47 protein-coding genes, 1 pseudogene and 2 riboswitches (1 of these 50 running past the window's edge) are annotated in these 57,671 nt (G+C 39.3%); of the genes and pseudogenes, 39 read left to right on the forward strand and 9 right to left on the reverse strand.

Annotated features, from left to right (window positions below; all coding sequences use genetic code 11):
- Nucleotides 1-56: 56 nt before the first annotated feature.
- Nucleotides 57-1,247: a coenzyme F420-0:L-glutamate ligase gene (locus tag H0173_RS15710; RefSeq protein ID WP_221847455.1), complete on the reverse strand. Its 1,191-nt coding sequence runs from the start codon at nt 1,245-1,247 to the stop codon at nt 57-59.
- Nucleotides 1,248-1,368: 121 nt separating this feature from the next.
- Between H0173_RS15710 and H0173_RS15715 the strand changes: the two genes are divergently transcribed.
- The 4 genes and pseudogenes from H0173_RS15715 (at nt 1,369) to H0173_RS15730 (ending at nt 4,617) form a co-directional block, all read left to right on the forward strand.
- Complete coding sequence (locus H0173_RS15715; protein ID WP_221847456.1) at nt 1,369-2,259, forward strand: LysR family transcriptional regulator; 891 nt, start codon at nt 1,369-1,371, stop codon at nt 2,257-2,259.
- Nucleotides 2,260-2,273: 14 nt separating this feature from the next.
- Nucleotides 2,274-2,375: pseudogene (locus H0173_RS15720) on the forward strand (YiaA/YiaB family inner membrane protein); the annotation flags it as partial.
- An 82-nt stretch (nt 2,376-2,457) separates the two neighbouring features.
- A riboswitch (ZMP/ZTP riboswitch) is annotated at nt 2,458-2,537 on the forward strand.
- Nucleotides 2,538-2,703: 166 nt separating this feature from the next.
- A riboswitch (glycine riboswitch) is annotated at nt 2,704-2,783 on the forward strand.
- 120 nt (nt 2,784-2,903) lie between these two features.
- On the forward strand, nt 2,904-4,103 hold the full coding sequence (locus H0173_RS15725; protein WP_221847457.1) for a phosphoglycerate dehydrogenase: 1,200 nt from the start codon (nt 2,904-2,906) through the stop codon (nt 4,101-4,103).
- A gap of 175 nt (nt 4,104-4,278) precedes the next feature.
- Nucleotides 4,279-4,617: a zinc ribbon domain-containing protein YjdM gene (locus tag H0173_RS15730; protein ID WP_221847458.1), complete on the forward strand. Its 339-nt coding sequence runs from the start codon at nt 4,279-4,281 to the stop codon at nt 4,615-4,617.
- Between the two features lie 113 nt (nt 4,618-4,730).
- On the opposite strand, the gene H0173_RS15735 is transcribed toward H0173_RS15730, so the two are convergent.
- Nucleotides 4,731-5,786 carry a sulfite oxidase gene (locus tag H0173_RS15735; protein WP_221847459.1) on the reverse strand — a complete coding sequence of 352 codons (1,056 nt, stop codon included), beginning with the start codon at nt 5,784-5,786 and terminating at the stop codon, nt 4,731-4,733.
- Between the two features lie 156 nt (nt 5,787-5,942).
- On the opposite strand from H0173_RS15735, the gene H0173_RS15740 reads away from it, so the two are divergent.
- Nucleotides 5,943-7,121: a hypothetical protein gene (locus H0173_RS15740; RefSeq protein WP_221847460.1), complete on the forward strand. Its 1,179-nt coding sequence runs from the start codon at nt 5,943-5,945 to the stop codon at nt 7,119-7,121.
- Nucleotides 7,122-7,156: 35 nt separating this feature from the next.
- Here H0173_RS15740 and gltS read toward each other — a convergent pair whose 3' ends face one another.
- Together gltS and hutG are read right to left on the reverse strand one after the other, a co-directional pair.
- Nucleotides 7,157-8,359, reverse strand: a complete 1,203-nt coding sequence (gene gltS / locus H0173_RS15745) for a sodium/glutamate symporter (RefSeq protein WP_221847461.1) — start codon at nt 8,357-8,359, stop codon at nt 7,157-7,159.
- 21 nt (nt 8,360-8,380) lie between these two features.
- Nucleotides 8,381-9,331 carry a formimidoylglutamase gene (hutG, locus tag H0173_RS15750; RefSeq protein WP_221847462.1) on the reverse strand — a complete coding sequence of 317 codons (951 nt, stop codon included), beginning with the start codon at nt 9,329-9,331 and terminating at the stop codon, nt 8,381-8,383.
- A 134-nt stretch (nt 9,332-9,465) separates the two neighbouring features.
- On the opposite strand from hutG, the gene H0173_RS15755 reads away from it, so the two are divergent.
- The 13 genes from H0173_RS15755 (at nt 9,466) to H0173_RS15815 (ending at nt 24,358) form a co-directional block, all read left to right on the forward strand.
- Complete coding sequence (locus H0173_RS15755; protein WP_221847463.1) at nt 9,466-10,347, forward strand: LysR family transcriptional regulator; 882 nt, start codon at nt 9,466-9,468, stop codon at nt 10,345-10,347.
- Nucleotides 10,344-10,502 (forward strand): hypothetical protein, encoded by a 159-nt coding sequence (locus tag H0173_RS15760; protein WP_221847464.1) that lies wholly within the window; start codon nt 10,344-10,346, stop codon nt 10,500-10,502. Before H0173_RS15755 ends, H0173_RS15760 begins: the two co-directional genes overlap by 4 nt.
- A 335-nt stretch (nt 10,503-10,837) precedes the next feature.
- A complete protein-coding gene (locus H0173_RS15765) occupies nt 10,838-11,683 on the forward strand; it encodes a VOC family protein (RefSeq protein WP_221847465.1) in 846 nt (281 codons plus the stop codon).
- A 239-nt stretch (nt 11,684-11,922) separates the two neighbouring features.
- Complete coding sequence (locus tag H0173_RS15770) at nt 11,923-15,096, forward strand: DEAD/DEAH box helicase (protein WP_221847466.1); 3,174 nt, start codon at nt 11,923-11,925, stop codon at nt 15,094-15,096.
- Nucleotides 15,097-15,169: 73 nt separating this feature from the next.
- Complete coding sequence (locus H0173_RS15775) at nt 15,170-16,087, forward strand: nuclease-related domain-containing protein (protein WP_221847467.1); 918 nt, start codon at nt 15,170-15,172, stop codon at nt 16,085-16,087.
- A 426-nt stretch (nt 16,088-16,513) separates the two neighbouring features.
- On the forward strand, nt 16,514-17,368 hold the full coding sequence (locus H0173_RS15780; RefSeq protein ID WP_221847468.1) for a MurR/RpiR family transcriptional regulator: 855 nt from the start codon (nt 16,514-16,516) through the stop codon (nt 17,366-17,368).
- Nucleotides 17,361-18,386 (forward strand): serine hydrolase domain-containing protein, encoded by a 1,026-nt coding sequence (locus H0173_RS15785; protein WP_221847469.1) that lies wholly within the window; start codon nt 17,361-17,363, stop codon nt 18,384-18,386. Before H0173_RS15780 ends, H0173_RS15785 begins: the two co-directional genes overlap by 8 nt.
- Nucleotides 18,387-18,452: 66 nt before the next feature.
- Nucleotides 18,453-19,745, forward strand: coding sequence for an ABC transporter substrate-binding protein (locus H0173_RS15790; protein WP_221847470.1), 1,293 nt, complete (start codon nt 18,453-18,455; stop codon nt 19,743-19,745).
- A gap of 122 nt (nt 19,746-19,867) precedes the next feature.
- Complete coding sequence (locus tag H0173_RS15795; protein ID WP_221847471.1) at nt 19,868-20,818, forward strand: carbohydrate ABC transporter permease; 951 nt, start codon at nt 19,868-19,870, stop codon at nt 20,816-20,818.
- A gap of 12 nt (nt 20,819-20,830) precedes the next feature.
- Nucleotides 20,831-21,655, forward strand: coding sequence for a carbohydrate ABC transporter permease (locus tag H0173_RS15800; protein ID WP_221847472.1), 825 nt, complete (start codon nt 20,831-20,833; stop codon nt 21,653-21,655).
- Entirely contained in the window at nt 21,642-22,646 is a 1,005-nt protein-coding gene (locus tag H0173_RS15805) for a BadF/BadG/BcrA/BcrD ATPase family protein (RefSeq protein WP_221847473.1), read from the forward strand. Before H0173_RS15800 ends, H0173_RS15805 begins: the two co-directional genes overlap by 14 nt.
- A gap of 50 nt (nt 22,647-22,696) precedes the next feature.
- On the forward strand, nt 22,697-23,611 hold the full coding sequence (gene murQ, locus H0173_RS15810; protein ID WP_221847474.1) for an N-acetylmuramic acid 6-phosphate etherase: 915 nt from the start codon (nt 22,697-22,699) through the stop codon (nt 23,609-23,611).
- A gap of 135 nt (nt 23,612-23,746) precedes the next feature.
- Complete coding sequence (locus tag H0173_RS15815; RefSeq protein WP_221847475.1) at nt 23,747-24,358, forward strand: hypothetical protein; 612 nt, start codon at nt 23,747-23,749, stop codon at nt 24,356-24,358.
- A gap of 72 nt (nt 24,359-24,430) precedes the next feature.
- Here the strand turns inward: H0173_RS15815 and H0173_RS15820 are convergent, their stop codons facing one another.
- Nucleotides 24,431-26,173, reverse strand: coding sequence for a methyl-accepting chemotaxis protein (locus H0173_RS15820; RefSeq protein ID WP_221847476.1), 1,743 nt, complete (start codon nt 26,171-26,173; stop codon nt 24,431-24,433).
- A gap of 546 nt (nt 26,174-26,719) precedes the next feature.
- On the opposite strand from H0173_RS15820, the gene H0173_RS15825 reads away from it, so the two are divergent.
- Both H0173_RS15825 and H0173_RS15830 read left to right on the forward strand, forming a co-directional pair.
- The gene (locus tag H0173_RS15825) at nt 26,720-29,515 is read left to right on the forward strand and encodes a bifunctional diguanylate cyclase/phosphodiesterase (protein WP_221847477.1); all 2,796 of its coding nucleotides are present in this window, start codon (nt 26,720-26,722) and stop codon (nt 29,513-29,515) included.
- A complete protein-coding gene (locus tag H0173_RS15830) occupies nt 29,512-31,149 on the forward strand; it encodes a thiamine pyrophosphate-binding protein (protein ID WP_221847478.1) in 1,638 nt (545 codons plus the stop codon). Before H0173_RS15825 ends, H0173_RS15830 begins: the two co-directional genes overlap by 4 nt.
- A 32-nt stretch (nt 31,150-31,181) precedes the next feature.
- On the opposite strand, the gene H0173_RS15835 is transcribed toward H0173_RS15830, so the two are convergent.
- On the reverse strand, nt 31,182-31,901 hold the full coding sequence (locus H0173_RS15835; RefSeq protein WP_260631214.1) for a hypothetical protein: 720 nt from the start codon (nt 31,899-31,901) through the stop codon (nt 31,182-31,184).
- Nucleotides 31,902-32,132: 231 nt separating this feature from the next.
- Between H0173_RS15835 and hprK the strand changes: the two genes are divergently transcribed.
- The 8 genes from hprK to H0173_RS15875 all read left to right on the forward strand — a co-directional run bounded on the left by hprK (nt 32,133) and on the right by H0173_RS15875 (nt 42,838).
- Complete coding sequence (gene hprK / locus H0173_RS15840) at nt 32,133-33,062, forward strand: HPr(Ser) kinase/phosphatase (RefSeq protein WP_221847536.1); 930 nt, start codon at nt 32,133-32,135, stop codon at nt 33,060-33,062.
- A gap of 121 nt (nt 33,063-33,183) precedes the next feature.
- Complete coding sequence (locus tag H0173_RS15845; RefSeq protein WP_221847479.1) at nt 33,184-34,095, forward strand: nuclease-related domain-containing protein; 912 nt, start codon at nt 33,184-33,186, stop codon at nt 34,093-34,095.
- A gap of 463 nt (nt 34,096-34,558) precedes the next feature.
- Complete coding sequence (locus H0173_RS15850) at nt 34,559-36,691, forward strand: MMPL family transporter (RefSeq protein ID WP_221847480.1); 2,133 nt, start codon at nt 34,559-34,561, stop codon at nt 36,689-36,691.
- A gap of 213 nt (nt 36,692-36,904) precedes the next feature.
- Entirely contained in the window at nt 36,905-38,176 is a 1,272-nt protein-coding gene (locus H0173_RS15855; RefSeq protein WP_221847481.1) for an MFS transporter, read from the forward strand.
- A 170-nt stretch (nt 38,177-38,346) separates the two neighbouring features.
- Complete coding sequence (gene rbsK / locus H0173_RS15860) at nt 38,347-39,252, forward strand: ribokinase (RefSeq protein ID WP_260631216.1); 906 nt, start codon at nt 38,347-38,349, stop codon at nt 39,250-39,252.
- Nucleotides 39,253-39,291: 39 nt separating this feature from the next.
- Entirely contained in the window at nt 39,292-40,491 is a 1,200-nt protein-coding gene (locus H0173_RS15865; protein ID WP_221847482.1) for a M20 metallopeptidase family protein, read from the forward strand.
- Nucleotides 40,491-41,414: a nucleoside hydrolase gene (locus tag H0173_RS15870; protein WP_221847483.1), complete on the forward strand. Its 924-nt coding sequence runs from the start codon at nt 40,491-40,493 to the stop codon at nt 41,412-41,414. The genes H0173_RS15865 and H0173_RS15870 overlap by 1 nt, the downstream gene beginning before the upstream one ends.
- A gap of 116 nt (nt 41,415-41,530) precedes the next feature.
- Nucleotides 41,531-42,838 (forward strand): uracil/xanthine transporter, encoded by a 1,308-nt coding sequence (locus H0173_RS15875; RefSeq protein WP_221847484.1) that lies wholly within the window; start codon nt 41,531-41,533, stop codon nt 42,836-42,838.
- Between the two features lie 31 nt (nt 42,839-42,869).
- Here the strand turns inward: H0173_RS15875 and H0173_RS15880 are convergent, their stop codons facing one another.
- Nucleotides 42,870-43,871 (reverse strand): LacI family DNA-binding transcriptional regulator, encoded by a 1,002-nt coding sequence (locus tag H0173_RS15880; RefSeq protein WP_221847485.1) that lies wholly within the window; start codon nt 43,869-43,871, stop codon nt 42,870-42,872.
- A 196-nt stretch (nt 43,872-44,067) separates the two neighbouring features.
- Between H0173_RS15880 and H0173_RS15885 the strand changes: the two genes are divergently transcribed.
- From H0173_RS15885 to H0173_RS15910, 6 genes are all read left to right on the forward strand, one after another.
- Nucleotides 44,068-45,294: a NupC/NupG family nucleoside CNT transporter gene (locus H0173_RS15885; protein WP_221847486.1), complete on the forward strand. Its 1,227-nt coding sequence runs from the start codon at nt 44,068-44,070 to the stop codon at nt 45,292-45,294.
- 181 nt (nt 45,295-45,475) lie between these two features.
- On the forward strand, nt 45,476-46,684 hold the full coding sequence (locus H0173_RS15890; RefSeq protein WP_221847487.1) for an MFS transporter: 1,209 nt from the start codon (nt 45,476-45,478) through the stop codon (nt 46,682-46,684).
- Between the two features lie 71 nt (nt 46,685-46,755).
- Complete coding sequence (locus H0173_RS15895; RefSeq protein WP_221847488.1) at nt 46,756-46,944, forward strand: hypothetical protein; 189 nt, start codon at nt 46,756-46,758, stop codon at nt 46,942-46,944.
- 69 nt (nt 46,945-47,013) lie between these two features.
- Complete coding sequence (msrA, locus tag H0173_RS15900; RefSeq protein ID WP_221847489.1) at nt 47,014-47,994, forward strand: peptide-methionine (S)-S-oxide reductase MsrA; 981 nt, start codon at nt 47,014-47,016, stop codon at nt 47,992-47,994.
- 282 nt (nt 47,995-48,276) lie between these two features.
- Nucleotides 48,277-49,449: a ParM/StbA family protein gene (locus H0173_RS15905; RefSeq protein WP_221847538.1), complete on the forward strand. Its 1,173-nt coding sequence runs from the start codon at nt 48,277-48,279 to the stop codon at nt 49,447-49,449.
- 9 nt (nt 49,450-49,458) lie between these two features.
- Nucleotides 49,459-50,052, forward strand: a complete 594-nt coding sequence (locus H0173_RS15910; protein ID WP_221847490.1) for a hypothetical protein — start codon at nt 49,459-49,461, stop codon at nt 50,050-50,052.
- An 87-nt stretch (nt 50,053-50,139) separates the two neighbouring features.
- Here the strand turns inward: H0173_RS15910 and deoD are convergent, their stop codons facing one another.
- Together deoD and H0173_RS15920 are read right to left on the reverse strand one after the other, a co-directional pair.
- The gene (deoD, locus tag H0173_RS15915; protein WP_221847491.1) at nt 50,140-50,844 is read right to left on the reverse strand and encodes a purine-nucleoside phosphorylase; all 705 of its coding nucleotides are present in this window, start codon (nt 50,842-50,844) and stop codon (nt 50,140-50,142) included.
- Nucleotides 50,845-51,087: 243 nt separating this feature from the next.
- The gene (locus H0173_RS15920) at nt 51,088-51,804 is read right to left on the reverse strand and encodes a Crp/Fnr family transcriptional regulator (RefSeq protein ID WP_221847492.1); all 717 of its coding nucleotides are present in this window, start codon (nt 51,802-51,804) and stop codon (nt 51,088-51,090) included.
- Between the two features lie 191 nt (nt 51,805-51,995).
- On the opposite strand from H0173_RS15920, the gene H0173_RS15925 reads away from it, so the two are divergent.
- From H0173_RS15925 to H0173_RS15945, 5 genes are all read left to right on the forward strand, one after another.
- The gene (locus H0173_RS15925; protein ID WP_221847493.1) at nt 51,996-53,033 is read left to right on the forward strand and encodes a BMP family lipoprotein; all 1,038 of its coding nucleotides are present in this window, start codon (nt 51,996-51,998) and stop codon (nt 53,031-53,033) included.
- An 86-nt stretch (nt 53,034-53,119) separates the two neighbouring features.
- Nucleotides 53,120-54,655, forward strand: a complete 1,536-nt coding sequence (locus tag H0173_RS15930) for an ABC transporter ATP-binding protein (protein ID WP_221847494.1) — start codon at nt 53,120-53,122, stop codon at nt 54,653-54,655.
- Nucleotides 54,648-55,718 carry an ABC transporter permease gene (locus H0173_RS15935; protein ID WP_221847495.1) on the forward strand — a complete coding sequence of 357 codons (1,071 nt, stop codon included), beginning with the start codon at nt 54,648-54,650 and terminating at the stop codon, nt 55,716-55,718. The genes H0173_RS15930 and H0173_RS15935 overlap by 8 nt, the downstream gene beginning before the upstream one ends.
- Nucleotides 55,719-55,721: 3 nt before the next feature.
- Entirely contained in the window at nt 55,722-56,672 is a 951-nt protein-coding gene (locus H0173_RS15940; protein WP_221847496.1) for an ABC transporter permease, read from the forward strand.
- Nucleotides 56,673-56,758: 86 nt separating this feature from the next.
- Nucleotides 56,759-57,671: the 5' portion of an NCS2 family permease gene (locus H0173_RS15945; RefSeq protein WP_260631218.1), read on the forward strand. It continues 374 nt past the right edge of the window; the window shows 913 of its 1,287 coding nt (coding positions 1-913); it begins with the start codon at nt 56,759-56,761; its stop codon lies off the right edge, out of view.

A 57,671-nucleotide genomic window follows, 5' to 3' on the forward strand; every position in this document is an offset into this window, starting at 1 on the left:
TTAAAAATGTCCTTTACAAAGGGTACACTTTAGTTTAGGACAGCCCCTTTTTTATATTATTTCGTATAGTTATCAAAATAACCTTGGATAAAGATAATCGGTGTTCCTTTATCGCCGCTTCCTGAAGTCAGGTCAGATAGAGAGCCGATAAGATCAGTAAGTTTTCGTGGAGTTGTTCCTTGAGCTTCCATCGCTCCTACTAAATCTTCACCTTTGTTGTTAATGTATTCTGAAATCGCTTGTTTAAGCTCTTCGCCTTTTAAGTCTGCAAAGTTATTATCAGCAAGATATTTTAACTTTACTTCATTAGGAGTTCCTTCAAGACCAGAAGTGTAAGCTGGTGATACAACCGGATCAGCCAGCTCCCAAATTTTACCGACAGGATCTTTGAATGCGCCATCTCCGTAAACCATAACTTCAACAGTCTTGCCAGTTTTTTCTTTCAGCTCTGCTTGAATTTTATCAACGATTGGCTGGCAGTTACGTGGGAAAAGCTTCACGCTATCTTCTGTCGCCTTATTGGATCCAAGTAAACCGTAATCTTCGTTACAGCCGCTGCCATCAATTGACTCTGCTAAAATATTATCAAGGCTATAGATTTTTTCCCCGCCGTTAGCTTTTAAGATTCTTTTTGTTCTAAATCTTGTATGAATATCACAAGTTAACACATTCTTCGTGTATTCTAAAATAGTTTTAGGATTGTTAGAGAAGATAACTTCACATTCAACCCCGTACTCTTCAATTAATGATTTATAGTAATCGATGTAGTCTACACCTGTAAATGTATGTTTATTGTAGCCAAAAAGGTCACGGAATTGTTTTTCTGTTAATACATCTGTCCATGGATTAACGCCCTTTTCGTCTAATAAATCAATATCAACTAAGTGGTTGCCCACTTCATCTGATGGATAGCTAAGCATTAATACAATTTTCTTTGCCCCTTTTGCAATACCGCGAAGACAGATGGCAAAGCGATTACGGCTTAAGATTGGGAAAATAACGCCAACCGTTTCGTCACCGAATTTTGAATGTACATCTTGAGCAATATGGTCAATCGTCGCGTAGTTTCCTTGCGCACGGGCCACGATGGATTCTGTTACAGTTACGATATCTCTATCTTGAATGCTAAAGCCTTCCACCTCAGCAGCTTTTAACACACTATCTACAACAATGCTTTCAATATTGTCCCCTTGATTGATGATTGGGCCACGAAGACCTCTAACAACAGTTCCAACTACTCTTTCCAAAATAATCGCTCCTTATAACTACTATTAAGCTTAATTTCCATAACATTCTCTTGTACTATACACCTCTTTAATGATATAAGTAAAATTAATATATCTAATGGTGGATATAAGGAGTGGTTATATGGTGAGTAAATTGGATTTATATAAAGTATTTTATTCTGTCGGAAAGTGTAAAAGCTTTTCTAAGGCGGCGCAAGACCTATATATGACACAGCCTGCTGTCAGTCAATCAATTATGCAATTGGAGAAAGAATTGGACACACGTCTTTTCAATCGAACACCGAAAGGCGTCCATTTTACAGATGAGGGCAGTCTGCTATATGAATATATTTATTCCGCTATCAATTTAATAGATGTTGGGGAAGAGAAGATTCAGGAATTTAAAAATTTAACAACAGGCGAATTAAAAATTGGCGTTGGCGATACGATTTCCCGCTACTTTTTATTGCCCTACTTGGAAATTTTCCATAATAATTACCCAAATATAAAATTTAAAATCGTTAATGGGACGACATTTGAAATCTGTTCCTTGTTAAAGTCAGGAGAGGTGGATGTAGCGGTTTGTAATTTTCCGATTCATGATACAGCGTTAGAGCTGAGGCCATGTCTGGAAGTCCATGACATCTTTGTGTGCGGGGAAAAATATAAACATCTATTATCCGGCCCTATTAGCTTTCAGGAATTAGTCAAGCAGCCGCTGATATTGCTCGACAACTCCAATTCCAGAAATTATGTCGAGGACTATCTGCTATCAAAAGGGATACCTATTTCCCCAGAATTCGAACTTGGTTCACATGAGCTGCTTTTGGAATTCGCAAAGATTAACTTAGGAATTGCCTGTGTGACAAGGGAATTTTCACAGGATTATTTAAATAAAGGATTATTGTACGAAGTAGGGTTAACAGAGGAAATTCCCAAACGGGATATTGGAGTCTGTTTCTTAAAAAGCGTGCCATTGTCACCAGCTTCAACTAAGTTTGTTGAGATTTTGGAGAAGAAGCAGATAAAGTGAATCCTCCAAAAATTGAAAATGGTTTTTATGGTATGCCATTTGTTCTTCGTTTATTTGCAGCCATAACTGTTCAGAAGAATATTAGAGATACAAAGAAGGCAAGAGAAAGAGATTGAGATTTTTCGTTTTTATTACCTAAGCAGCGTATTAAAGAGTTGAAGACTCTAGTGCAATCTGATATGATGATATCAATTTTAAAAGGCTATGTGTAACTGGCGAAAACGGAGAACCGTGGGGGAGCACATAGTATCGATTAGCCGTTCGCCTGGGCAGAGGTAAGGGAAAATAGACCCTTACCTCTTTGTGCATATAAAGGGGATGGTTTAAAAATTTTAGGGTTGATTACGTGTTAAATTTCTATTATTGTATTATTAAGATTTTTCGTGAAAACATCAAAAATTGAATAAGAAGAAAGCTATGATTGTTATGGATCACACTATAACAGGAGCAGCTTCTGGAGAGACTGCAAATGACTGCAGCGCCGAAGGGTTCAAAATCTCAGGCAAAAGGACAGAAGAATAACAAATCATTTATTTATTTGTTATTTTTTAACGTCTAATGAGATTGGAGAATACCAGTCTCTTTTTTTATTTTGTTAATAGCTTACTATAATTGAAAAAAACATGAAAAGAGGAGAAATGAAGATGAGCACAACAATGTTAAACAAAGTAAAAACGATTAAGACGTTAAATAATATTGCCCAAAGCGGACTAAATGAATTTAAGAATGATCAATATACAATCGACAATGACAGCACGAATCCAGATGCCATTGTCGTACGCAGTTTTAACATGCATTCATTTGAACTTGGTCAGCACTTAAAAGCCATTGCTAGAGCAGGGGCTGGTGTTAACAATATTCCTGTTGAAGCGTGCACGGAAAAGGGAATTGTTGTTTTCAATACACCAGGTGCTAATGCCAATGCTGTAAAAGAAATGGTCCTTACATCTTTAATGGCCTCTTCACGTAATCTATTTGCCGGCATCAGCTGGGTAAGAACATTAGCAGATCAAGGTGACCAAATACCGAAGCTCGTCGAGGATGGAAAGAAACAATTTGTCGGTAAAGAAATTAAAGGGAAAACACTTGGTGTCATTGGATTGGGAGCAATAGGGGCTCTTGTTGCAAATGATGCAATTGAATTAGACATGGATGTTATTGGGTTTGACCCATTTATTTCTGTAGACCTAGCTTGGAAGCTATCTCGTAAAGTGCAGCGTGCAATGACGATTGAAGAGCTGTTTGCAAACTCTGATTATATTACCGTTCATGTTCCGTCAACGGGAGATACTAGAGGCATGTTTAACGAAGCCACTTTCAGCCTAATGAAGGATGGCGTACACATCATGAACTTCTCTCGCGGTGATTTAGTCAATGAAAAGGATATGGCAGCAGCATTAGAAAGCGGAAAAGTTGGCAAATACGTGACTGACTTCCCGAACGAAAATGTATTAAAAATGAAAAATGCTGTCCCAGTTCCTCATCTAGGTGCTTCTACAGGTGAATCAGAGGAAAATTGCGCGATCATGGCGGCTCGCCAGCTAAAGGAATATTTAGAAACCGGAAATGTGAAAAACTCCGTGAATTTCCCGAATGCGGCACTTCCTTATACCGGAAAACAGCGTGTCACGGCTTTTCATAAAAACATACCAAACATGGTTGGAAAAATTACATCTGCCATTTCAAATTACCATCTTAACATTGCAGACATGGTAAATAGAAGCCGTGGTGAGTATGCTTATACAATTATCGATCTTGATACACAGGTCGATCAGGAAATTATTACGAGCTTAGAAGAGATTATTAGCCAAATTGAGGGAATCGTAACGGTTCGAATGATTTAATAGAATGCTAGACTAGTCCTATAAGTAAGGGACTAGTCTTTTCATTTCCTCGCTTTTCATGTTTAGTGGCAATTCACCCTATTATCCAATATACTTGAAGGCGATGGATTGAGGCCTTCATGGGCGCTGATCCTGGAATAATGGGAAATAGGATTTAGATTGGGGGATATGAATAATGTCAAAATTGCCAAATTGTCCAAAATGTAATTCGGAATATACATATGAAGATGGTAGTTTATTGATTTGTCCGGAATGTGCATATGAATGGAACCAGGAAACAGAAACTCAAGGTGAAGATGTAAAGGTTTATAAAGATGCAAACGGCAATACTTTAAACGATGGTGATACTGTTACGGTTATTAAGGACCTTAAGGTGAAAGGAAGCTCCTCCGTCATCAAGATCGGAACAAAAGTAAGAAACATCCGCCTAGTGGATGGGGATCATGATATTGATTGTAAAATTGATGGCTTTGGAGCAATGAAGTTAAAATCAGAATTTGTTAAAAAGGTATAAAATCTGCAGAAAAAGCGCCAACTTGGCAGCTTTCTCTATTATAGTCAATATAAGGAAAATAAGCGGGAGGAGCCGAATATCTTAATTCAGCTCCTCCTGCTTTATTCATATCTCTATTCGACCTTCACTTTAATTTGATCAACTGCGTTATACCCATAGCCCTTTCGGTTCCAAAAAGCCTTTGCCGGCTGAGTTCGAGCTAATGAATCTGTTGCTCTTGACATGATTGCGTATTCCCCTGGCTCTGAAACGGACCATTGATAAGACCACGACACCAAGCCATATTTATTTCTATCCTGACTTAACACAGCATTTGTCCATGTTTGGCCATAATCTGTACTAACTTCGACCTTTGTTATATAGCCTTCTCCTGTCCATGCAATGCCTTTAATTAAATGTTTCCCGGTATCTAAAAATTCCATATGTAATGGCAGCTGTATAGTGGAATTGATATTTAGTGTTGTGACTGGGAATGCATCGTTGTCATTTTCTTTATAGGGATAATAAACATAGTCTGTTGATTGAAAGGGCCCTTCAAAATGTGTTTGAATAACGGTTATTTGTTTTACCCATTTTACAGATGCCATGGCGTACCATTGAGGAACAATTAAACGAAATGGGTATCCATGTTTAAACGGGAGAGGCTGATGATTATATTCATAAGCAATTAATGTGTCCGGGTGCAGTGCTTTTTCAAGAGGCAGACTTCGAGCGAAAGTATGAACTTGATCAGAATCTGTTCTTTTTCCATAATCATAGCCTTCTGCAACAACCTCCGCAGCTCCTTCTTTAAGACCAGCTTGCTCAAGCAAGGTTCTAAGAGAGACTCCCTTCCAATTGCCTTGGTTTATTGCCCCCTTTTCCCATTGCTCCCCAAATACTTTAGGTTCAAATAAGCTGCGTTTGTTTCCTGAGCATTCAAGAGTCACTTTTATTGTCTTTGACGGAAGGCGCAGGATGTCTTGCATTGAGACCAGCAAGGGTGTTTTAACATGTCCATTAATAGGGAGCCAATGATTTAACATAGCAGGATAAGAAAAATGGTTTCTTCTATAAAATAGATTTGTTGGAACTAAGGCAGTTTGAATAAAGCGAAACGGTGTTTCCTGATTTTCAGGCACTAAACTATGCGTCTTTAAGTAAGGCTTTATAGAAGGGTGTTTAAACATTTTTTCCTCCTTACTAAAAGGTGATTAGTAATTATTATGTTAATAATTGATATTTTAGGTGTTTAGAATAAGTGAATTTAACTTTAATTTGTATTTATGTAACATTATGCCTATAATATATTAAATTTAATATTTTGAATATTCAAAGGAGGGTGTATGAAAAAGAACTCTATCATTTTCGTAGGGGCTATTGTCATTATTATTCTTGCTGTTATCTTGATTAATAACAACAATAATTCGATACAGGTAGGTGGAATTAGTGATGAATCTCAGGAGCCTGAAGTTGAGGAAAAAGAAACCGAGATGACTGATCAAGACAAGGATGAATCATTCAAGGTAATATCTAACACGGATCGCCTAAACCGTATGCCGCAATATGAAGAAGAGGGTAAGGTTTGTAAGGAAATAGCAGAAAGTTTGGAACGAGGTGACTGCTTCCAAAAGCTCCACGATAATTATTTATTACTTAGCGGACGGACAGCAAAGAATAATTTTTACTTCCCTTATGTAAGAGGCGGTGTATGGAATCATATTTTGCATGTTCCTATAGATGAAAATGATCAATTAGGCGAGATGCAAAAGGAGGATTATTTTGATCAGTACGAAGATAAGCTGTCGACAACTGGTAATAAATATCAAAGAGGTTTGGATCGAATCCGTGATTTCTGGTATGTCTTTTCAGCGTTGATTCCAAGGGAAAACAGAGAAGAGCTAAAGCAATTGTACTGGACGGACAGCGGGGAGGCATATGTCTTTGCTCTTGGCAGGCTGGAGTACAATGTGGATGAATACTATATGGTCATTCCCCAAAATTTCATGAGATATGAAGGTGTGGAAAAGTTTACAATGCTCCATGAGTATGCTCACATGCTGACAATGAATCTTAACGAGGTAGATGATATGGAAGAGCTTCCTGACGGTGCAACTGAAAATGAGGTTTGGGAAAAAGGGACGGGGCATTGCTCGACCTACAACACTCGAAACCGATGTGTAAAGGAAGACAGCTATCTTTATAAATTTTACGAGCAATTTTGGAAAGATTATGAAGACGAGTGGATGAAAATCGATTGGAATAGTGAAACGGCATATAAAGATTTTTTTCATAAATATGAAGAGCGATTTTTTAACAGCTATCAAGGAACGAGCCCTGTAGAAGATATTGCTGACTCCCTGGCATTCTTTTTCATTACGAATAGTGCCGATGTAGAAAAAAGCCCGGAAATGAAATATAAAAAGCTGCAATTTTTCTATCAATTTGAAGAGTTTGTTGAGCTTCGAACGGCAATTTTAGAAAACTTATATGATTTATCTGTGAAGGATCGGGAGTTTTATTAAAAAACGCCCCGTGAATATTCCGGGGCGTATCCATATTATTTTAATAAATTTATGCTCGTAATAATGATAGGCATGGCGAAAACGTCAATGAGGAAAGCGCCTACAATAGGTACAATAAGAAAAGCTTTTCTCGATGGACCGAACTGGGCTGTAATCGCTGACATATTAGCCATTGCATTAGGAGTTGCGCCAAGTCCGTGACCTGTGAATCCTCCGACCATTACAGCAGCATCATAGTCTTTGCCCAATAATTTAAATAGAACAAATACACTGAACAGAACAATGAAGATAACTTGAACAAATACGATAATGAGCATCGGCAGGGCTAAACCAGCTACTTCCCATAGTTTAATGCTCATGAGAGCCATAGAGAGGAAAATGCCTAACGTCACATCTCCAATTAAATTGATGCTTTTCATATCGATTGCATCTTTTTTGAAGGTATCAAGAATATTTCTTACGATAACCGCTAAGAACATGGCTCCAACATAGGCAGGAAGGACAAATCCTGTTGCTTTTGAAAAAAGATCGCCTAAGTAAGAACCTGCAGCCATACATAGAGTAATAATGAGAATTTGTGTCATGAACTTTTGAGAGTCCAAGCCTGTATCTGCTGCACCTGATTCCTTGGCAGCAGAGATCTCGTCCATTGCATCTAATTCTGTAGGCTTTAACTTGTATTTAGTTACTAAATACTTTACCGTTGGTCCTCCTACTAATCCTCCAGCAACTAAACCAAATGTAGCAGCAGCAAGTCCAACTGATAGGGCTGAATTTATGCCAAGCTCTTCTAAAGTACCGCCGAACGCAGTAGCAGCACCATGTCCGCCTTCCATCGAAACAGCTCCCACCATAATGCCAAGCAGCGGCTTTATTCCGAGTACTTTCGCAAGGGAAATACCGATCAAGTTTTGTGCTAAGGCTAGGAAACCGCAGGCGATCCAGTAGATTACAAGAAGTTTACCCCCAAGCTTGACTAGTTTAAAGCTCGCTCCTAAACCAACTGTTGTGAAAAAGGTTAGCATAAACAAGCTTTGTAAAGAGGTGTCTAAAGTAATATTTATAATACCTGTTTGCTTTAATATCGTAACAAGAATAGCAAATATTAATCCACCTACAACAGGTGCCGGAATGCAAAACCGTTTTAGAAATGGGAGTTTATTAAGCAGCAGTCCGCCAGTCATTAATAAGGCCACGGCAAGAAAGACAGTTGTAATTTGATTCAGTTCTAAGTTCATATGTTACCCCCTAAGATGTCATTATTTATGAAAATTCATGATGGCTTCGTTTACTAGTTGTGCAGCTAAGGCAACAGTTCGATTGTTTTCATCCACTGCTGGATTAACTTCAGAAATATCAAATGAAAGGGCTTTCTCATTTGAGACAATATGACGGATAAGAGAACGGACTAATTTTGGATCTAGGCCAAATGGTGAAGGTGCACTAACTCCCGGAGCAAAGGCAGAATTAATGACATCCGTACATAAAGTAAGAATGATATAATCATGTGCACTAATAAAACCCTCGATTTTCTGTTGAACAGGATCCATATTAGTAAGACACATATCCTCTTCTAAAACATATTCAACGTTATAGTTGCCGGCAGTTTCGAAAAGGGACCGTGTATTCCCATATTTTTGAATCCCTAAGCAAAGGTATCCGCTATTTGAGTCGCTGTCTAAAATTTGTTTAAACATCGTACCTGATGAGGTTTGTTCATCATAAGGCCTCATATCGAAATGAGCGTCTATATTTATGATGCCAAGCTTTGCTTCTTGTCCAATAAATTGTCTGGCTCCAAGGTAATGGCCGTAAAAGGTCTCATGTCCACCACCTAAAATGATGGGGCTTACATTTTTGTTTAACAAGTCTGTAATAGAATGCCCTAACTCAGCTTGAGCTTCTTCCATTTCATCCTCGATACAAGAAATGTCTCCTGCATCAAGTACATCCGTATCTTCAGGTAAATGCCAAGGCAGCTTCCCAAGCGCTTCTCTAATTTTTTCCGGGGCTTCTGCTGCTCCTAACCGCCCTTTATTTCGCTTCACCCCTGCCTCACACTTAAAGCCAATGATCCCGAATGTTCCTTTTTTGGCTGATTGAGATAAGGCTCCTGATGTATTTACTTTTTGGTGATAGCGAAAACTTAAAAAGTCAGTTTGACTGTCAGTTCGTCCAAACCAGTGCTTTTTTGAAGGTTCTGTATACATAGATTCTCCTCCCTTTTTAAAAAATTCTGAGTAGTACGTGTAAAACTATTATAATGGTGCTAATATATAAAAAACCAATACAGAAATATTATAAAATTATAGTTTTAGACTATAAATTCAAATTGGAGGTCTCCATGGATATTCGTCATCTCCGTTATTTTGTTACCGTCGTTCAGGAAAAAAACTACTCAAAAGCGGCTAACATCCTTCATATTTCACAGCCATCCTTAAGTAATGCCATTAGAAAATTGGAAGATACTGTTGGATTTCAGCTTTTGGAAAGAAATACACGCCGGCTGGCTCTAACAGACTCCGGTAGAATTTTCTATGAGAGATCTTTACAGCTGATTAGAAACTTTGACAATATGCTTAAGGATCTCGATGAAATTAAGCAGCTGGGAACAGGGAAAATTTCGATTGGGATGATTGAATCAACTAAATTTTGGCTGCCAATTGTCGTGAATGAGTTTAAGAAAAGCTTTTCTAATATCCAGTTTGAGTTAATTGAAATACTTGGACAAGACAGAGTGTTTCAGGCGCTTCTTCAATATGATGTCCATTTCACGATAACCAACCAGCCCATCGACAAAGACGAAGTTCACATTGTGCCCATTTATGATGAAAGGCTAATCCTGCTTACCCATCAGGACGATAGCCTGAACCAAAAAGAAACCATTACTCTTCATGATTTAAAAGAGAGGGATTTAATTATTAGTAAGACTGGATTTCGAACGAGAGAGGATATTCTACGGGCATTTGAAGCAGAAAACATCGTTCCGCAAATTATGTATGAAATAGAGAGATTCGAAACAGCCTGCAGCTTTGTAGAACAAGGGCTTGGTGTGACAATCCTGCCGGAAAGCTACACAAAATACACACCGAACACGAAGCTTACCAGGCATACCATCGAATCCAAGCATTTAAAAAGGACTGTCTACCTCGCATATCTTAAGAATCGCTATCTCTCTCCAGCCGTTTGTGAACTGATTGAGGAAATACGAGGGTTTTTTAAGTGAAAAGGGTAGGCTACATTGCCCGCTCAGAGAGAAAAAGGCAGTTGGTGGTAAAAGAGAGCGAGTTTCATTGCCCGCTCAGAGAGAAAAAGACAGTTGGTGGTAAAAGAGAGCTAGCTACATTGCCCGCTCAGAGAGAAAAAGGCAGTTGGTGGTAAAAGAGAGCTAGCTACATTGCCCGCTCAGAGAGAAAAAGACAGCTGCCGGTAAAAGAGAGGAAGGTCTTCTCGTCTGTTCAGTAAAAAGACTCATATAAATTACTCCTCTCCAAGCTTCTAACTGACTCTAAGTTTTTCAAGAATTCTCTAATTGTCCCTTTAATATTTTGTATTATTTATGAGCATAATCTGTAGTGATTATTTATTTATACTCCCCTTTACTTTTTTATTACTTTAAATTAAAATATCTCTAATTCGAGATGTTTTTCGCGATGCGCTAACTACTTTATTTTAGGCATATTAATAATATATATATTTTTAAAAGGAGCAAAAAAATGAGTAAATTCCATAAGGAACCAAATGTTTATGTCGGTGAAGTTCAAATAAAAGTTAGGGATTTAACAGCCTCCATTGATTTTTATCAGAATTTAATGGGGTTCAAAGTGTTGGAGCAAACAAGCAGCAAAGCGGTTCTAACAGCTGACGGAAAAACGCCGTTAGTTACGCTGGAACAGCCTGCTGATGTTATACCGAAGACGGGAAGGACAGCTGGTTTATATCATTTTGCGATTTTGCTGCCTAGCAGAGCAGATTTATCGGCCTTTTTAAAGCATTTGCTTCATACAGGCTACCGGTTTGGAGCTGCTGATCATTATGTAAGTGAAGCTTTATATCTGGATGATCCGGATGGCAACGGAATAGAAGTGTATCGTGACCGCCCTTCTGATGAATGGACTTGGCGAAACGGATTAGTTGATATGGCCACGGAGCAGCTTGATGGAGAAGGAATTCTAGCGGAGAGCCATGAGGAGTGGAATGGTCTTCCAGCCGGAACATTAATGGGACATATTCACCTTCATGTAAGTGACCTGAAGCAGGCGGAGAAATTTTACACGAAAGGGCTTGGCTTTGAAACTGTGAGCTATTACCCTCAAGCTGCTTTTCTTTCAACAGGAGGCTATCACCACCATATTGCCATCAATACTTGGCAAGGGGCGGGGGCTCCGACACCGCCTGAAAATAGTGTTGGCTTGAAATGGTACACACTCGTGTATCCAAATGAAGCGGCAAGGGAAAAAGCGATTGGGCAGTTGAAGGATTTTGGAGCAACAGTACATGAAGAAGCCGGTCATTACGTAACAAGTGATCCAGCGGGAAATCAAATTCGTTTAGTGTTATAAAAAAATAGTGTTTGAGCTGACCTGGAAGTGATCAAACATAATCCCTTTAGGCCAGCTTGCTCTTTTTGCCATAATAAGCGTGCTTGTGGCGACGCTTTATTTAATAGCGATAAGATCTAGAAAAAAGGCGGCCATGTAAATATTTGATAATAGGCGAGGGAGTGAACCTCGTCTATTTTTTTGGCATTTGGTGTATTGGCAAGGTATGATAAAAGTATCCTCAGAAAGGAGCAGTGCATATGGAATTACAAATTAATCAAAAGATGATAAAAGATATGTGTGGTGCTGTCTCCTTTAAAAGAGGGGACTCTTTTTATCGTGCAGGAAAAGTAAATATAGATAAATTTAACGATACACAATGTGAAGCAACTGTAACAGGAACAGAAAATTTTCACGTTGTGGTTGAGATAAATCAAGATGGCAGCATCCAGACTGATTGCAGCTGCCCAAAGCTTGCTTCCGTAAAGCATGATTGTCAGCATATAGCAGCTGTTTTACTTGCAATGAAAGAACATCAGAAGCCAAAGGAGAATAATGAGATTTCTGCTGATTTGCTGCACCTTTTCAATGACCAGCCTGTTCGATCGATTGGTGGGCAGCTTCATTTTGAAAATAGACAGGTTTTGAATGCTGAGTTTATTTGCAGACCGGTACGTGTGAATACGGGATTCTGGATGATGGGGATCGAAATCAGGCTTGGTCCTGTTTTTGTACAGGATATTCGTGAATTTTTAGGAAAAGCAGGGGCGGGGAAAAGCTGCAGGCTTTCGGCCCTCTTTATCTATGACCCCGTTATCCATTGTTTCCAAAAGGAAGCAGATGATGTGCTTCAGGAGCTTATTCAAATAAGGCTGGATGAAAAAAACTCTGTCCGGACGCCCTCGAGTGAACCGGATGATGGCCCGATGATATTGATTCCAGCTTCGTTTTGGGGTCGGCTACTTCTCCTTCTGGTAAAAGCGCCTTTCGTTAAGTTTTTAGACGTAGACAATACGTTTAACGGAATTCACTTATCAAATGAGACCCTGCCCCTTCAATTTCAATTTGAGGAACGTGCAGGAAAAGGATATGTACTACGGATAAACGGAATGGACCGATTAATCATTTTGGATGCATATAGAGCTGTTATTTTTAACGGACAAATCTTTCAGTTGAACGAGGAAGATGGCAGACGTCTAGTTGAATTGAACAAAATGCTTCAATCGTCAGGATCAAATGAGATTTCTATTCCGAATAGTCAAATCGATTTTTTCCTGGAAAAGGTTGTTCCCGGCTTAAGAAAATTAGGAGCTGTGCACATTTCTGAGGCGATCACGAGCCGGCTTGTCCGTGCACCGTTAATAGCAAAACTCTACTTAGATCGGGTGAAAAACCGTCTGCTGGCGGGGCTTGAATTTCATTATGAAAATATCGTGATCAATCCACTAGAGAGCAGAGAGCCTCATATTAATACGATGCTCATAAGGGACATAGAAAAGGAAGAGGCAATCCTGCAGCTCATGGATGATAGCTCCTTTGCCAAAACAGATGGCGGCTACTTCCTTCAAAATGAGGAGCTTGAGTATGAGTTTTTATATTACACCGTTCCAAAGCTGGAGAGGCTTGTACAGATTTATGCTACGACTGCGGTAAGAAATCGGATTTTTCGGGAAAGCGCCCGTCCGCAAATTAGAGTAAAGGTCAAAAAAGTACGAACCAATTGGCTTGAATTTAAATTTGAAATGGATGGCATTCCTGAAAAGCAAATAAGGGATCTATTAAAAGCATTAGAGGAAAAAAGAAGATACTATCGTTTGCGCAACGGGTCAATGCTCTCCTTGGAGACAAGGGAATTTGAAGAAATTCAACGCTTTCTGCGTGCTGTGCCAGCTCAGGATGAAGATTTAGAGGGTGGATTGAATGTTCCAATTGTTCAAGGGTTTCGACTGCTGGATGCATTAGAGGGAAGCGAGGCTCTGACAGTAGAAGAATCATTTAGGGGGCTTTTAGATAAACTTAAGAACCCGGGGAGCTTCGAAGTTCCGGAATCATTAGCGACGGTTCTTCGAGACTATCAGAAATTTGGCTTTCAATGGATGAAGGCCCTTGCAAGCTTTGGTTTTGGCGGTATTCTTGCTGATGATATGGGATTAGGGAAAACGCTGCAGAGCATTGCCTTTATTTTATCCGAGCTCGTGGACATTCGTGCTCGAAAGCAGCCTGTTCTGATTGTATGTCCTTCCTCTCTAACGTATAACTGGCTTAGTGAATTGATGAAGTTCGCACCTGAAATAAAGGCAATGGTGCTGGATGGAAGCAAGGCAGAGCGGGTTCAGCTGCAAAAGGATTATCTCGATATGGATGTTGTCATCACCTCCTATCCCCTTCTTCGGCGGGATATTAAATGGTACGAGAAACAAACCTTTCATACTGTATTTTTTGATGAAGCTCAAGCCTTTAAAAATCCGATTACGCAAACAGCAAGAGCGGTTAAAAAAATTCAGGCAGATCACCGTTTTGCTCTTACAGGGACTCCTGTTGAAAATTCACTTGAGGAGCTCTGGTCTATCTTTCATGTGATTTCCCCAGAATTATTTATGGGGCTACAGGAATATAGCCATTTGTCTAAAAAGACAATCTCTAGAAGAATTCGGCCATTTTTACTTCGCAGGTTAAAGGAGGATGTCCTGTCCGAGCTACCTGAGAAAAGTGAGACAGTGGAATCAGTGGAGCTCCTCCCTGATCAGAAGAAGCTATATGCAGCGTATTTAGCAAAGCTGCGCCACGACACTCTTAAACATTTGAACAAGGACACATTAAGGAAAAATCGCATCCGGATTTTGGCGGGGTTAACACGATTACGCCAGATTTGCTGTCACCCAGCTCTGTTTGTAGATGGCTATAAAGAGGGTTCAGCGAAGTTTATCCAGCTTATGCAGCTAATTGAGGAAGCAAGACTTTCCGGCAGAAGAGTCCTGATTTTCTCTCAATTTACTAAAATGCTCTCGCTCATTGGAAGAGAATTAGCTTACCAGGGGCTGCCTTATTTTTATCTGGACGGGCAAACTCCATCTGAGGAACGTGTTGCACTATGCAATCGGTTCAATGCCGGGGAACGGAATCTCTTTTTAATTTCCCTGAAAGCTGGAGGAACAGGTCTCAATTTGACTGGAGCTGATACCGTGATACTATATGATCTCTGGTGGAACCCGGCTGTTGAGGAGCAGGCAGCTGACCGAGCCCATCGGATGGGACAAACCAAACCAGTACAGGTCATCAAGCTTATTTCCCGCGGGACGATTGAAGAGAAGATGAATGAATTACAGGAGAAAAAACGGCATTTAATAGAGGAAGTAATCGAATCCAAGGACGGAGTCATGTCTGCGTTAACGGATGATGATATTCGCGAAATTTTAGGGATAGGCCAGTCGTGAGGCTTATCCTTTTTTTATTGTAAAAATTTGTATTTTTTAATAGAATGGGTTTATTAATGTAAAGGAGGTTGTCATGACTATGAAGTTTCGTTGTGAACCAGCGGAATTAAAACTAATGAGGTATTTAAGTCCTCGTATGAAGCTATCAGACAAAGACATTAATCAATATGAAAATCTCGAAAAGGGCTTTCAAGGGGAGCTGCAGTTTGATGATTGGCAGCGGGAGCTGTCTGGGAAATGTCTGATTTTGAATGACTTAATGCTGGAAAGTCAAAATACGGTTATTCAAATCGATTCGCTGCTCATTTCGTATGATAAGATTTATTTATTCGAAGTGAAAAATTATGAGGGTGATTTTTATGTAGATGGTGATCGTTGGTTTACAATAGCGCGTAAAGAAATTCAAAATCCGTTGCTCCAATTAAAAAGAACTGAAACCGTACTTCGCAAAATTCTTCAAGAATTGGGCTGTTCCTCTCCAATAGAATCTTATCTAATCTTCATTAATCCTGAATTTCAATTATTTCAAGCACCACTAAACGCTCCAATGATATTTTCTTCACAGCTTAATCGATTCAAAAATAAATTAAACAGGAATTCTATTAAAAATAATGATCGTCATCATAGATTGGCCGAACGTTTATTAGCGCTGCATTTAAAAGAATCCCCTTATCTTCGATTACCCCAGTATAGCTATGAACAGCTGCAAAAAGGAATGGTGTGCTCAAGCTGCAGCCACTTTTTTTCTGATTTCAATACGATGAAAAAAGAAGTAGTCTGTGACAAATGCGGGTTTATAGAAAGTGTTCGGCATGCATTTCTGAGAAGCGTTGAGGAATTTCGGTTTCTCTTTCCCGAACGGAAGATCACCACAAGTGCTATTCATGAATGGTGTAAGATTATTAAATCTAAGAAAGTAGTATGGAACCTACTCTCTAAAAACTTTAAAGCCATGGGGCAGTTCAGATCAACTTATTATGTCGAGAAGTAACTTTTGAGGAAATAGCAAATCGCTTACTTACTTTCCCAAATTGGATGGAGTAAGGGAAAAGGTTGAATATAGAAGTTGTTTACTTTCCCAAATACGATAGAGAAGGAGAAAAGGTTGAATATAGAAGTTGTTTACTTTCCTAAATTCGATAGAGAAGGAGAAAAAGTGGAAAATAGAGGCTGATTACTTTCCCAAATTCAATAGAGCAGAAGAAAAGGCGGAAAATAGAGGTTAATTAATATTCCTAAATTTGGTGTAGTGGGAGTAAGGCCGGAATCCTAATGATATTAATCTTCAAAAGCACCGCCCCGACGTCTCCCCTCCAGAAAAATCCATCCTGAAACATTATTTCAAAATTTTGTTGTTTTCGGAAATTTTATTTAATATAATGTAAATTAAGAAGATTCAGAAGATGGTGATAACTTGATGAGCACAGAGATAATCTTCATTCAGGAAAGCATACATACGTTTAAGCCTACGGAGAAAAAGGCGGCAGAATACATTCTTAAATATCCGGATGAAGTGGTAAACCAGTCTATTCAGAAATTAGCGGAAAAAGCGAAGGTAAGTGAGGCTACGATTATACGATTATCGAAATCATTAAAATGTAAGGGGTTTCAAGAGCTAAAGCTAAAAATCGCCTATGAGCTTGCGAAATTGGAAAACGCCAATAACCTTTATGAGGATATTCCTAGTGATGGTTCCATGAAATCATTTATTCAGTCGGTTTCACAAAACAATATACAGTCAATCCAAAATACGCTGCTTGTCCTTTCTGAAGAGGAGCTTGAAAAGGCAGTCACTTTAATTTCGAATGCCCGGTTAATTGCTGTATATGGCTTAGGGGCATCAGCGATTGTCGCACAGGACTTTAAGCAAAAACTGACTCGAATCAACCGATGGTGTGAGGCTGCTTTTGATGGAGACACACAATTAACAATCTCCGCCAATCTAACTAATCAGGATGTGGCTTTTGGCATTTCCTATAGCGGGCAGTCAAAGGATGTGTATGAGTCATTAAAAGTGGCGAAGGAGAATGGAGCCAGCATAATTACTCTTACAAAATCAGGCGATAATCCTGTTTCTTCCCTGGCAGACGCCAAGCTAAATACAACATCTTTAGAAAGAAATGTCCGCAGTGGAGCGACTAGCTCTCGTATCGCACAGCTAAATGTCATTGATATATTGTTCCTAGGTGTGACAAAATCCGATCAAGAGAGAAATATACGTGCATTAGAAAGAACCCGAAAAGCTGTAAAGGCATCGAAGAAAAATGGTTGAACAATACTTAAAACAATTAGTTGGAGATCGACATATTCCTGGGGCTGTACTGTATATTTCAAAGAATAACCGAACAGAATTTTTTCAGTCTTTTGGCAGTTATTTAGATGAAAATAATCTAGAGCAGCCAATCTATAAAAATACCATCTTTGATGTTGCTTCCTTGACGAAAATCATGGCAACACTCCCATCCATTTTAGTATTAACTTCACGCAAAGAGCTGCATTTAGAAAGCTCTGTCCATTCTTTTTTACCGCAATTTACACATAAAAACATCACTCTAAAACATTTATTAGAGCATTCTTCGGGGCTTCCGGCTGATCTTCCCTATAAAGATCGAATGGAGTCAAGGGATGTTATGTCAGAAATATTTAATACGAATCTAGGAAATTTGCCGGGAGCTCAAACCGTATACAGTGATTTAGGCATGATTCTATTAGGAAAAGTGATTGAGAAAGTATCGGGTCAGTCGCTTGATCTTTTTGCAAAGGAAAGTCTATTTAAACCCTGGGGGCTTTCGGAAACTTCCTACCTGTTGCCTGATAACAAGAAGCATCTCGCCGCTTCAACGGAATGGTATAAAGATCGCTACCTTCAAGGAGTGGTCCATGATGAGAAAGCGTACCAGCTTGGCGGTGTAAGTGGGAGTGCAGGAATATTTTCTACAGCAGAAGATATAGTTAGGTATGCTAGCCATTGGCTTTATCCTGAAGAACAGAGCTTAATTGCACCAGAGCTAATGAGAATGGCTGTCCAGCATAGAATGCATAACAGGGGACTTGGTTTTGAGGTATGGAGCGGAGCTGGCGAACCGCTCTCCATTGGCAGTCTCTGGCCATCAGGATCCTTTGGGCACACTGGATTTACGGGAACTAGCGCATGGATTTGCCCGCAAGAGAAACTGGTTATCGTTTTTTTAACCAATGCTGTTCATTTCGGCAGGGGAACTTTGATTAGAAGTATTAGAAAGCAGCTTCATTCATTAATTTACTCCGCGTATAACCCGCCTTCACAATAGCATTCACGCAGAGGGGCTTTATCGGGGAGATAAATAATAAAAAATATTCTAAGGAGGTCATATGCAATGAAAAAGTTGGGAAAGGCGTGGTTGGCAGGGTTATTTTCATTTTCTTTAGTGTTTGCAGCAGCATGCTCGAAAGACACTGGAAGCACTGAGACACCGGAGAAAAAAGATGACGAAGTGAAGAAAGAACAAGTAACGTTAACGATTGGAAGCTGGAGAACCGAGGATACGGCAGGCTATGCCAAAGTCATCGAAGCGTTTAACAAGCAAAATCCTGATATCAAAGTTGAGTTCAAGCCTTCGAAAAACACAGAATACAATACGATTCTGAACACAGCCCTGCAAAGCGGTGAAGGCCCGGATATTATTCATCTGCGTCCATACGCACCCGGAATTGCTTTGGCAGATGGCGGTTTTATTGAGCCGCTTGACGGGCTTGAAGGATTAAATGCATTCCCGGAGTCCACTTTAGCTGCTTCAAAGGGATCAGATGGAAAGCAATATGGCGTGCCTTTAAATATGAGTACAACTCAAATGTTTTATAACAAAAAGATTTTCAGTGATTTAGGCTTAGAAACACCAAAAACTTGGGATGAATTTATTGCATTAAATGAAAAAATTAAAGCAGAAGGCATTACGCCGATTGCACTTGGTACAAAAGAGGGCTGGCTTCTATCCGCGGTGCATGGAATTATTGGGCCGGCACATTATGGAGGAAATGATTTTGTAGACAAGATTACTAAGGGAGAAACGAATTTTACAAGCACGGAGTTTGTTAACTCGATTAAAGCGATGAATGAATTAAAAGCCTATTTCCCTAATAACTATGAAGGTCTTGGCATGGAGGATATCCGTACACTGTTCTTTACAGGAAAAGCGGCCATGTTCCCGATGGGAAGCTGGGAAATTGAAGTTCTGCGCGGAATGAATCCAGATCTAGAGCTAGGTTTCTTCCCAATGCCGTCTGCAGTTGGAAAAGATCCGACAATTACAGCTTGGGTGGACGGATCCTTTGCGGTAAATGCAAACTCTAAGCATAAAGAAGAGGCGAAGAAATTTGTTCAGTTCTTAATGACGAAGGAATTTGGTGAATTATTTACAAAAGAATTCAAGATGATTAGTGCTAATCCAGAGGTTAAATCAGATGATGAGCTAGTTAACGGATTGAGTGAAGCAGTAGCGTCTATTTCCACACCATATATGATGGTTGTTCATTTTGCTGGAGGAAATCCAACGTCAAAAGCAACGTTAGAGCTTGAGCTTCAAGGGATGTATTTAGGTCAGCAGACACCAGAGGGCGTAGCTCAAAAAGTTCAGGAAAGTGCAGAAACTTGGTTCAAGCCGTTTCAATAGGCGCTAAGCGCTCCTCCTAAAAGCTATTGCTTTTAGTCGTGCAAAGATAATGCTGCTGTAGTTCTCCTTGTGGAGCTAGACCATTCGAAATACAGAATTATTAAAGTAAGGTGGCGGTGAATATGCAGACAGAGCCGAATGCCGTTGTCGTCAAACAGATGAAGCAAAGGAAGCGGAGAAGATGGAATATTCATCTTTTCCCTATTCCCGCCCTCGTAATATACGGTTTATTTATTGTATATCCTTTAATTGCGGCGCTAACATATAGCTTCTTTGACTGGAAAGGCATTAAAAGGGGCGCTTTTATCGGATTTGAAAACTATAAAAACCTATTTACCCTTGAGCCTTTCAGCGGGATGTTCTGGAATGCGTTTCAGCATAATATTTTATATTTTGTCGTGCAAATGGTTTTCCAAAATGGGCTGGCCTTTTTGTTAGCGTTTATTATTTATCAAAAAATCCGCGGAGCCGAGTTTTTCAAAATTGCATATTTCCTGCCGCGTTTATTATCTGTCATTGTTGTAGGTTTTTTGTGGAAGCTCATCCTTAATCCTAATTTCGGTGCTTTGAATGTTCTATTAGGGAAATTTGGACTCGAATCCTTGCAGGAAGCATGGCTGGGAAATCCGAAGACGGCGCTGATTGCCATTATTTTAGTCAACTGCTGGTTTGGGATTGGCTTTGCTGTTTTGATCTTCTTAGCAGGCTTTCAATCGATCCCAAGAGAATTAATCGAAGCGGCCACTATCGATGGAGCTAAAGGAATTACGATTTTGACTCGAATTATGCTTCCGTTAATGGTTCCGTCCATCATGATTATTACGGTTCTCACATTCATCCAATCATTTGAAGCATTTGAACTTGTATATGCGATGCAGGGGTCACAAGGTGAGCCTTACCGGTCAACAGATACATTAGCTGTTTATTTCTACCGTCTAGCATTTGGAGGCTCGTCTGGAGATTCTACGGCAATTGGTCTAGGATCAGCACTCGCTGTCGTATTATTTTTTTTCATCTCAACTATAACGGCTGTTTTATTGAAATCTATGAAGAAAAAAGAGATAGAGATGTAGGAGGGAAATAAGGTGAAGCACACAATCTGGACTAGACCAATCTACTATATTATTGCCTTTTTATTTGCCTCTATTAGTCTATATCCGATTATTTTAATGATTCTATCCTCATTTAAGCCAAGTGCGGAAATCTTTATGAGTCCGCTTTCCCTTCCAAAGAGCCTGAGTTTGGATACGTATCGAAATTTATTAGATCAAATTCCGTTCATGACTTATTTCTATAATAGTGTGTTCGTCAGTGTTGTTTCGGTTTTGCTTATTCTTGCCACGACCTCATTAGCTGCTTTTTATATTGCTAGATATACATTCTGGTGGAATAATTATCTATTTTTCTTCTTTCTAATGGGCATGATGATTCCGATTAAATTAGGGATTGTTCCTTTGTTTTTACTAATGAAGGATTTGGGCCTGACGAATTCACTATGGTCGCTTATTATGATGTACACAGCACAAGGGATTCCGCTGTCCATCTTAATACTTACAGGATTCTTCCGAACGATGCCGGTTGAGCTGGAGGAGGCTGCCCGGATGGATGGAGCGAGTGATTTGCGCATTCTTTGGAATGTTGTGCTTCCATTAATGCGCCCTGCCCTAGGAACGGTGATGATTATTAACTTCATTACAGCCTGGAATGATTTCTTTTTTCCATTAATTTTTATTTCAGATGAGTCGAAAAAGACGATTCCGGTTGGAATGATGAAGTTATTTGGCGAGTATTCGGCAGATTGGGGAGCTTTATTTGCGGGATTAACCCTGTCGTCTCTTCCAATGATCATCCTATTCTTTATCGCATCCAAGCAATTTATGGAGGGACTGACAGCTGGTGCCGTTAAATGACGAATTATTTATAGGAATAGATGGCGGAGGTACGAAAACGATCGGCATTATTGGGGATTCCAAAGGGACAATTATAGGCTCTGCAACAGGTGCTTCTACCAATATTAAATCGAGGCCGCCTGAAAAAGTAAAAGAGGCCATACACGATTTGCTATCGGAATTACTAGAGTTTAAGCCCTCTCCACTCCACGAAATAAAGGGCATTTTTGTTTCTACGGCTGGAGGTGACCGAGAAGAGGATCAGGAACGTTGGAAGCAATGGATTTTCGATTATGGAATGTGTCCTGAAAATATATTTGTAGAGAACGATGCGGTTGGAGCTCTAGCGGCAGGAACGAAAGCCCGAGATGGAATGGTTTTGATTGCGGGAACCGGATCAATTGCTTACTTCGTCAGAAAAGGGAAAAGTAAGCCAATCCGTGCTGGCGGCTGGGGTTATCTTTTAGGAGATGAAGGCAGCGGCTACGATATTGGGCGTCTAGCACTTCAAACAATTTTGAGAGCCCATGATGGCAGGGAAGAGAAAAAGGAGGAGTTGACGGAATCTATTCTCCAAGAAGCAGGATTAGAAAGACCTGAACAAATCATTACTTATATTTATGAAGACCCCTACCCAAGGAAATTGATTGCCTCTTTTGCCAAGCATGTAATTTCGCTGGCCGAACAGGGAGAGCCGAATGCAAAGAAAATTACCCAAGAAGCGATCCATCAACTAATAGATTTAGCAGCTTCAATTATTCGCCATGAAAAGGATAACAGCGGCTTTCCATTAGTAGTATCGGGCGGTTTATTCGAATCCCATTATTTTAAAAAGACTTTTGAACATTCAATGAGGGAAAGAGGTTATCATTCCCCTATTATTTTACCTAAATATCCGCCTGTCATAGGTTCGTATATTAGTGCCCTTCTAGAAGTGGAAGCTGCCATTTCAAATGAAATAGAGCAAAATATCGAGAAGTCATGGCAAAAAGTTCTGAAGGATTGTAAATGATTTCTAGGGGCTTGAACACTAGTTTTTCTAAAAAATATGGAGGCTGAAAAATGAATGAAACGAATCCTGCATATTTAACTGAAATGAGAAATGAGAAGTCGGAAAATCTACATCAGTTTTCGACAATAGACATTATTCGGTTAATGAATCAAGAAGATAAACAGGTTCCATATGTAGTAGAGAAGGCGCTGCCTCAAATTAGTAAGGCTATTGATGCGGTTGTTGAAAGATTACAGCAAGGAGGGAAGCTATTTTACATTGGAGCGGGAACAAGCGGCCGCCTCGGTGTGCTGGATGCCTCTGAATGTCCGCCTACCTTTGGTGTAGCACATGATTTAGTGAATGGGATTATTGCTGGTGGGGAAAAGGCTGTTCGTTTTCCAATTGAAAACGCTGAAGATAATTGGGAGGCTGGTAAGGAAGAAGTTGATTCTCATATTAGCTCCAATGATATAGTAGTTGGGATTGCTTCGAGCGGCAGTACTCCCTTTGTGTTAGGGGCAATTGAAAGGGCAAATGAAAAAAACATTCCGACGATTGGGATTTCATGTAATATAGGCTCTGAATTAAGCAGAATTTCTAAATATCCAATTGATATTCCGGTAGGGGCTGAAATCATAACAGGTTCAACCCGTTTAAAAGCAGGGACTGCCCAAAAGATGGTTTTAAATATGATTTCCACTGCCAGTATGATTAAGCTAGGCAAGGTGTATAACAATTTAATGGTCAATGTTCAGGCTACGAATGAAAAGCTGAGACAAAGGTCAATTTCCATTATTCAAGATTTAACAGGCGCGGATGAAGTGACTGCAAAAGAAATGAACGAAAAGGCAAATGGGAATACACGAGCAGCGATATTAATGATCCTCTTTTCCGTTGAATATGAAACGGCTAGCTTAGTATTGGAGGAACAACAGGGGCATTTCCCTAATGCAATGGAACAGCTTCAAAAACTAAAAGGCTGAAAGATTCCAATTAGTTCTTTTGGAATCTTTTTCTTTTTTCTCATCAAACTCTAATTTTCCTCACAGAAAAATCTCATAATGCTCCTTTAGGATAAAAACACGCAAGAAAATAGTTCCAAAAAAGGAGAGATTTTTATGAAAAAATTAATGGTTACAGCAATGGGAGCAGTATTGTTAGCATCAGGAGGAATGTATGCAGTACATGGAAGCCAAGTGGAGGCGTCCGCACAAAAGGCAGAACCTTCTTATTTCTCACAAAACGGAATAGTGCAGCAAGATGTGACACAGCTTCCCGAGTATGAAACGCTTGCAAGCCATGTTGAACTATCAAAATTCAGCTTAAGAATTGTAGAGGATAATGGATCAAAGCGTGTTATGGTCTTAAAAGATGCGAATGGCCGTGATCAAATGAAAAGTATGTTTATGAAAGAAGAAAATCGATTAAAGATTGTTAATTTCCGTGGCGGTTTACTATTTAATGGAATCATTCCTGCTGAAGATGCCAGCACTCCGTCACCTGAAGACCAAAGCAATGCGTCAGAATCAACAACTATTATAAATAGAAATGCTCAATTGCCGGAATATCAAGCCCTCTCTGCGTCTGTAGATTTAACGGGTTATCATGTTGAGATCATTGACGATAATTATAATAATAGAGTGTCCCTTTTCAGAGATTCGAATGGACACATTCAGTATAAAACCATTTATGTGAAAAAGACTGGGCTTGTAAAAATAATTAAAATGTAATGTTAGGAAGACAAAAGGGGCTCTCGGCAGATTTATCTGCTTAGAGCCCCTTCAACCGACAAAGAATCTCCATTACTTAAAAATGGATACCGATTCCTCCAGTTTTTGTGCAAGGTCTTTTAATAGTAGTGTTGTTTCTGCCATGTTATTCATTTTTTCCAGTTCTTCCTTCGATGCATGGTCCACTTCTATTGTGTCTTCTACTGTTTTCTTTGTTATATGAGCAAAGTGCTCTAAAGATGCAAACATTTCCTCTGAACCCGCACTTAACTGCTCTGTTACAGCAGAAACCTCGTGAATTTCTTCATTTACCTTTTGTACAGAGAGTAAAATCTGATTAAAAATTTCTCCCGTATGTTTTACAGCTTCTGTGCCATTGCTCGCCTTTATCATGCTTTTGTCCATTTCGAAAATAATATTGTTCGTTACATTCATAAAATCATGAATATGATGTGTTATTTCCTTTGCGGAAGTCTTTGACTTTTCGGCAAGTACACGAACCTCTTCTGCAACAACTGAGAATCCTCTGCCATGTTCTCCAGCACGGGTTGCTTCAATCGCTGCATTAAGTGCAAGTAAGTTAGTCTGTTCGGAAATCTCAGTTATCACCTTTGTCATTTTGCTAATTTCATCGACTTGGCTGATCATGCTCTTTACATTATGGGCGGTATCATTGATAGATGATTCCACATCTTGAATCTCTTTAATTAAATCGACGATCTCCTGATTACCTGATTGTACGGTTTCTGTAACATGGTTCGAGGATTCTGAAACCTCTGTTGAAGAATCGGCAATCTTTTGAATACCAGTCGACATTTCTTCCATTGCTCTGACTGATTCTTCTAATTGGTGAAGATTGCTTTGGCTGCCATTGGCAATGCTGCTTATTTTAATGACATTGTTTACGTTTGATTCTTTCGAAGTCTCCACATCGTTCGAAAGCTGATCAGATGTTTGCATTAAGTGGTTTGATACATCAACAATATGGGATATTAATACATTAATTTTCTTAGTCATGTCTTTAAAGGATTCAGCCACCTGATTAATTTCATCATTTCCTGTTATCTTCAGGCTATTAATCAATTGGTTAGCTTCTGTTAGGTTTCCTTCTTGAATTTCTATTGCGGTTTTTGAAATGATTGATAAAGGAGCAAGCCGCTTTCTTGTATACAAAAGCATCATAAACCCTGTGAAGGCTACTAATGCAAGTAAAATAGTCAAGTAAAGGGGCAAGGATTTTGAAACAACATTCTTTTGGATGATACCAACATCATCAGCCATAATATCGACTCCCAGTATGCCTATGACCTGGTTGTTTTTATTTTTTATAGGAGCAAATGTGGATAGGTATCTTCCGTATTGAGGATCATTAATAATATCTGTCGCTGTATAGTCCCCCTTAAGGACAGGTTCAATATCTTCATAGCTCGTTCCCGTTGTAGGGGCCCCAATCTCCGCTGCATCTTCAGCGCCTTTAGCCGAACTGTCTACAAGAATAGAAATGTTCTTGCTGTTTTCTTGAAGTATATAAACATAAGCGGCACCTGTTTTTACTTGGTAGTCTCGTAGCTGTTCTCTTAACTTCCAATAGTCTTTAGACTCCGTCATATCATTTAAAAACTTCTCAAAGGTATCAGTATCTAAGCCGGTAGTAATATTCTTTGCTGTATTAATACTGAAATTGGCGATAGTTTTTTCAACTGTCATTTTTGTATTTAGAAATAGTATAAACGCCGTAATAATAAGAATAAACACCATGGCTGCCATTAAAGATAGGATTAATGTAGTACTTAGCTTTCTTACTTTTTGTTTCATGGTCTCCCCTCCAATCTAAAGTATTTTAAACAAGTAATATATCGTCGAAAAATAGCTAATATTAAGTTTTTGGGAATAAAAAAGTTATTCTTTTTATTAGATATTCAATTTGTTAGAAATAAATTCCGTATAATGGAATAAAAATAATAACCTTTTGTGTAAAATTTTCGGAATTAAGGAGGCTTTCATGGCTCGAGCTGAGAATACATTAAATAGAAGAAATCAAAAAAAATCTTTACCCAAATGTTTAATAGAGGAAATAAGGGGTATAAGTGGCTTGGCGGTATTTTTTATTATCTAGAATTAATAAATAGGCTAAAAGGTTGATTGATTAATAAATATTAAAACTATTAACATGGTGATAAACTTAGTAGTAATGAACCATATTTTAGCAATAAAGTCTTGGAAAGATTGTAAGAATTGGCAATGAAACAAGAGGAAGGACCTCAATTTAAAGATAATTTACAAAATTTTTATAAATAGATTTTTAGTCAATATTTGCTTCTCCGACAAAGAAAGCAAATAAAAAATAATGGGGGCATGTTCATGGTGAAGGAACAAACAAGATATTCTCGTCTTGCATACATTACAAAGCTGATCAACACAAAGCTTGATCTCCGGGAAGTCTTGCAGCATGTGACGACAGCCATTTCTGAAGAAATCGTCCAATGTGATTCTGTCGGTATCTATTTGCCACAAGAGGATGGATCATTTAGAGGCTATGTCGGAAAGCCGGAAATTATCAATGGAATGACCTTGGATATGCATGTCATTGATACTGATATCGATTTACTGGCAAAAGAAGTAATTGAAACGCAAAAAACGATATACATACATGATACGTCAAAGGACAGCCGCCCAGATCCAAGAGCTGTGGAAGCGTTCAAAATTAAATCCTTGCTGGCTCTGCCGATTTCCTATGAAAATGAGCTTTTTGGCTTGGTGTTTTTGTTTGATTATGGAATTCCAATGAACTTAACGGAGGAAGAAATTCAAACGGTTGAAGCTTATGTGAATATGGCGGCTGTGGCTATTCAAAATGCAGCCAATCTTACACGTAAGGAGAATCTTATAAAGGAAAAGCAATTATTGCTCGATTTAACACGCGAGCTCTCGTTGTGCTCTACGATGCAGGAGGGAATGGACAAGTGCTTCTTCTATGTTGGAAAAGTGCTGAATAACCCCAATGTTGGTGTTCATATTCTTGACCCTATTGCAGGTAAGAAGATTAAGCCGGTTAGTTTAAGCAAAGATAGTGATTGGCCGGAAGAGGATTGGGTGAGGACGCACAACAAGTTTCATATGAATCAAACGAATGATGCTGTGTTTAAAGAGGTAATAGAAACTAAGAAGGCCCTTCTTATTCCTGATGTATTCGCAGACCATCGGCCAAATCATGAAGTCTGCAGATATTTCGGCATTAAAGGAATGTTTATGCTTCCATTAGTTTCAATGGGGGAGGTTTTGGGTGTTATTGCGGTTGTGAATTTAGAGGAGTGTATGAATTATAGTAATGCTGAAATTCTGCTCGCTCAATCAATAGTGGATGCTACCGCATCAACTCTATCCAACCTATTATATATGGAAAAACAAGAGCTGATTATCGAGGAGAGGACTTCAGAGATTCGGATAAAAAATCAGGAGCTGGAGAGAGTCGTTGCTGAATTGAAGCAGCTTAGCCGTGAGAATGAATTAATTTTAAATTCTGCTGGTGAGGGGATTTTTGGGCTAGACCTTGATGGAAACATTACCTTTTGTAATCAAGCGGGAAAAGAAATGCTAGGCTACGACTCCGGGGAATTAATAGGAGATTCATATAAAACCATTTTTAAAAGACATAAGGGAGAAATGCAAAAAAGTATATTGCCTTATACTGGTACAGATCAGCAGTTTTTTAGAAAGGATGGGACAAGCTTTCCTGTTGAATACGTTATCTCACCAATTACGGAGGGAGATACAAAGCTAGGGGAAGTTGTCACATTTAAGGATATTACACAGAGAAAGCAGCTTGAAGAGGAAATTACTCATCTAGCTTTTTATGATAGTTTAACAAATTTACCTAATAGAGTGCTTTTGAATGACAGATTGCAGCAAGCATTGGCATATGGGAAGAGAAATAACGAAAAAGTTGCTGTTCTATACCTTGATTTAGATCGTTTTAAATTAATTAATGATAGTCTTGGTCACAGCTTTGGCGATCTTTTATTAAGGGAAGCGGCAGACCGCTTAAGCTCGAGCATTCCTGATCATGCAATTATCTCACGGCAGGGTGGGGACGAGTTCACAATTATTTTGCCTATTATACATAGCAATGAAGATGTGCTTAAAGTCGTTAATCAGGTGATCCAAGCTTTCTCTAATCCATTTCATCTAAAAGAGAATGAATTATATGTCAAAACTAGTATTGGAATTAGTCTATTTCCTGAGAACGGTGATTCAGTAGAGACGTTAATAAAAAATGCAGATGCGGCTATGTATAAGGCTAAAGAAATATCAGGTAATAGCTACTACTTCTTTAAATCGGGAATGGATAACCGAACTTTGGCAAGTATGAAGCTGGAGAATGCACTATATAAGGCGCTAGATCAGGATGAGTTGGTCATTTACTATCAGCCGCAAATGAACTGCAGAACGAATGAAGTATTTGGGGCAGAAGCATTAATTAGGTGGAATCACCCGGCAGAGGGGATGATTTCGCCAGCAGATTTCATTCCGATTGCAGAAGAAACTGGATTAATTGTTCCAATCGGGGAATGGGTTTTAAGGAATGCATGCAAGCAATTAAAAGAATGGCATAACCAAGGACATACATTTATGAGTGTCTCGGTAAATTTATCTGTTCGCCAGTTTGAAGAGAATAATTTATTTATGATCGTGAAAGAAATCCTTGAAGAGGTAGATCTGCCCGCAGGCTGCCTTCATCTTGAACTAACAGAAAATCAGATTATCAAAAACACAGAAATTACATTAAGTACGATGGGCCAGCTTAAGGATTTGGGTGTACATATTGCCATCGATGATTTCGGGACAGGATATTCTTCTTTAGGCTATTTAAGAAACTTCCCAATCAGCACGCTAAAAGTAGATAAAACCTTTGTGCAAGACATTATAAATGATGAAGATAACGCAGCCATCACAGATACAATCATCACATTGGCTCAAAACTTGAAATTGGACGTTATTGCAGAAGGTGTGGAGACAAAGGAACAAGTGGAGTTTTTATCCTCGAAAAATTGTTATCTGATGCAAGGATATTATTTTAGCAAACCGTTAAAAGCTGAGGATTTTGCTGAGCAATACCTTCCTCAACATACAAAACTGACATTCGGAGGGATCTCATGAAAGCGATTCGTGCTGTATTAAACTATTTAAAAAGCTGTGGTGTAACTCATATATTTGGAATCCCTGCTGGTTCTGTTAATGCTCTATTCGATGAACTTTATGAAATGCCGGAAATTACACCGATTGTAACAAAGCATGAAGGAGCAGCTTCTTACATGGCTGCCTCCTATGCAAAGTATTCGAAGCAGTTGAGTGTCTGTGTTGGCTGCAGCGGTCCAGGTGGAACTAATTTAATAACAGGGGCTGCAAATGCGATGAGAGAGCATTTGCCTGTATTGTTCTTAACGGGGGCTGTTCCTGTCAATACAGAAGGGCTAAATGCTTCTCAGGAATTAAATGTGGAGCCTGTCTTTGCACCGGTTACGAAATATAGTGTAAAGGTGAAGGAAGCGAAGGATTTGCTTCCAGAAATCGTAAAGGCAGTACAGATTGCGCTATCTGGTGTTCCTGGCCCTGTTCATGTGGCCATGCCAATCGATGTTCAGCAAGGAAAGGCAGGAAATATTGAAATCCCTGCTCCACCTTCACGAACACCGCTCCTTCCTGAAATCGAAACGATTAAACAGGTTGCGAGAGAGCTAATAGAAAGAGATAGCGGCTATATTTTTGTTGGGCAAGGAGCAAGAAATTCAGTCGATACGCTAATAGAGCTTGCTGAAATGTTAGACTGGCCCATTATTACGACTCCTCAGGCGAAGGGGCTTATCCCTGATAATCATCCGCAATTAGCTGGAGTATTTGGGTTTGCTGGGCATGAGAAGGCTTCATCCTTAATGAATGATGGGGATGGTCAGGTGTTATTAGTGATCGGTTCAAGCTTAGGTGAAACAGCAACGAATAATTACAATACCAATTTAACTAAAAACCGCTATACCATCCAAATGGATTTTGACGAGTCTGTGTTTAATCGAAAATATGACATTAATATTCCGGTTTTAGGAGACATCCAACTCAGCTTAATGTATCTTATTGAAGAACTAGGAGCACTTGGCTTAACAAGGAGCCGGAAGAAGTTTGCTGATCGAGAGGATTATTTAACTGATGATCAGGTATATAATACAAAAAACGTTCTTCTAAAACTGCAGTCCTGCCTCCCTTCAAATACAAGATATACAGTTGATATTGGCGAGTTTATGTCATATGTAATTAACTATATGAAGGTTCTGGATTCGGGTACATTTGATATTAATGTCCATTTCGGTGCGATGGGAAGTGGAATTGGAGCAAGTATAGGATCGGCACTGGCAGACCCTGAACGCCCAGTTGTTTGTATTACAGGGGACGGCTGTTTTTTCATGCATGGAATGGAAATATTAACGGCTAAAGAAAATCAGCTTCCGATCTTATTTGTTGTAATGAATAATGCTCGTTTAGGTATGGTATATCACGGACATACATTGCAATATCATCGAGCTCATTCTTCATTTGAGCAGGAGCCTGTCAATATAGCAGCAATGGCAGCGGCGATGAATATTCCAAGCTTTAGGGTAAGTCAAATGGAGGATTTGAATGAAGGGATCATTCATAGTCTGCTTGATTTAAAGGGGCCGGCTCTATTAGAAGTAGCCTTAGTTGACAATAATATTCCACCTATGGGCGACCGTGTGAAATTTTTGTCTTCTTTTTCTAAATAATTGGTTGGATGGAGACGAATCTCCATCCGTTTTTATATATCCATATGTTCAATTGCATTCATAATGGCACCCATTGTTTTTCTTTTAAATGCATCAGGAACAGCTTGTCCGCTCGGATTAGCGTAATAAAACGCACCAACTTCTTCATCGTAATAGAAGCCAAGAGAGGATAAGGATTGCTGTAAATTTTCCGGTAAATGATCTGATCCTGTTTTTTCTGTAAAATAGGCAGTAGGGATAACCTTAACATCTATATCGCCAATACCGGTATGAACTACAAATAAATCGAAATCCTGGCGGGAAATCCATTGACCTTTTGAATATAATGATATCCCTGAGTTTTCTAGAGATGATATGCCATCTAGATTAATCCCAAACAATTGATTAATCATTTTACGAATTTCACTTCCAGTCAAGTTGCTGCTACATCTATTAAGATATTGATCAATTGCCAGCTTTGGAGTAAGGTCATTCCCTTCCAAGGTAGTTAAGCTGGCTATTGCATCAGGCAGCATAAGTTTCGTTAATAGATCTAGGCCGAAAATTTGATTGACAGCCCGGCAAATCTCTATTGTGCCAATTGTTCCTTTAAGTGAGTTCAGATAATGATCCATCACTTTCGATTTTGAAAGCGCTTCTATTTGCTCGTTTATTTCAGCATCTGAAAGTGTTCCTTCTAAACTCTGCATAAGCATAGTTCTAACTCCTTCCATGATTTCAGAAGGATATTTCCCAATAGATACCTCTGACATAAAAATGACCCCTATCATTGTTTTTTTACATAATTATAGCGTAAATATTGGAAAAACTTCATTTTTTCATCCAAAAATTTTACAACTTTTTAAAAGATAGTCTAATACGGTTGTATCGCTCGCTGGTAATTAGTATTATAGGAAAATATATATTGATGGAAAATAATCAAGTATAAGATATATTTCTTCACAAAGAACATTTTTGAGGTGGGAGGGGAGAGTGCGATGAGTATAAAAACTATTACGATTCAACAATTGGTTCGTCAGTTTTCATTAGAAGTTTTGGCTGGAGAAGACCAATTAGATCGTACGATCACGAAACCAAAAACGGTTCGTCCGGGACTAGAATTTATTGATTTTTTTGACTTTCTTCCAGTGGAATATGTTCAAGTCCTAGGCAAGCATGAAATCAATTACTTAAGAACGCTAGATGATCATGAGAGAAAACGGCGTGCAGGCAATATCGTAAAATATAATCCGCCTTGTATTATCGTGACGGCTCATCAGGAGAAGCCCAAATATTTGGCCGAATTTTGCAAGGAAGAGAAGATTCCTTTACTTCAAACCGAGGAACCTACTTATGAATTTATTGCGAAGCTCGATGCTTATATGGTGAAAACCCTGGCGCCTGAAATTGCGGTTCATGGTGTTTGCGTGAACGTATCCGGCATCGGGATTTTACTTCGCGGGAAGTCAGGTGTAGGGAAAAGCGAGACTGCTCATACGTTAATTGGCCGGGGCCACCGATTAATTGCTGATGATATCGTTGTCCTGAAAAAGCTAAGCCCACAAACGCTTCTAGGTACTCATAATGACATGAACAAAGAATTTCTTGCTTTAAGGAGTATTGGACTTTTGAACGTAGTGCGGTTATATGGTAGAAAGGCTTTCCAGGAAGAGACGCGAATTGCTCTTGATATTGAATTAACGAAATGGGAGAAGGATTCTCTTAATAATGAATTAGAGTTAGAATCTAAATTTACGGAATACATGGGCGTTCAAATCCCGCATATCCAAATCCAGCTTCAGCCTGGACGAGATGTGGCAGGATTAATTGAAGCTGCCGCAAACAACTGGTATTTGAAACAGCAAGGCTACAGCGCCGCAGAAGAATTTATGAAGCGGCTTGAAGGAGAAGGACCGGAAAGCAGCTGGAAGTGATAGTTTTGACCGAAATATACTCTTCACCTAGTTTTATCATAGGCGAAGAGTTTTTTATGTTAAAATGAAGCCAAATCACCCAATCTTTATTACACTCAAACTAAAGAATAGGAAGTGGAAAATGAGTAAGAAGTTTCGGGAAGAACCATATGAATTAACATTATTTCGCTATTTAAATGTTCGAACTAATTTATCGGATAAGGAGAAGAATTATTACTTAAGTCTTGAAAAAGGATATGAAGGAGAGTTGCGATTTGATGAATTTACTGCGCAGCTTGCAGAAAATTGGCTGATCATAAACGATTTAATGCTAGAACATAACCATGCCGTCTTTCAAATTGATACTTTGTTCATCTCTTCAGAAAAAATCATTATGTTTGAAGTAAAGAATTACGAGGGTGATTATGTTATCAAAACTGAAAGGTGGTCCACATTATCAAATGTTGAAATCAGAAATCCGCTGCACCAGCTAGAAAGGAATGAATCCCTTCTTCGGAAAGTGCTGTTAGAATGTGGAGTTACTACCCCAATTGAAAAATACCTCATTTTCATCAACCCCGATTTTTATTTATACCAAGCACCATTAGATCTTCCGATTATTTTTCCAACACAGCTGAACCGCTTTATAAAACAATTAAGTAATAGCTTTAAAAAAGTGAATGAAACACATTTGAATTTAGCCAAAAAACTAGTAGCTATACATTTAAAAAAATCACCTTATATGCGTTTACCAGAGTATTGTTATGACCAGCTGAAAAAGGGAATAACTTGTGGTTGCTGTTATTCGTTTAATGTTGAAATTAGGAGCACTCAATTGGTCTGTACACAATGTGGATGGAAAGAAAGGCTAGCGGATACTGTGCTTCGAGGAGTCGAGGAGTTTTCATTTCTTTTTCCAGATCACAAGGTCACCACAAGTGAAATGATGAAGTGGTTTAAAATTATCAATTCTAAGGTCACGATGAGAAGGTTGCTTTCGGAAAACTTTATACAGGTTGGGCGAGGCAGGTATTCCTATTATACGAAAAAGTAAATTTAATTTGCTTGGTATATGAATGATAGGAAAAATACTTAGATTGGGTGATTGAGAGGTAAAGGAGAAGGTTTAATGTACGCGTTTTGACAGGCAGCGGGTGAAAATGCGTACATCGGTGTATTTAATGTGCTTGTTTTTGGGGGAGGAGAAGAAAACCGATGACATAGAGAGGTTTAATGTACACGTTTTAAAGAACCTTGGTTAAAAACGCAAACATGGGGTTGTTCAATGTGCTTGTTTTTGGGGGAGGAGAAGAAAACCGATGACATAGAGAGGTTTAATGTACACGTTTTAAAGAGCCTGGGTTAAAAACGCGAACATAAGGTTGTCCGATGTACCATTTTGGTAAACTATCCAAGCCTTAATTGAACCATATCTAATATTGCTTTTAAAAGACAATTCCCCCCATATCCGCTAAACTAAAAGAAGTAAAAAGATTGTACTAGGTGAGGGGAAAAGGATGCGTACACTTGCACGATTTGTAACGAAAACGTATAAATATATTATTTTGGCTTGGGTTATTCTTGCGGTCGTTATGGCGTTTTTCGCTGTTCGGCTCCCGTCTATGCTGCAGGGAGATGGCTTTCGAATGAATGGGGAGCATTCGGAAGTGATGGATCTTGCGTCTGATACATTTGATATGCCGGTTGAAACGATGTTTCTTGTCTTTAATAAAGTCAGTGATGGAAAAATAAAAGATACGATTGAGGAAATAAAGAAGCTTGATGTTGCCTCAAAGATCGTTTCACCTTTAGAAGATCCTTCTCTTTACAAGGATGATGTATCTTATGCTCTGCTTCAATTTAATGATGAGGACGAAGATACGTCTCAAGTTGTTACCGACATTCGTAATGCGGTTGGGGATGAAAAGGGAATTGTTTTAACAGGAGCCCCAGCCATTTCTAAAGATATTAACACTGCTAGCCAGCGGGATTTAATGATTGCGGAAGCGATTGGTCTTCCGATCGCGATCATTGTTCTGTTATTTGCGTTTGGTACCGTTGTGGCTTCGTCTATTCCGATTATGATTGGGATCAGTACAATCATCGTTTCGTTTGGAGTACTAACGATTTTGGGTGGTCAAATTGATCTTTCAATTTTCGTGCTTAATATTATTCCGATGCTGGGTCTCGCTCTCAGCATTGACTTTGCGCTTTTGTTTATTAGCCGTTATCGGGAAGAGCGCAGAAAAACTTCACTTTTAGAAGCGGTATCTACGACAATCCGCACTGCTGGTCGTTCCGTCATTTTTTCAGCCTTTTGCGTATTTATTGGATTAGGCGCCATGATGCTCATCCGAGTTGAGATTTTTCAAAATATCGCGATTGGCGGCATGATCGTAGTAGCGATGTCCGTTCTTAGCTCAATTACGCTTTTACCATCGGTACTAATCCTTCTAGGGGACAGAATTGATAAGTGGCAAATATTAAAAGTAAACCAAAATGGTACAGATCGCTGGCGCCAATTTGCAAATGGGGTCATTAAGCGTCCGGTTATTATTACGATATTGGCAATTGCTGTATTAGGGGTTGCACTGATCCCTGCGAAGAATATGAATTTGACGATACCGCAAATAGATTCATTGCCTAAATCCTATGATTCTCGTCAAGCCTATGAAATGTTGGAGGATAAGTTTGGACTCGGAAAAAAAGCCAATGTTTATGTTGTAGCAACTCGCAAAAATGGCTGGGAAGATCCTAAGGGATTAAAGGAAATGAAGGAAATTGAACAGGATTTGAAAAAGGACCCGCTTGTTGAGGAGGTCAAAACTATCTACGAATTGAGCGGAATCAATACACCTGAGGAGTGGGAACAGGCATGGGCTGCACCAGGAATGGATGCCCAGCTTAAACCATTAATGGAGTCCTTTGTTAAGGATGATAAACTGTTAATTCCAGTAACATTATCTGTCTCTGGAACGTCAACAAAAGCACGTAATTGGGTTCGAGATCTTTCTGAAAAGGAAACCGATTTTGATTTGCTCGTTGGCGGACAGCCTAAGTTCAATCAGGAAATCTTTGATGAAATATCGAATCAAATTTGGCTCGTGCTGACAGTCATTCTCGTCTCAACCTTTTTCATTTTAATGCTTGCTTTCCGGTCAATTTTAATTCCAATTAAGGCGATTCTAATGAATATTATTGGATTGGCGGCCACGTTCGGAATTCTCGTGTACATCTTCCAATATGGTCATTTTGGTCTTCAAGCAGGAACGATTGCGCTTATAATACCGGTGCTTGTCTTTAGTTTAGTGTTTGGATTAAGCATGGATTATGAAGTGTTCCTTATCTCGAGAATGCAGGAGGAGTATGCAACTTCTTTTGATAATGATCGGGCTACAGTAGAAGGACTTGCCACAACGAGTAAAATTATTACTTCAGCTGCCCTTATTATGATTGTTTTAACAGGTGCCTTTGCTTTTACAGATGTTATCCCAGTAAAACAAATCGGGGTGGGTATCGCCATCGCGGTTGCGATTGATGCAACGATTATTCGTCTTCTACTCGTTCCAAGCTTAATGAAGCTATTCGGGAAATGGAACTGGTGGCTGCCGTTTCGAAAAGGTCCGTATAAAGCAGGAAGCTGGCATTAAAATACTGATCAGAACCTGCTTTCATCATCGGCAGCTGCTTAGCTGTCCCATACAAAACCAACCCTATCACGGAGCACAAACAGAGTGCTTCGTGATTTTTTTTACATATCTTCCATATAAATATTAAATGCATTAGACAAAAGAAAAGTTAGACAGGCGAAAAATAAGGAGTATAATAAAAAAATAATTTAAAGCAAATAGGGGTAGAAGCTAGTGGAAAAACAAAATAGCAAGTATAGGTGGATTGTCTTTGCTGCGGCATTGTTTACCTATTGTGTCATCGTGACTCAAAGAACAGCACCAGGATTAATTACAGATCAAATCATGAAGGACTTTAGCGTATCTGCCTCAACTATTGGGTTACTGACAAGCATTCAGTTTCTCGCTTATGCCAGTCTCCAAATACCGGTTGGAATCCTGTCTGATCGTTTCGGACCGAATCTTTTTATTATAGCCGGAACTTTATTAAATGGTGTCGGTACGCTGATTTACAGTCTTGCTCACCATGAATATGTTCTTTTGTTTGCGCGATTACTCGTGGGAGTTGGCGATGCCACGATTTGGGTTAATTTAGTTCTTATTTTAAGTTTATGGTTTAAGGGAAATGAATTTGTTGGATTAATTGGGATAGCCGGAATGGTTGGAAGCTTAGGTTTCTTGCTGGCGACTGTTCCTTTTTCAGAGTTAATTACGTTATTTGGCTGGAGGAAACCGTTTTTTTCAACAGGGATATTACTGTGTCTCAGTGCATTAGTCCTTTATTTTATCCTTGTTTATAAACCGAAAAAAATGTTTGCCAATACTAAAGATTCACCGCCAAAGGTTGAAGTAAAACGAGAAAAGACGATTATTTTATTACGCCGCATTTTAACAAGCCGCCAAGCATGGGCTACATTCTGCTGTCATTTCGGTATTGTTGGCACGTATGTAGGATTTATCGGTTCATGGGCAGTTCCATACGGAATGCATGTGTATGGAATGACGCGATCTGATGCAAGTCAGCTTATTATGATTGGACTAATTGGTGCCATTATGGGGGCTCCGCTATCAAGCTGGTTAGCGAATCGGTTAGGTACGATCAAACGTCCCTATGTGGTTGTTCACTTTGTTACCTTTGCCTGCTGGGTAGTGTTTTATGTCTTGGGGGCAAAGCCGCCTCATTTTATGCTGATTCTGCTATTCTTTATTATTGGTCTTTGTAATGGAGCTAACACACTTACATTTGCGGTTGTTCGTCAATCTTTTCATGTAAAGGAAGTTGGGTTCGTTTCAGGATTTGCCAATACAGGCGGATTTTTAAGTGCGGTTCTCTTGCCAAGTATTTTTGGAAAGGTTTTGGATCATTATCATACAGAGACTAGTAACATAGGATATCATTATGGATTTCTAATACCTGTTCTATTTTCCTTTGTTGGAGTAGTTGGTGGAATTTTAATAAAAGAAAAGTATCAAAAGGTACAAAAACATAAGGAAGCTGTTATGTAGAGAAAGCAAGATCTATTTGCTTTCTCTTTTGCTGTACCCATTACTTACCTGTGTTATCGATTACAGATTGATTTGACAATAAATAAAATCAAATGATATTCTTAATGTGTAATCGGTTACACATTTTAGGTTGGCCCTTTACATTAATGATGGATGGATAGGTGGTCAAATTGAGGCAAAATATTGTAGTAATTGGCAGTTTAAATATGGATGTCGTCATTTCTGCAAAGAGAATGCCTAAGTTAGGTGAAACGATACTTGGCGATAGTGTTTCCTATTTGCCTGGCGGTAAAGGTGCAAACCAAGCGGTCGGCATTGCGAAATTAGGCGGAGACGTGAACATGATTGGTGCTGTTGGAGACGACTCATTTGGAGAAATTATCATCGAACAGCTGAAGAACCATAAGGTCAATACACAGAAAATTGAGAAGTTCCAAAATGTAGCGACAGGTGTAGCTACTATTTTTCATACAGAAATGGATAATTGCATCACAGTTATTCCAGGTGCTAATTACATGTTTAGACCAGAACACATTACGAAAGAAATAGAACAAATTATTTCACAGGCAAAAGTTGTCATTGTACAGCTCGAAATTCCGCTTGAGACAGTTCAATACGTTCTATGGATAGCAAAAAAACATGGCGTTAAGACAATCTTGAATCCAGCGCCAGCTCAAAAATTATCTGGACAGCTTCTTGCTTTAGTTGATTATATAACACCAAATGAAACCGAATTAGAACTATTAATCGGATACAGTAATTCGTCCGATCAGGAATTAGAAAAGGCAATGAATGAGTGGCAGGAAAAATACAATAATACGCTCATTGTCACCCTTGGAGAAAAAGGCTGTGCTTATTTAGAAGAAGGACAGATCAAAGTCATTCCTCCTGAAAAGGTTACCGTTGTCGATACGACAGGAGCAGGCGATTCCTTTAATGCTGCATTAGCTTTTGGGATTGCATCCGATTGGGATCTTGATCAATCAATATCTTTTGCTGTTAAAGCATCAGCTAAATCCGTAACTAAGTTTGGGGCGCAGGAAGGGATGCCTTATTACAACGAGGTTACCGAATAAGCAATTGTTAAATTAGTTAATCAGAAAGAAGGAAAAGCAATGGTAAACAACATTTCACTTAAATGGATAGAAGAGAATATGGAGTCCTACTTGCTTGATACTTACAAATATCTTCATCAGCACCCTGAATTAAGCACGCAGGAGCAGGAAACTCAAGTCTTCATAAAAAAAGAATTAGACCGATTAAACATCTCATATAAAGTGATGGCTCAAACAGGCTTATGTGCAGAAATTCATGGGGCTGAGCCTGGAAAAACCATTCTTCTTCGTGCAGATATTGATGCCCTTCCTATTCATGAGCAGACAAGCCTTGATTATTCTTCGAAAAAACCAGGAGTAATGCATGCTTGTGGTCATGATGCTCATATGACAGTTGGTCTAGGCGTTGCTACTCTTCTAAAAGAAAGAGTATCCGAATGGAAAGGGACAGTTAAGATTATGTTCCAGCCATCAGAGGAGGTACATCCCGGCGGAGCTAAACCGATGATTGAAGAGGGCATTCTAGAAAATCCAAAAGTGGATGCAGCAATCTGCCTTCATACGAATCCTTACCTAGCACCGGGAAAATTTGAACTGAAAAATGGTTATATGCTTGCCAATTCAGATGATGTGCATATCACCCTTATCGGCAAGGGTGGACATGCTGCAGCTCCTCAACAAGGCATTGATGCTGTTGCCATGGCAGGACAGTTCCTTTCAGGTGTGCAAAACATCGTATCCCGCCAAACTTCTCCTTTAGATCATGCTGTCATTACATTTGGAAAAATCAACGGGGGCACTAAGTCGAATGTTATTTGTGATCAGGTGGAAATTGCCGGAACGGTTCGGACAATTAAAAAGGAAACACAAGAGAGAATCCAAGCGCAATTAGAAGCATTAGTGCAGTCAGTGGCAAGCTTCTGGGGCGGATCATACTCATTCAAATTTGAAAAAGGCTATCCCGCTGCTTGGAACGATCAAAAAATAACAGATATTGCTCGTGCTGCATTGAAATCTTCTTTAGGCAATGAAAGTGTCGTTGAGATTGAATATCCGTATATGAGCGGAGATGACTTTGCTTATGTGGCTCAGTCAGTTCCTTCCGTGTTTATGTATTGGGGGACTGGATCACAGGATCGTGAAAACTATCCATGGCACCATCCGCGATATCACCTCAATCTTTCTGCATTGAAATATGGAGTGACTGCAGCGACGCAGTGTATTTTGAACTTATTACAAACAGAAGAGGTGGGTAAATAATGAAAAAGGTCATTATTGATGTTGATACTGGTATTGATGATGCAATTGGCATTTTACTTGCTGCTAAAAGCGGACTTTGTAATATTCTTGGCATCACAACAGTTTGCGGTAACGTTTCCTTAGATCAAGCAACAATGAATACAAAGAAAGTTGTTCAGCTGCTTGGCAAAGAAAACGAAATCAAGGTTGTGAAGGGTGCGAGCCGTCCTTTATTAAGAAAACCATTCTATGAGCATAGTGTTCATGGAAATGATGGGATTGGCGGAGCTCTTAAGGATATGGAAGTGAACATGGGCGATGAAGGTTTTGCGCCTGATTTCATTATCGAGCAAGCCGAAAAACATAAAGGTGAAATTACATTTATCCTGCTAGCTCCGCTTACGAATATGGCGCTTGCTGTTCGTAAGGAGCCAAGATTAAAGGAATGGATTAAAGAGCTTGTTATTATGGGCGGCGCTGTGAAAAGACCTGGCAATATCACACCGACAGCGGAATTTAATATGTACGTGGATCCGGAAGCAGCTAAAATTGTGCTGCATTCAGGTATTCCGATTACGCTTGTTGGATTAGATGTGACAAGTGATACGCTTCTTACAGATGCAGATGTTGAAAAAATGCAAGGGAACAGCATCGGTGAATTTGTTAAGGACAGTACGGAGCATTATATTAATCGCTACTTTGAATTAAACGGAATCAGAAGCTGTGCCATGCATGATCCGTTAGCAGTTGGTATTGCTTTAGACAGATCTCTTGTTAAAACAGTAAAGCATTATGTGGATGTGGAGACAAAGAGTGAGCTATGTGACGGATATACAATGTGTGATTTCAAGAACATGCTGAAAAAAGAACCAAATGCAGAGGTTTGCTTAGAAGTTGATAGTGAACGATTCATTAACATGTTAGTGGAAACGTTAAAAAAATAAAAATAATGGCTAAAGGACTGGCTAAGGTCCGTCAATCCCGTTTTAAAGAAGCGGAATTGGCGATACCTGAATCGGTCCTTTGCAATTTTCATTCAAACAGAAAGAAGGAAGGAACGATGCAGCACTTATCTAAAACAACACTTGGCATTGCGGGTGTACAGTGGCTCTTTTTTATTTTTGCGAATACGGTTGTCATTCCTTTATCAGTTGGAGCCGCTTTTCATTTGCCGCCTGAGGTGATAGCTGCCACTTTAAGAAGCTCGTTTATTTTTACTGGAGCAGCTAGTATTCTGCAGGCCCTCATCGGGCATCGTTATCCTCTTATGGAAGGCCACTCCGGCTTGTGGTGGGGGCTGATTCTTAGTCTATGCGCATCAGCTCATTCTGTTGGTATTGGCTATGCAGAATTAGGGGGCAGTCTTGCAGCAGGAATGATATTGGCCGGACTGATGACTATTATTTTAGGGATGCTTGGGTTTACAAAAGTGCTTAAGAAAATATTTAATCAAGCGGTTATGAGTGTGTATTTGTTTCTGCTATCCTGTCAGCTGATTATTATCTTTTTTAAAGGAATGCTTGGCTTGTCTGAGGGCACGACCATTGACATGAAACCCGCTCTCCTTTCTATTCTATTAGTCATTTTAGTTGTCTTTTTGAATGTGAAAGGAAAAGGGAAGTTAAGTAATTTCTCCATTCTCATTGGTATTTTGGCGGGATGGTTAGCTTATAGTCTGCTATTCCCTGTACATCAGCAGGTGAAAAGTGAGGATGTTGCGTTATTTACAATTCTTCCGTGGGGTTCTTTAATGTTGGATATGGGGATTATGATTACGGCCTTTATAGCTGGGCTTATTAACATGACAAATTCAATTGTTTCCATGAATACAGCCCAAAAGCTTTTTAATCGAGAAACGAGTGAAAAGGAATATAAGTGGTCTTTCGTTCTGACAGGATTTTATTCTATTGCCGCTGGACTGTTGGGACTCGTGCCATTTGGTCCGTACACGTCTTCAATCGGCTTTTTAGAAAGTACAAGAATTTTCCGTCGTGCCCCATTTATCATTGGCGGTGCTATATTGATTGTTCTTGGCCTTGTGCCAGCATTAGGCGCCTTTTTCTCGTTGCTTCCTGTTAGCGTTGGAAACGCAGTGTTATTTGTAGCGTATCTTCAGTTGTTCGGGACGGCATTAAAAAACATTCAGACGATTCATATCAATTCCAAGACAATTTATCGCATTGCGATTTCGGTTCTAGTTGGGCTTAGCATTATGAATATCCCAGCAGAAACATTTGCTCCATTTCCAATGCTTGTGAGACCGCTAATTAGCAATGGATTGCTTGTAGGAGTACTTATATCGATTTTATTCGAGCTGTTTGGGGACTGGCAGAAGTATGAAAGTAGGGAATTAAGTAAATCGGCTTAATTCGTCTAATTATATATAAAAGGCGTACAACTCAGTTGTGCGCCTTTCCAATTGTGGATTCTTTCTGTATCAATTCTACATCAAACTCATGCAGCTGTTTTTCAAGGGATTCCCCTTTAATTAACTGCATTAAATATTCCATTGCGTACTTGCCAATTGAATAAATCGGCTGCGAAATGGTCGATAATTCTGGATAAACCATATCCAGTTTTATACCGTCAAACCCAATCACTTTCACTTGCTCGGGTACAGAAACGCCAAGTCTTTTAAGAGCTTTTAATGCGCCTGCAGCCATTAAATCATTGCCGGCAAAAACACCATCTAGATCAGGATGCTTTTCGTAAAGCTCCATCATTGCATCATATCCGCCTTTAACGGTGAAATCGCTGTATGAAATAATGCTCGGTGTAAACCAGTCCATTTTGCCGCAAACCTCTTCATAGCCAATCGTTCTTTCTCGAACAGTTGAAATATGAATGGGGCCGCAAATGTGAGCAATTTTTTTACATCCTTGTTCGAGTAAATGCTGAGCTGCTAAACGCCCGCCTTTTCTGTTATCCGAGTTGATTGAAACGATTGGATGATGTGGGAAGGCTTTATCTATAAGAACAACAGGAATGGATTGCTTCTGCAGCTCAAGAATCTGTTCAGGTTCAATCGTATAGGAAGAAATAATGATTCCATCTATTTGTTTGTTGACTAAGGTTTCAATATATTGCTTTTCCTTTGTTGGATCGTTGTCTGTGTTGCAAAGCATAACTGTATATCCAAATTGATTTGCGGTATCTTCCGTTGCACGGGCGATTTCCGGAAAAAAAGGATTAAGGATATCGGGAACCATAAGGGCAATTGTCGCGGTTTTTTTTCCTGCCAGGCTTCTGGCGATATTATTCGGTTTATAATTCAGCTTTTTGGTAGCTGCAATAATCGCTTGTTCGGCTTCTTTACTTACATAACCGCTTTGATTCAAAAATCTTGAAACTGTTGCGACTGAAACACCAGCCAGCTTGCTTACATCTTTAATCGTTGCCATAATTACCTCGTTTAATTTTATGTTATCGCTTACATAAAATATACAGAAATTGTGAAAAACAGTCAAGATTATAGTAGTACAGAAGGTATTTTATGTTTGTATTATTTAACAGTCAGAAGTTATTGACAGGAAAATAAAAATTGTGATAATTTATATGTAACCGATTACACATAATCTTACCTGGAGAGGTGCAAAAATGAATATTTTATGGGGTCTTATGGGGTGTTTCGTCATCCTGTTTATTGCCTTTTTATTGTCAGAAAATAAAAAGAAAATTAATTATCGAGTTGTGTTAGGCGGAACGGTTCTGCAAATCCTTTTCGGATATATCGTCCTCAAGTCAGAAACGGGAAGAATAATTCTTGAAAAGATTTCAAAAGGAATCCAAAGCGTTATTCATTATGGGAACGAAGGTTTAAGCTTCGTATTTGGCAGTTTAGCTGATGCATCTCAGCCAACTGGGTTTATTTTCGGTATTCGAGTTGCATGTATGGCCATTTTTGTTACAGCATTAATTAGTGTTTTATATCATTTCGGCATCATGCAATTATTCGTTCGCATAATCGGTGGCGGACTCCATAAATTACTTGGGACAAGCAAGGTAGAATCCTTAACAGCAGCTTCAAATATTTTCTTAGGTCTACAGGAAGCACCGGTTATCATTAAGCCTTATATTCGTGCATTAACAAAATCAGAAATTTTCGCCGTAATGGTAGGGGGACTCGCTTCGGTTGCAGGTGGAATTCTCCTTGCTTATGCAGCACTTGGTATTCCGATTAACTACTTGCTATCAGCGAGCTTCATGGCTGCACCAGCAGGATTAGTTTTCGCGAAAATGATGATTCCTGAAACAGAAGTGCCTGTTGCTGCCGCAAACGAAGGAGCAAAGGCTACAGAAGAGAAAGAAGAGAAGCCAAATATTATTGATGTGATTGTAAAAGGTGCCATGGAAGGATTGAAAATGGCAGGTTTAATCATTGCGATGCTTATTGCGTTTATTTCTATTCTTGCTCTTTTAAATGGAATTCTTGGCTCTATCGGTGAATGGTTTGGAATGAAGGATCTTTCCCTTCAATTAATTTTAGGCTATATTTTCTCGCCAATTGCTTTCATCATGGGTGTTCCTTGGTCTGAAGCAATGATTGCCGGAAATCTTCTTGGTCAAAAGTTAATTTTGAACGAAATGGTTGCCTTTACTGCATTTCAGCCATTGATTGAGACGCTATCACCAAAAACCGTAGCGATTGTGACGTTCTCACTTTGCGGATTTGCTAATCTTGGCTCTCTTGGTATCCTAATTGCCAGCATGACAGCATTTGCGGAAAACCAGCGCCAAGTTGTTACTAAATTAGCATTAAAAGCAGTACTTGCAGGAACACTTGCTAACTTAATGAGCGGTACGATTGCAGGAATGTTTATGTAATAAATAAAAAGCTGATTTGAAGGATTAATTCTTTCGATCAGCTTTTTTGTATGGAAACGGTTTTATATTATAAAAAATTTAAACACCCCATTCCGGTTTAATTTAATACTAAAACAATAAGTTTTGGTATATAATCAAATATATTTCGACTATCGAATGGAATTTGAGGGGAAAATTGGATATGTGGCGTAATCGAAACGTTTGGATTATTTTATGCGGGGAATTAATTGCAGGTTTAGGATTATGGATGGGGATTATCGGGAATTTAGAGTTTATGCAGGAGAAGGTACCATCAGATTTAATGAAATCGGTCATAATGGCAATAGGACTACTTGCAGGAATATTGGTAGGGCCAATAGCAGGAAGAATTACCGATCAAAAGAGAAAAAGGACAGTGATGATTTATGCTGGCCTTGGGAGAATGGTTAGTGTAATCTTTATGTTTATTGCTTTGTATACAGGGTCTATTCTATGGCTTATTGCATTTATGATCAGCATTCAGATTGCTGCGTCCTTCTATTTTCCGGCGCTTCAAGCGGCTATTCCATTGATTGTGGATGGGAAAGAGTTATTAAGAATGAATGGTGTTCATATGAACGTAGCTACCATTGCTCGGATTTTGGGAACATCCCTAGCAGGCATTCTTCTTGTTGTTATGTCACTGTTTATGCTTTATTTATCTTCTTTTATCGCATACTTTTTATTATTCTTATTTACATTATTCCTTAAGATTGATGAACCGGTTAAGCAAAGTAATCAGAGTTCTTCGAAGTCAAAAGGGAGCTTTAAAGAGGTATTGCCTGTTATTAAAGGACTGCCGATTGTGTTAATGACCCTTATTTTATCACTTGTTCCACTGCTGTTTTTAGGCGGATTCAATTTGATGGTGATCAAAATCAGCGAAATACATGCCGATCAATTAATTAAGGGAATAATTTATTCTGCTGAAGGAATTGCTTTTATGCTGGGGGCATTAGCAGTGAAAAAGATGAGCGAACGCTGGTCTCCTTATAGTATAATGTTTTTCTTTTCACTCATTGTTGGGTTTGCGCAAATATCATTATTCTTTGTTGATTCGAAAATCGTAGCTGTAGCAGCATTTGCGATTGTTGGTTTTTCAGTCGGCTGCTTTTATCCAACTGCTGCAACGATTTTTCAAACTAAAATGCCAAAGGAATTTCATGGACGCTTCTTTTCCTTCCGCAGCATGCTAGAACGTGTCATGTTCCAGGTTGTTCTGCTCGGTACAGGTTTCTTATTGGATCTTGTTGGATTGAGGATTATGGCTGTTATATTCGGAATCATTTCGGCAGGACTGACCACTTATTTCTTTTTCCAATTTAAGCGTCGTATCGTACAAAAGGACAATCAGAAGGCAGTTTCATTTTAACTTTGCATAAAGCATACCTATTTGGAAATTCTATATATGTAGTTTTATATATAGGGAAGAGGGGTATGCCGATGCGCCGAAAGTTTGATGGATCAGAAGAACATCAGCGAGTCATCCAGGCTCAAAATCAAACAGGTCATTTTGATAAAACCGATACAGAGTTTTCATTAGAAGAGAGTGTACAGGAAGCGATAGCGAAAAGCCAAGCTTACCAGGCTCAAAATCAGCAGCCTACTTATGAGCCAAATAAACCGTTTTAATACGCAGGACCGACGAGAGGCAAACGCTCTCGTCTTATTTTTTATTATTAACTAATCAGTAATAAGGAGATGGAGATATTGTCTGAAAAAAGGGAGCTGGCAACTTTTGCAGGCGGCTGTTTTTGGTGTATGGTTTCGCCATTTGATGAACAGCCAGGGATCAAAGAGGTAATTTCAGGCTATACAGGTGGCCATAAAGAAAATCCAACATATGAAGAGGTATGCTCAGACATGACTGGGCATTATGAAGCTGTGCAAATCACATTTGACCCTGCTATTTTTCCATATGAAAAATTACTAGATTTATTTTGGCAGCAAATTGACCCGACAGATGAAGGTGGTCAATTTAATGACCGAGGGCTATCTTATCGAACGGCCATCTTCTATCATACCGAAGCACAAAGGGAAATGGCCGAACGATCTAAGAGGGAACTAGAAGCTAGCGGACGCTTTAAAAAGCCGATTGTAACGGAAATACTTTCGGCTAGCGAGTTTTACCGGGCAGAAGACAAGCATCAGTATTATTATAGAAAGAATCCTTTTCATTACAATTTATATAGAGAGGGATCAGGAAGAGCGGGCTTTATTCGGGAAAACTGGAAAAAACGCAAAAGTGATGAGCAATTAAAAGTAGAGCTAACTCCGATTCAATATGAAGTGACAAGGAATAATGCGACGGAGCCTCCATTTCAGAATGAATATTGGGATCATACGGAAGAGGGAATTTATGTTGACATTATTTCCGGTGAGCCTTTGTTTAGCTCTAAGGATAAATTCGATGCGGGCTGCGGATGGCCAAGCTTTACAAAGCCTGTGCGCCGAACGGAGCTAGAGGAAAAGTTTGATACATCACACGGGATGAGGCGGATTGAAGTCCGTTCGAAATCATCAGACTCTCATCTTGGTCATGTTTTTGATGATGGGCCTGGTCCGGACAGAGCACGGTACTGTATAAATTCTGCAGCTCTTCGATTTGTTCCAAAAGACAAGCTAATCGAAGAAGGGTATGGACAGTTTTTGCGGTTATTCCATCAGAATGAGGGAAGTTAATTTAACGCGTTTAAATCCACGTAAACTTGTTTACTAATCGTAAACAAACGTACACAAATTTGTGTACATGTTTACAAACGCGTACACATCCAATGATGGCAACATGTGTACGCGTTTGTTACGAAAGTATACTAGTTTGTTTACAAAAAATCGCTTAGTTTACAGGATGTTTACAGATTTACAGTTGTATTTAATTTCCTCAATCACCATTGAACAATTGCAGTAACCCCTTTAATCTTTCAATATACATAAAAGATTACTAGAAAAGGGATGATGGTTATGATGAATAAATCACGAATTGCTGCGATTGATGTTGGGAACGATTCTGTTAAAGCTATTTTTGGGGAGCTGGACTACGAATTAAATATTCCGAATATCATTGCTAGAGATACTGAAGATCGTCCCGTTATTGGGATTGAAGAATTAGATCATAAAAATCCGCTAGATGGCATTCATATTAAGGTTCACTCACCTGCATTAAAAGAGAATAATAGTATTTACCGTGTGGGGAACTTGGCAACGAAAAGCAATAGTACAACAGAGCTAGACCCTGGAAGCAGCAAATCAGAGGAAGATCAAACGTTGGTCATGCTGTTTGCGACATTAGCTTTAGACGCGGTTAGGGTAGAAAACAATGGACTATTCAATCGAACAAAAAATATAGTCGATGCTGATTATACACTTGGTACAGGACTTCCCCTTCGTGAGGTGAAAGAAGGGAAGGATGCGGGCTATCGTTCTAAATTATTGGGCTCCGTCCATCAGGTCGAATTTCTTGTAACACCTAAGTATCAAGGGTTAAAGGTAAACCTTAAATTCAGCGAGGTTAAGGTGTATCCAGAGGGCTTCGCTGCTTATATTAATCTCGTAATGGACAATGATTTAAAAATTATTAACAAGGATTTAATCGACAAAAGAATCATTATTCAAGATATCGGCGGTTTATCTACGGATATTGCTGTCATTAAGAACCGCAATGTCGATGATGATAAGGCTCAAGGCTTTAATCTTGGCGTATCTGAATCATTGGAGGCCATTAGGGAAGAAATTCGCTCTAAACATGGAGTGGAATTGGATAGCCGCAGAGATGTCGTCGAAATTATCACGAAGAAAAATGACCGTAACCATATAATGGTCAAGGGAAGCCGGACAAGCGTCCATGATATAACCGATCGAATTCTGCTTGATTTAGCGAAGAAACAATATCGCTTGCTGCGGAACGTTTGGCAGAAAAACTCGCAGACTGAAATCTGCTATTTTGTCGGCGGCGGAGCTAATGTGTTGAAGGAATATATTAAAGCGCTTAATAATAATTTAGACGGGTATAACATTGACTTTTTTGAGGATGAGAAAGAAAGCATTTGGATGATGGCCAATGCTTACTATAAGTTAATTAAGGATTATGTTAGAAAGATAGAGAAGGCAAAAGCGGTCAAGGAACCTGTGAAAAACTAGGGTGATCCTATGGAGAAATCAAGTTCAAGCAGTATTAAAAGGGGACAGGCCATTTCTTTTCGTGTCCCCTCCGATACTCCTGACCATCTATTAAAGCATTTGCAAAAGCTTAAAGAAACGGAACGGCGAAACTTCTCCAGCAAGATGGCTGAATTCGTTCTTCAAGGGGTGGGGACGTCCTATTCAAGGGATAGGGAAACAATTACCATTCCTCTTCCTCACAGCTTAAGCAAATCCCAGCGAGATTGGTTAAAGCACGAGCATTCAGAGGCTCTATTAGGCAGCATTATATATCATTTGCTGACGGATCCTGTTCGAGCGACATCCTTGCTTGCTTCACTCAATAGTAAGTCTGTTGATATTAACGAGGCGTTGTACCTTCAAGAGGAGAATGTATTCAATACGGAGGCAATTGAGGAAAATACGGCTGATTATGAGCAAGAATCGGCTGCAGGTCTAGATGTAATAGATGATGATCTCGCTGATTTCGATTGGGAATCAGCCAAGCAAACTCAGGAGGAAACTACGGAGGAAGACAATCCGGAAGTTGAACACGATTTAGATGATCTGCTTGGTGACTTCCTTTCAAAAATGAACAAGTAAAAGAATAGAAAAAAGTGCCTTTTCGATGGAGAAGGCACTTTTGTTTTGGCAGCTAAAGCACAAGTTTAAACTTATATTTGAAGGATTTTATTTTGTTACCGTATCTAATGCCACTTCAATCATATCATTAAACGTTGTTTGGCGTTCTTGAGCAGTTGTTTGCTCGTGTGTAATGAGATGGTCACTTACAGTTAAAACAGATAGAGCTTTCACACCGAATTTTGTTGCTAAATAATAAAGTCCAGCTGTTTCCATTTCAACAGCAAAAACACCTAATTTTCCTAGCTTAAAAAATGTTTCCGTATCGTCTGTATAGAAAAGATCAGAGGAAAGTACATTTCCTACATGCAGGTTTAGTCCTTTTTCAACGCCGATTTCATAAGCGCTCTTCATTAAATCGAAATTTCCGATTTGTGGGAAGTCATATCCAGGGAAATCATTACGGATGATAGCTGAATTTGTTGCTGCTGCTTGGGCAATGATCACATCACGAATTTTCACATCTTCCTGAATAGCTCCACATGTACCAATACGAATAAGGTTCTTAGCACCGTAATCTTGGATTAATTCATGGATGTAAATGGATGCTGAAGGCATACCCATTCCAGTTCCTTGGATGGAAACTTTTTTTCCTTTATATGTTCCTGTAAACCCTAACATGCCACGTACCTGATTGTAGCACACAGCGTCCTCTAGAAATGTTTCTGCAATATATTTTGCGCGCAGGGGATCTCCTGGTAATAATACCGATTCTGCGATTTCTCCAACTTTTGCCTCAATATGAAAACTCATCTTTTTCCCTCCAAAAAATTAATAGAAAGCTTTCTTTTATTGTCTGACTTCTATCTGAGCTCTGAACAAAGCTAGATAGAATTGCTATTCGCTCGTAAGCGATTCCAAAAAATCATAACATAATAAAATTTTGCGTTCTGTAAAAGGGATAACGACAAAAATGTGAGCTAGTTAACAAAAAAACCGTTAAAGGGATAACTGAATTCCTCTGCACTCATTTGCTATATTTGCTCATATCACGGCTTAAAGAGTATGCCATTTCCGAAGTGATGGAATTTCTTCAGTCTCGTTACAAATTAATTCAAGTTTGGTTTTATCAAGGAGGTAAAAATACTTTCCATTGACATCAATAATGCCTTCATCTTGAAAATCACCTATTGTTTTGGAAATTGATTCTCTTGTTACACCCAGCATATTGGCGAGTAGTGATTGATTAATTTTTAGATCTATTTTGTAACCGTTATCACAAGCTTTTCCAAAATTATAAAATAGATCCATGAGTAAATTGGCCACTTTTGTACGGACATCATAAAAAGATAGATACCGAACGAGTCGATTAAGAATTCTGGTTCTTTCAACAAGAATCATATAGGCTTTTCGCAGGACTGATGGGTATTTTTCCACTATATCTAATAAATCATTCCTGGAAATAAGCCAAGTTGAAACATTTTCCAATGCTTCAATAGAAGAGATTCGATACTGGTCATTAGACAGTGCCTCGAATTCACCAATGACATCGCCGGGCATGGCAATGCCAAGTACAATTTCCCTGCCTTCATGGATCCGGCAGACTTTTGCCATTCCTGATCGAATAATGTACACCTCATCACCTTGATCATTTTCAAACATGAGGACATGGTTTTTCTTGAAGTGACGTTCTTTCAGCAAGGGAAGGATTTGAGGCAAATCCTGCTCGGGAATATCAGAGAAAATGGCGCAGTCCGTGATTTTGGTAATCAAGGAAATCAAATCCTTTCAGAAATAAAATCATGTGTATTTAGTATCTTGAAATAATAAAAAACATTATAGCATGATTTAACACTAAAGATAGAGTATAAAAAAACAGGAAAAATAAAAGATAATTTTGGATTGGTCTTTCAAGGTTGGACAAATTAAGAATGTAGATATTAGTACTTAAGGAGGAAGTTTGGATGAAAAAATGGCTAGGAAAACTATTACCAATTGTTTTAATTCTTACACTAGTTCTTACAGCTTGCGGACAAAAAAATAATAATAATAATAATACGGGTACTGAAAAAGGCAATGAAGAAGGAGTTAAAAAGCTAAAAGTCGGAATGGTTACAGACTTAGGAAGTGTTAATGACAAATCATTCAACCAAAGCGCTTGGGAAGCACTTCAAAAGTTAAATAAAGATTATGGATTTGAAGTAAAGTACTTAGAGCCAAAAACAGATGCTGATGTTATGCCAAACTTGCTGCAATTTGTAAAGGGTGGTTATGACTTAACTTGGGCAACTGCATTTACTCTAGCTGATGCTGTTACACAGCTGGCAAAGGAAAATCCAGATGCTAAATTCGGTATTGTTGACTCCGATATCGTCGTGCCTAACGTTGCGGCTGTATCTTTTAAAGAGCAGGAAGGAGCATTCCTTGTTGGGGTTATTGCAGGGTTAACAACAAAGACGAATAAAATTGGATTTATTGGCGGAATGGAAATTCCCGTTATTAAACGATTTGAAGCTGGATTTAGAGCAGGGATTCAAGCGGTTAATCCTAAAGCGAAATTAATTGTAAATTATACAGGTTTATTTAACCGAGTGGATATGGGGAAATCAGCTGCTTCAACGATTTATAACGATGGCGCAGATATTATTTTCCATGCAGCAGGTTTAACAGGAAATGGTGTATTTAACGAAGCAAAGGAGCGTCACAGCAAAGGTCAAAAGGTTTGGGTTATTGGGGTAGATAAAGACCAGAGTTTAACATTCGGTGATGATGTAACGTTAACATCGATGATTAAGAAAGTTGATGAAGCCGTATATAAAGTTTCAAAAGATTTAGCGGAAGGAAACTTCCCGGGTGGAAAAGTAACGTTAATGGGATTAAAGGAAAATGGTGTTGATATCGCACCAACATCTAAAAAGAACGTAGCTCCGGAAGTACTTGATAAAGTTGAAGAATATCGCCAAAAAATTATTAATGGTGAAATTGTCGTACCTGAAAAATAAATCTTATTTTTAGGGTTGTCTCAAGATAAGGGGGTCTAACTCTTATGATGAGGCAGCCCCTAAAATGTTTAAAGGGAGGTATCCGAATGACAAATACCGATATTGTGCTCGAATTAAAGGGGATTACAAAACGGTTTCCTGGTGTAGTTGCGAATGACTCCATCAGCTTTCAGTTAAAGCGTGGAGAAATTCATGCATTGCTTGGGGAAAATGGTGCGGGAAAGTCTACCTTGATGAGTATTGTATTTGGGTTATATCAGCCAGATGAAGGCGAAATCTATGTTAATGGCAAGCCTGTCCTCATGGATAATCCCAATAAAGCAATTGACCTGGGAATCGGAATGGTCCATCAGCATTTTAAGCTGGTGGAGCCTTTTACGGTAACTGAAAATATTATTTTAGGCATGGAACCTAAGAATGGCGTAAAGATCGATATTAAAGGAGCCAGTCAAAAGGTTAGAGAGCTTTCTGAGCAATATCATCTGGATGTAGATCCTATGGCTACAATCGAGTCTATCAGTGTAGGGATGCAGCAGCGGGTCGAAATTATCAAAACGCTTTACCGCGGAGCTGATATTCTTATTTTTGATGAGCCAACAGCTGTTTTAACTCCACAGGAAATTAGTGAATTACTTGAGATCATGAGACGTCTGGTTGCTGAAGGGAAGTCCATTATTCTCATTACCCATAAATTAAAGGAAATCATGGAGATAGCGGATACGTGCACGATTATTAGACGAGGAAAAGTAATCGAAAGCTTAAAGGTGGCTAACACAAATCCTCAGGAACTCGCTGAAAAAATGGTAGGGAAGGCCGTTAAATTTAAAACAGAAAAACAAAAGGCACATCCCGAGAATGTTTTATTAGAAGTAAAAGATGTGGTCGTGCCTGGCGAAAAAGGAAAAAATGCAGTTAACCATTTGTCCTTTTCAGTGCGAGCTGGAGAGATCGTAGGTATTGCAGGTGTAGACGGAAATGGACAAACGGAATTAATCGAAGCGCTAACAGGGATGAGGCAAATTCAATCAGGAGATGTTTTACTCGAAGGGAAAAGCATCGTGAATCATTCACCTCGCGACATTTATGAAGCGGGTGTCTCTCATATTCCTCAAGATCGCCATAAGCATGGTCTCGTTCTTGATTTTTCCGTCAGTGAAAACACTATTTTACAAACGTATTACCAAAAAGGGATTAGCCCAAATGGTTTTATTAATAAAAATGCAATGGATGATTTATCAGAGCGCCTAGTCAATGAATTTGACATCCGTACATCTGGCATAGAAACAAAGGTTAGGTCCATGTCAGGAGGAAATCAGCAAAAAATTATTATTGCGCGTGAAATTGATCGACACCCTCAAGTGTTAATTGCGGCACAGCCAACCCGTGGACTGGATGTTGGGGCGATAGAGTTTGTACATAAACAGCTTATTTCCCAGCGCGATCAAGGAAAAGCAGTACTCTTAATATCCTTTGAGCTAGAGGAAATTTTAAATGTTTCTGATCGGATTCTTGTGCTGTTCGACGGGGAGATTGTAGGCGAAACAACTCCAGAAACGACGAGTGACCAGGAACTCGGCTTAATGATGGCAGGAAGACATGAAGGAGGGAGATTGGATGGATAAATTATACAAGGGATTCAAGAGTGAGCCATTATTGGTTCCGATTGTTGCCATTATCATCGGCCTGCTCCTTGGTGCCATCATAATGTTTATTGGAGGCTATGATCCAATTTTAGCTTATCAATCGCTAGTAACGAAGATCTTTGGAAGCAGCTATGATATTGGGGAAGCGCTGCGCACGATCATTCCGCTTGTAATGAGCGGACTTGCAGTAGCCATTGCCTTTCGATCTGGTTTATTTAATATCGGGGTAGATGGACAAATTGTAATGGGTTCATTAGGTGCGCTCATTATTGGAACTAAATTAAATCTGCCTCCATTTTTACATGCGACATTAGCGGTATTATTTGGTGCCTTTTTAGGTGGAGTATGGGGAGCTTTAATTGGCTATATTAAGGCGAAAAGAGGAATAAATGAAGTTATTACGTCCATCATGTTCAACTTTATTGCTCTTTATATAAGCCAATTTCTTATTCGTGTTTTTATGGCGCAAGAAGGAACACAGCGCTCTGCCATGATTAAGGAATCAGCTAGTATTCAAATCGGCTGGCTGTCTGAGGCAATGGGCGGTGCGAGAATGCACTGGGGATTTTTTATTACGATCTTAGCGATTATTTTCTACCACATCTATTTAAATAAAACAAAATGGGGTTATGAGCTTCGCGCTGTTGGTCATAATCAGCATGCAGCACAATACGCAGGAATGAAGGTATCTAATGTAATTGTTCGGGCGATGTTTATTTCCGGTGTATTTGGCGGATTAATTGGAACCTTTGAGGTTTTAGGTGTTTTTAAATATGTGGCGATTAGCTCTACTACATCAGGAATTGGCTTTGATGGGATTGCGGTAGCGTTGCTTGGAGGAAACTCGGCTCTAGGTGTCTTATTATCCGGCATTTTAATAGGTGCACTCACATACGGATCACAAGGCATGAGCTTTGGAGCGAATGTACCAGGAGAAATTATTCGAATGGTTATCGGATTTATCATTTTCTTCGTTGCTGCACCGGGAATTGTGAGGACATTCTTCCCATCAGCAAAAAAGAAATCTAAGAAGGAGGCGTAGCATATGGAGGTCATCAGTAATCTTCTTAGTGGCATGTTGGTTTTCTCTACCGCATTTATTTTTGCCGCACTCGGGGGGCTTATCTCGGAACGATCAGGCGTTATTAATATTGGTCTTGAGGGATTTATGGTTTCAGGGGCCTTCTTTTCAGCGGTCATCTCGTATTATGCTGAAACGGCAGGATTCGGTGCTCTTTCTCCTTGGCTTGGTTTGCTTGGAGCATTTATTTTTACGGTCATCTTTTCAAGTATTCACGCCGTAGCATCCATTAAATATAAAGCGAATCAAGTTGTGAGTGGGGTAGTAATTAATATTCTTGCTGCAAGCTCAACCTTCTTTTTAGTAAAGATGATTTTTGAAGGATCAGCTGAAACGCCAATGTTAACAGAAGTGTTTCATAAGGTGCACATTCCTTATTTAAGTGATATTCCGTTTATAGGGAACGTAATATTTTCCGCTTATCCAACTACGTATCTTGCCATTTTATTAGTGATCGTTATTTTCTTTATTCTATTTAGAACTCCAAGCGGTTTGAGACTTCGTGCTGTTGGAGAACATCCAAGTGCTGCGGATACGGCTGGAATTAAAGTGGAACGGATACGTTATATGGCGGTTATTTTTAGCGGTTCTCTTGCGGCGTTAGGCGGAGCGACCATTGTTCTTACTTCTAATAGTAACTTTGCTTTTAATACGATTTCAGGTCAAGGGTATATTGCCCTTGCAGCCGTTATTTTTGGAAAATGGCATCCGGTTGGTGCCATGCTTGCGGCCTTATTTTTTGGCTTAGCTCAAGCTGTGAAGGACCAATTCCAAATATTAGAGTTTGCTAAACATATTCCAACTGAATTTTTCTATATGCTTCCATACCTGTTAACGTTGCTTGTCCTTATTGTTACAGGAAAAGCTCGTGCACCAAAAGCGCTGGGAGAGCCTTATGACGTTGGAAAACGATAAGTATTTTCCTTATGGATAAAGGCTGGAGGTCAGTGAGACATCCAGCTTTTATTTAGTTTTTTTAGTGGAAAGAGGTGAATGACGAATTGATCAAACAATTTAATCAGTGGTTTCATCTTCAGGAAGAAGGTACAAGTATCCGTACGGAGATGATGGCAGGCCTCACTTCGTTTATCACAGTTGCCTATATCATAGTAGTAAATGGAGCGATTTTACATTTGGCAGGCATGCCGTATGAAGCTGTGACTCTTGCAACAGTCATTTGTTCCTTTTTAGGATGCATGCTTTTAGCCTTTTGGGCAAACTCGCCTCTTATTATCGTTCCAGGGATGGGGGACAATGCGTTTTTTGTTTTTACCCTCGTGTTATCATTTGGACTTTCATGGCAGCAGGCCCTTGCCGTTGTTCTGATAGCTGGCATCGTGTTTGCGATAACAGCTGTTACGAAAGTGGCTGTTTATTTATCTACCTCTATTCCGACAACGATGATACATGCTATGACAGCTGGTATTGGTTTATTTATTGCTTTTTTAGGCTTGAAGAATGGAGGAGTTATTGTCGCGAGTGAAGGAACCTTTGTGACACTTGCGAAAATCACCGACCCTTACGCATTGACTACCTTATTGACTTTGATCATTTTAGTGCCATTGTTTCAGAAGAATATCAAGGGGAACTTTTTAATAGGAATCTTGATCGGTACCCTTATTGGGGCTTTGTTTGGGATTGTCGACTTTTCGAAATTAAAGGACTTTCATTTTTCGTTTAGTGGGTATGGGGAGATTTTCTTAGCAGCTGACTTTAGTAAGCTCGGGACGTTTCACTTTTGGACAGCCGTATTTTCGCTCTCGATGGTCATCATTTTTCAAAATATGGGTGCACAGTTAGGTATGCTTCCAGATAAAGCGAAATTTCGAAAGTCCTTTCAAGCTTTATCATTCTCGATTATGGGGGCAGGTCTGTTTGGATCAAGTCCAACGACAACTGCTGCTGAGGCTGCTA

The organism is Bacillus sp. S/N-304-OC-R1, from assembly GCF_019749375.1.
Lineage (GTDB): Bacteria > Bacillota > Bacilli > Bacillales > Cytobacillaceae > Cytobacillus.

Excerpts from the sequence above, each read along its gene's own strand:
- H0173_RS15715 (WP_221847456.1), top strand. The coding sequence starts at position 1,369 with ATGGTGAGTAAATTGGATTTATATAAAGTATTTTATTCTGTCGGAAAG.
- H0173_RS15725 (WP_221847457.1), top strand. The coding sequence starts at position 2,904 with ATGAGCACAACAATGTTAAACAAAGTAAAAACGATTAAGACGTTAAAT.
- H0173_RS15730 (WP_221847458.1), top strand. The coding sequence starts at position 4,279 with ATGTCAAAATTGCCAAATTGTCCAAAATGTAATTCGGAATATACATAT.
- H0173_RS15735 (WP_221847459.1), bottom strand. The coding sequence starts at position 5,786 with ATGTTTAAACACCCTTCTATAAAGCCTTACTTAAAGACGCATAGTTTA.
- H0173_RS15740 (WP_221847460.1), top strand. The coding sequence starts at position 5,943 with ATGAAAAAGAACTCTATCATTTTCGTAGGGGCTATTGTCATTATTATT.
- gltS (WP_221847461.1), bottom strand. The coding sequence starts at position 8,359 with ATGAACTTAGAACTGAATCAAATTACAACTGTCTTTCTTGCCGTGGCC.
- hutG (WP_221847462.1), bottom strand. The coding sequence starts at position 9,331 with ATGTATACAGAACCTTCAAAAAAGCACTGGTTTGGACGAACTGACAGT.
- H0173_RS15755 (WP_221847463.1), top strand. The coding sequence starts at position 9,466 with ATGGATATTCGTCATCTCCGTTATTTTGTTACCGTCGTTCAGGAAAAA.
- H0173_RS15765 (WP_221847465.1), top strand. The coding sequence starts at position 10,838 with ATGAGTAAATTCCATAAGGAACCAAATGTTTATGTCGGTGAAGTTCAA.
- H0173_RS15770 (WP_221847466.1), top strand. The coding sequence starts at position 11,923 with ATGGAATTACAAATTAATCAAAAGATGATAAAAGATATGTGTGGTGCT.
- H0173_RS15775 (WP_221847467.1), top strand. The coding sequence starts at position 15,170 with ATGACTATGAAGTTTCGTTGTGAACCAGCGGAATTAAAACTAATGAGG.
- H0173_RS15780 (WP_221847468.1), top strand. The coding sequence starts at position 16,514 with ATGAGCACAGAGATAATCTTCATTCAGGAAAGCATACATACGTTTAAG.
- H0173_RS15785 (WP_221847469.1), top strand. The coding sequence starts at position 17,361 with ATGGTTGAACAATACTTAAAACAATTAGTTGGAGATCGACATATTCCT.
- H0173_RS15790 (WP_221847470.1), top strand. The coding sequence starts at position 18,453 with ATGAAAAAGTTGGGAAAGGCGTGGTTGGCAGGGTTATTTTCATTTTCT.
- H0173_RS15795 (WP_221847471.1), top strand. The coding sequence starts at position 19,868 with ATGCAGACAGAGCCGAATGCCGTTGTCGTCAAACAGATGAAGCAAAGG.
- murQ (WP_221847474.1), top strand. The coding sequence starts at position 22,697 with ATGAATGAAACGAATCCTGCATATTTAACTGAAATGAGAAATGAGAAG.
- H0173_RS15815 (WP_221847475.1), top strand. The coding sequence starts at position 23,747 with ATGAAAAAATTAATGGTTACAGCAATGGGAGCAGTATTGTTAGCATCA.
- H0173_RS15820 (WP_221847476.1), bottom strand. The coding sequence starts at position 26,173 with ATGAAACAAAAAGTAAGAAAGCTAAGTACTACATTAATCCTATCTTTA.
- H0173_RS15825 (WP_221847477.1), top strand. The coding sequence starts at position 26,720 with ATGGTGAAGGAACAAACAAGATATTCTCGTCTTGCATACATTACAAAG.
- H0173_RS15830 (WP_221847478.1), top strand. The coding sequence starts at position 29,512 with ATGAAAGCGATTCGTGCTGTATTAAACTATTTAAAAAGCTGTGGTGTA.
- H0173_RS15835 (WP_260631214.1), bottom strand. The coding sequence starts at position 31,901 with ATGTCAGAGGTATCTATTGGGAAATATCCTTCTGAAATCATGGAAGGA.
- H0173_RS15845 (WP_221847479.1), top strand. The coding sequence starts at position 33,184 with ATGAGTAAGAAGTTTCGGGAAGAACCATATGAATTAACATTATTTCGC.
- H0173_RS15850 (WP_221847480.1), top strand. The coding sequence starts at position 34,559 with ATGCGTACACTTGCACGATTTGTAACGAAAACGTATAAATATATTATT.
- H0173_RS15865 (WP_221847482.1), top strand. The coding sequence starts at position 39,292 with ATGGTAAACAACATTTCACTTAAATGGATAGAAGAGAATATGGAGTCC.
- H0173_RS15870 (WP_221847483.1), top strand. The coding sequence starts at position 40,491 with ATGAAAAAGGTCATTATTGATGTTGATACTGGTATTGATGATGCAATT.
- H0173_RS15875 (WP_221847484.1), top strand. The coding sequence starts at position 41,531 with ATGCAGCACTTATCTAAAACAACACTTGGCATTGCGGGTGTACAGTGG.
- H0173_RS15880 (WP_221847485.1), bottom strand. The coding sequence starts at position 43,871 with ATGGCAACGATTAAAGATGTAAGCAAGCTGGCTGGTGTTTCAGTCGCA.
- H0173_RS15885 (WP_221847486.1), top strand. The coding sequence starts at position 44,068 with ATGAATATTTTATGGGGTCTTATGGGGTGTTTCGTCATCCTGTTTATT.
- H0173_RS15890 (WP_221847487.1), top strand. The coding sequence starts at position 45,476 with ATGTGGCGTAATCGAAACGTTTGGATTATTTTATGCGGGGAATTAATT.
- H0173_RS15895 (WP_221847488.1), top strand. The coding sequence starts at position 46,756 with ATGCGCCGAAAGTTTGATGGATCAGAAGAACATCAGCGAGTCATCCAG.
- msrA (WP_221847489.1), top strand. The coding sequence starts at position 47,014 with ATGGAGATATTGTCTGAAAAAAGGGAGCTGGCAACTTTTGCAGGCGGC.
- H0173_RS15905 (WP_221847538.1), top strand. The coding sequence starts at position 48,277 with ATGAATAAATCACGAATTGCTGCGATTGATGTTGGGAACGATTCTGTT.
- H0173_RS15910 (WP_221847490.1), top strand. The coding sequence starts at position 49,459 with ATGGAGAAATCAAGTTCAAGCAGTATTAAAAGGGGACAGGCCATTTCT.
- deoD (WP_221847491.1), bottom strand. The coding sequence starts at position 50,844 with ATGAGTTTTCATATTGAGGCAAAAGTTGGAGAAATCGCAGAATCGGTA.
- H0173_RS15925 (WP_221847493.1), top strand. The coding sequence starts at position 51,996 with ATGAAAAAATGGCTAGGAAAACTATTACCAATTGTTTTAATTCTTACA.
- H0173_RS15930 (WP_221847494.1), top strand. The coding sequence starts at position 53,120 with ATGACAAATACCGATATTGTGCTCGAATTAAAGGGGATTACAAAACGG.
- H0173_RS15935 (WP_221847495.1), top strand. The coding sequence starts at position 54,648 with ATGGATAAATTATACAAGGGATTCAAGAGTGAGCCATTATTGGTTCCG.
- H0173_RS15940 (WP_221847496.1), top strand. The coding sequence starts at position 55,722 with ATGGAGGTCATCAGTAATCTTCTTAGTGGCATGTTGGTTTTCTCTACC.